This window comes from Streptomyces sp. NBC_00554 (genome assembly GCF_041431135.1).
Classification (GTDB): Bacteria; Actinomycetota; Actinomycetes; order Streptomycetales; family Streptomycetaceae; genus Streptomyces.
Genome location: NZ_CP107799.1, coordinates 8,259,953 through 8,315,898, shown reverse-complemented (window position 1 = coordinate 8,315,898; position 55,946 = coordinate 8,259,953). Strand labels below are relative to the sequence as shown.

55 protein-coding genes (2 of these 55 running past the window's edge) are annotated in these 55,946 nt (G+C 70.6%); 19 read left to right on the top strand and 36 right to left on the bottom strand.

Going from position 1 to position 55,946, the window contains the following annotated elements; genetic code table 11:
* The 3 genes in view from OG266_RS36695 to OG266_RS36685 are tightly spaced (at most 49 nt apart) and all read left to right on the top strand, a layout consistent with a single transcriptional unit that may run on beyond the window.
* Positions 1-187: the 3' end of a ferredoxin reductase family protein gene (locus OG266_RS36695; RefSeq protein ID WP_266470864.1), read on the top strand. It extends 1,151 nt beyond the left edge of the window; the window shows 187 of its 1,338 coding nt (coding positions 1,152-1,338); the start codon falls outside the window, past its left edge; it ends in the stop codon at positions 185-187.
* A 49-nt stretch (positions 188-236) separates the two neighbouring features.
* Complete coding sequence (locus tag OG266_RS36690; RefSeq protein WP_371551005.1) at positions 237-1,016, top strand: FMN-binding protein; 780 nt, start codon at positions 237-239, stop codon at positions 1,014-1,016.
* 43 nt (positions 1,017-1,059) lie between these two features.
* Complete coding sequence (locus OG266_RS36685) at positions 1,060-1,797, top strand: FAD:protein FMN transferase (RefSeq protein ID WP_371553086.1); 738 nt, start codon at positions 1,060-1,062, stop codon at positions 1,795-1,797.
* Between the two features lie 111 nt (positions 1,798-1,908).
* Here OG266_RS36685 and OG266_RS36680 read toward each other — a convergent pair whose 3' ends face one another.
* The 5 genes from OG266_RS36680 to argC form a co-directional block, all read right to left on the bottom strand.
* Positions 1,909-2,445 carry an arginine repressor gene (locus OG266_RS36680; protein ID WP_266467304.1) on the bottom strand — a complete coding sequence of 179 codons (537 nt, stop codon included), beginning with the start codon at positions 2,443-2,445 and terminating at the stop codon, positions 1,909-1,911.
* A 7-nt stretch (positions 2,446-2,452) separates the two neighbouring features.
* Positions 2,453-3,652, bottom strand: coding sequence for an acetylornithine transaminase (locus OG266_RS36675; protein ID WP_266467300.1), 1,200 nt, complete (start codon positions 3,650-3,652; stop codon positions 2,453-2,455).
* Positions 3,649-4,560 carry an acetylglutamate kinase gene (gene argB, locus OG266_RS36670; RefSeq protein WP_266467297.1) on the bottom strand — a complete coding sequence of 304 codons (912 nt, stop codon included), beginning with the start codon at positions 4,558-4,560 and terminating at the stop codon, positions 3,649-3,651. Before argB ends, OG266_RS36675 begins: the two co-directional genes overlap by 4 nt.
* Entirely contained in the window at positions 4,557-5,708 is a 1,152-nt protein-coding gene (gene argJ / locus OG266_RS36665) for a bifunctional glutamate N-acetyltransferase/amino-acid acetyltransferase ArgJ (RefSeq protein WP_371551002.1), read from the bottom strand. The genes argB and argJ overlap by 4 nt, the downstream gene beginning before the upstream one ends.
* An 88-nt stretch (positions 5,709-5,796) precedes the next feature.
* A complete protein-coding gene (argC, locus tag OG266_RS36660) occupies positions 5,797-6,825 on the bottom strand; it encodes an N-acetyl-gamma-glutamyl-phosphate reductase (RefSeq protein ID WP_371551000.1) in 1,029 nt (342 codons plus the stop codon).
* Between the two features lie 92 nt (positions 6,826-6,917).
* Here argC and OG266_RS36655 point away from each other — a divergent pair, with 92 nt between their 5' ends.
* The gene (locus tag OG266_RS36655; RefSeq protein WP_371550997.1) at positions 6,918-7,658 is read left to right on the top strand and encodes a VOC family protein; all 741 of its coding nucleotides are present in this window, start codon (positions 6,918-6,920) and stop codon (positions 7,656-7,658) included.
* 60 nt (positions 7,659-7,718) lie between these two features.
* Positions 7,719-8,357: a class I SAM-dependent methyltransferase gene (locus tag OG266_RS36650; RefSeq protein WP_371550995.1), complete on the top strand. Its 639-nt coding sequence runs from the start codon at positions 7,719-7,721 to the stop codon at positions 8,355-8,357.
* Positions 8,358-8,363: 6 nt separating this feature from the next.
* On the opposite strand, the gene OG266_RS36645 is transcribed toward OG266_RS36650, so the two are convergent.
* Positions 8,364-8,756 carry a DUF5997 family protein gene (locus OG266_RS36645; RefSeq protein WP_266467278.1) on the bottom strand — a complete coding sequence of 131 codons (393 nt, stop codon included), beginning with the start codon at positions 8,754-8,756 and terminating at the stop codon, positions 8,364-8,366.
* Positions 8,757-8,869: 113 nt separating this feature from the next.
* Between OG266_RS36645 and OG266_RS36640 the strand changes: the two genes are divergently transcribed.
* On the top strand, positions 8,870-9,652 hold the full coding sequence (locus tag OG266_RS36640; RefSeq protein ID WP_326724278.1) for a LysR substrate-binding domain-containing protein: 783 nt from the start codon (positions 8,870-8,872) through the stop codon (positions 9,650-9,652).
* 19 nt (positions 9,653-9,671) lie between these two features.
* Here OG266_RS36640 and OG266_RS36635 read toward each other — a convergent pair whose 3' ends face one another.
* A complete protein-coding gene (locus tag OG266_RS36635; RefSeq protein ID WP_371550992.1) occupies positions 9,672-12,146 on the bottom strand; it encodes an alpha-L-arabinofuranosidase C-terminal domain-containing protein in 2,475 nt (824 codons plus the stop codon).
* Positions 12,147-12,283: 137 nt separating this feature from the next.
* Between OG266_RS36635 and OG266_RS36630 the strand changes: the two genes are divergently transcribed.
* Positions 12,284-12,742 (top strand): DUF6314 family protein, encoded by a 459-nt coding sequence (locus tag OG266_RS36630; protein ID WP_371550991.1) that lies wholly within the window; start codon positions 12,284-12,286, stop codon positions 12,740-12,742.
* Here OG266_RS36630 and OG266_RS36625 read toward each other — a convergent pair.
* From OG266_RS36625 to OG266_RS36615, 3 genes are all read right to left on the bottom strand, one after another.
* Positions 12,718-13,311 (bottom strand): histidine phosphatase family protein, encoded by a 594-nt coding sequence (locus OG266_RS36625; protein WP_266467253.1) that lies wholly within the window; start codon positions 13,309-13,311, stop codon positions 12,718-12,720. The two genes, OG266_RS36630 and OG266_RS36625, sit on opposite strands and share 25 nt — an antisense overlap.
* A gap of 62 nt (positions 13,312-13,373) precedes the next feature.
* Complete coding sequence (locus OG266_RS36620) at positions 13,374-13,811, bottom strand: GNAT family N-acetyltransferase (RefSeq protein WP_371550988.1); 438 nt, start codon at positions 13,809-13,811, stop codon at positions 13,374-13,376.
* Positions 13,812-14,028: 217 nt separating this feature from the next.
* Positions 14,029-15,465, bottom strand: a complete 1,437-nt coding sequence (locus tag OG266_RS36615) for a PLP-dependent aminotransferase family protein (protein ID WP_371550986.1) — start codon at positions 15,463-15,465, stop codon at positions 14,029-14,031.
* Between OG266_RS36615 and OG266_RS36610 the strand changes: the two genes are divergently transcribed.
* Complete coding sequence (locus OG266_RS36610; RefSeq protein ID WP_371550984.1) at positions 15,464-16,432, top strand: DMT family transporter; 969 nt, start codon at positions 15,464-15,466, stop codon at positions 16,430-16,432. The genes OG266_RS36615 and OG266_RS36610 overlap by 2 nt on opposite strands.
* Positions 16,433-16,524: 92 nt before the next feature.
* Positions 16,525-16,719, top strand: coding sequence for a DUF1918 domain-containing protein (locus tag OG266_RS36605; RefSeq protein ID WP_266467240.1), 195 nt, complete (start codon positions 16,525-16,527; stop codon positions 16,717-16,719).
* A 1-nt stretch (position 16,720) separates the two neighbouring features.
* On the opposite strand, the gene OG266_RS36600 is transcribed toward OG266_RS36605, so the two are convergent.
* Both OG266_RS36600 and OG266_RS36595 read right to left on the bottom strand, forming a co-directional pair.
* Positions 16,721-17,299 (bottom strand): SMI1/KNR4 family protein, encoded by a 579-nt coding sequence (locus OG266_RS36600; protein ID WP_371550983.1) that lies wholly within the window; start codon positions 17,297-17,299, stop codon positions 16,721-16,723.
* A gap of 49 nt (positions 17,300-17,348) precedes the next feature.
* Positions 17,349-18,557: a glycoside hydrolase family 10 protein gene (locus OG266_RS36595; RefSeq protein WP_371550982.1), complete on the bottom strand. Its 1,209-nt coding sequence runs from the start codon at positions 18,555-18,557 to the stop codon at positions 17,349-17,351.
* Positions 18,558-18,725: 168 nt separating this feature from the next.
* On the opposite strand from OG266_RS36595, the gene OG266_RS36590 reads away from it, so the two are divergent.
* Together OG266_RS36590 and OG266_RS36585 are read left to right on the top strand one after the other, a co-directional pair.
* On the top strand, positions 18,726-19,586 hold the full coding sequence (locus OG266_RS36590) for a 3-hydroxybutyryl-CoA dehydrogenase (RefSeq protein ID WP_266467228.1): 861 nt from the start codon (positions 18,726-18,728) through the stop codon (positions 19,584-19,586).
* Between the two features lie 189 nt (positions 19,587-19,775).
* Entirely contained in the window at positions 19,776-20,033 is a 258-nt protein-coding gene (locus tag OG266_RS36585; protein WP_266467224.1) for a hypothetical protein, read from the top strand.
* Positions 20,034-20,060: 27 nt separating this feature from the next.
* Here OG266_RS36585 and OG266_RS36580 read toward each other — a convergent pair whose 3' ends face one another.
* The 10 genes from OG266_RS36580 to infC form a co-directional block, all read right to left on the bottom strand.
* A complete protein-coding gene (locus tag OG266_RS36580) occupies positions 20,061-20,606 on the bottom strand; it encodes an NUDIX hydrolase (protein WP_266467221.1) in 546 nt (181 codons plus the stop codon).
* A gap of 98 nt (positions 20,607-20,704) precedes the next feature.
* A complete protein-coding gene (locus OG266_RS36575; protein ID WP_266467219.1) occupies positions 20,705-22,045 on the bottom strand; it encodes a transcriptional regulator in 1,341 nt (446 codons plus the stop codon).
* A gap of 340 nt (positions 22,046-22,385) precedes the next feature.
* Positions 22,386-23,489, bottom strand: a complete 1,104-nt coding sequence (locus OG266_RS36570) for a PP2C family protein-serine/threonine phosphatase (RefSeq protein WP_371550979.1) — start codon at positions 23,487-23,489, stop codon at positions 22,386-22,388.
* Between the two features lie 365 nt (positions 23,490-23,854).
* Positions 23,855-26,368 carry a phenylalanine--tRNA ligase subunit beta gene (gene pheT / locus OG266_RS36565; protein ID WP_371550977.1) on the bottom strand — a complete coding sequence of 838 codons (2,514 nt, stop codon included), beginning with the start codon at positions 26,366-26,368 and terminating at the stop codon, positions 23,855-23,857.
* On the bottom strand, positions 26,368-27,492 hold the full coding sequence (gene pheS, locus OG266_RS36560; protein ID WP_326724266.1) for a phenylalanine--tRNA ligase subunit alpha: 1,125 nt from the start codon (positions 27,490-27,492) through the stop codon (positions 26,368-26,370). The genes pheT and pheS overlap by 1 nt, the downstream gene beginning before the upstream one ends.
* 146 nt (positions 27,493-27,638) lie before the next feature.
* Positions 27,639-28,862: an ATP-binding protein gene (locus tag OG266_RS36555; RefSeq protein ID WP_371550975.1), complete on the bottom strand. Its 1,224-nt coding sequence runs from the start codon at positions 28,860-28,862 to the stop codon at positions 27,639-27,641.
* Positions 28,863-28,912: 50 nt separating this feature from the next.
* Positions 28,913-29,770: an RNA methyltransferase gene (locus OG266_RS36550; protein ID WP_266467203.1), complete on the bottom strand. Its 858-nt coding sequence runs from the start codon at positions 29,768-29,770 to the stop codon at positions 28,913-28,915.
* A gap of 155 nt (positions 29,771-29,925) precedes the next feature.
* Positions 29,926-30,312, bottom strand: a complete 387-nt coding sequence (rplT, locus tag OG266_RS36545; RefSeq protein WP_266467200.1) for a 50S ribosomal protein L20 — start codon at positions 30,310-30,312, stop codon at positions 29,926-29,928.
* 110 nt (positions 30,313-30,422) lie between these two features.
* Entirely contained in the window at positions 30,423-30,617 is a 195-nt protein-coding gene (gene rpmI / locus OG266_RS36540) for a 50S ribosomal protein L35 (protein ID WP_019065473.1), read from the bottom strand.
* A gap of 151 nt (positions 30,618-30,768) precedes the next feature.
* A complete protein-coding gene (infC, locus tag OG266_RS36535; RefSeq protein WP_371553084.1) occupies positions 30,769-31,470 on the bottom strand; it encodes a translation initiation factor IF-3 in 702 nt (233 codons plus the stop codon).
* Between the two features lie 369 nt (positions 31,471-31,839).
* Between infC and OG266_RS36530 the strand changes: the two genes are divergently transcribed.
* On the top strand, positions 31,840-32,196 hold the full coding sequence (locus OG266_RS36530; RefSeq protein ID WP_266467197.1) for a DUF1844 domain-containing protein: 357 nt from the start codon (positions 31,840-31,842) through the stop codon (positions 32,194-32,196).
* Positions 32,197-32,202: 6 nt separating this feature from the next.
* Here OG266_RS36530 and OG266_RS36525 read toward each other — a convergent pair whose 3' ends face one another.
* Complete coding sequence (locus tag OG266_RS36525; RefSeq protein ID WP_329548690.1) at positions 32,203-32,934, bottom strand: SseB family protein; 732 nt, start codon at positions 32,932-32,934, stop codon at positions 32,203-32,205.
* Positions 32,935-33,083: 149 nt separating this feature from the next.
* Here OG266_RS36525 and OG266_RS36520 point away from each other — a divergent pair, with 149 nt between their 5' ends.
* Positions 33,084-34,070, top strand: a complete 987-nt coding sequence (locus tag OG266_RS36520; RefSeq protein ID WP_371550973.1) for a serine hydrolase — start codon at positions 33,084-33,086, stop codon at positions 34,068-34,070.
* 31 nt (positions 34,071-34,101) lie between these two features.
* Here OG266_RS36520 and mycP read toward each other — a convergent pair whose 3' ends face one another.
* Together mycP and OG266_RS36510 are read right to left on the bottom strand one after the other, a co-directional pair.
* A complete protein-coding gene (gene mycP, locus OG266_RS36515; RefSeq protein WP_371550972.1) occupies positions 34,102-35,295 on the bottom strand; it encodes a type VII secretion-associated serine protease mycosin in 1,194 nt (397 codons plus the stop codon).
* Complete coding sequence (locus OG266_RS36510; protein ID WP_371550970.1) at positions 35,292-36,227, bottom strand: hypothetical protein; 936 nt, start codon at positions 36,225-36,227, stop codon at positions 35,292-35,294. The genes mycP and OG266_RS36510 overlap by 4 nt, the downstream gene beginning before the upstream one ends.
* Before the next feature lie 1,419 nt (positions 36,228-37,646).
* Between OG266_RS36510 and OG266_RS36505 the strand changes: the two genes are divergently transcribed.
* On the top strand, positions 37,647-38,849 hold the full coding sequence (locus OG266_RS36505) for an amino acid deaminase/aldolase (protein ID WP_329548685.1): 1,203 nt from the start codon (positions 37,647-37,649) through the stop codon (positions 38,847-38,849).
* A gap of 12 nt (positions 38,850-38,861) precedes the next feature.
* Here OG266_RS36505 and OG266_RS36500 read toward each other — a convergent pair whose 3' ends face one another.
* From OG266_RS36500 to OG266_RS36485, 4 genes are read right to left on the bottom strand one after another with little or no spacing between them, the layout of a single operon-like run.
* Positions 38,862-39,770 carry a DUF2510 domain-containing protein gene (locus OG266_RS36500; protein WP_371550968.1) on the bottom strand — a complete coding sequence of 303 codons (909 nt, stop codon included), beginning with the start codon at positions 39,768-39,770 and terminating at the stop codon, positions 38,862-38,864.
* Positions 39,771-39,790: 20 nt separating this feature from the next.
* The gene (locus OG266_RS36495; protein WP_371550966.1) at positions 39,791-40,582 is read right to left on the bottom strand and encodes a 3-oxoacyl-ACP reductase; all 792 of its coding nucleotides are present in this window, start codon (positions 40,580-40,582) and stop codon (positions 39,791-39,793) included.
* Positions 40,579-41,958 carry an aldehyde dehydrogenase gene (locus tag OG266_RS36490; RefSeq protein WP_371550964.1) on the bottom strand — a complete coding sequence of 460 codons (1,380 nt, stop codon included), beginning with the start codon at positions 41,956-41,958 and terminating at the stop codon, positions 40,579-40,581. The genes OG266_RS36495 and OG266_RS36490 overlap by 4 nt, the downstream gene beginning before the upstream one ends.
* An 8-nt stretch (positions 41,959-41,966) precedes the next feature.
* Positions 41,967-43,331 carry a glutamine synthetase family protein gene (locus tag OG266_RS36485; RefSeq protein ID WP_371550962.1) on the bottom strand — a complete coding sequence of 455 codons (1,365 nt, stop codon included), beginning with the start codon at positions 43,329-43,331 and terminating at the stop codon, positions 41,967-41,969.
* 77 nt (positions 43,332-43,408) lie between these two features.
* Here OG266_RS36485 and OG266_RS36480 point away from each other — a divergent pair, with 77 nt between their 5' ends.
* Both OG266_RS36480 and OG266_RS36475 read left to right on the top strand, forming a co-directional pair.
* Positions 43,409-44,176 carry a FadR/GntR family transcriptional regulator gene (locus tag OG266_RS36480; protein WP_266467153.1) on the top strand — a complete coding sequence of 256 codons (768 nt, stop codon included), beginning with the start codon at positions 43,409-43,411 and terminating at the stop codon, positions 44,174-44,176.
* 49 nt (positions 44,177-44,225) lie between these two features.
* Complete coding sequence (locus tag OG266_RS36475) at positions 44,226-44,906, top strand: gamma-glutamyl-gamma-aminobutyrate hydrolase family protein (protein ID WP_371550960.1); 681 nt, start codon at positions 44,226-44,228, stop codon at positions 44,904-44,906.
* Here OG266_RS36475 and OG266_RS36470 read toward each other — a convergent pair.
* Positions 44,875-45,837, bottom strand: coding sequence for a phosphotransferase (locus OG266_RS36470; RefSeq protein ID WP_371550958.1), 963 nt, complete (start codon positions 45,835-45,837; stop codon positions 44,875-44,877). The genes OG266_RS36475 and OG266_RS36470 overlap by 32 nt on opposite strands.
* A 271-nt stretch (positions 45,838-46,108) precedes the next feature.
* Positions 46,109-47,026, bottom strand: a complete 918-nt coding sequence (locus tag OG266_RS36465; RefSeq protein WP_266467145.1) for a LysR family transcriptional regulator — start codon at positions 47,024-47,026, stop codon at positions 46,109-46,111.
* A 70-nt stretch (positions 47,027-47,096) separates the two neighbouring features.
* Between OG266_RS36465 and OG266_RS36460 the strand changes: the two genes are divergently transcribed.
* Positions 47,097-48,257 (top strand): TDT family transporter, encoded by a 1,161-nt coding sequence (locus OG266_RS36460; protein ID WP_371550956.1) that lies wholly within the window; start codon positions 47,097-47,099, stop codon positions 48,255-48,257.
* Here OG266_RS36460 and OG266_RS36455 read toward each other — a convergent pair.
* The 5 genes from OG266_RS36455 to OG266_RS36435 all read right to left on the bottom strand — a co-directional run bounded on the left by OG266_RS36455 (position 48,184) and on the right by OG266_RS36435 (position 54,436).
* Positions 48,184-48,921: a helical backbone metal receptor gene (locus OG266_RS36455; protein WP_371550954.1), complete on the bottom strand. Its 738-nt coding sequence runs from the start codon at positions 48,919-48,921 to the stop codon at positions 48,184-48,186. The genes OG266_RS36460 and OG266_RS36455 overlap by 74 nt on opposite strands.
* Positions 48,908-49,486 carry an XRE family transcriptional regulator gene (locus tag OG266_RS36450; protein ID WP_266467137.1) on the bottom strand — a complete coding sequence of 193 codons (579 nt, stop codon included), beginning with the start codon at positions 49,484-49,486 and terminating at the stop codon, positions 48,908-48,910. The genes OG266_RS36455 and OG266_RS36450 overlap by 14 nt, the downstream gene beginning before the upstream one ends.
* A 153-nt stretch (positions 49,487-49,639) precedes the next feature.
* On the bottom strand, positions 49,640-50,611 hold the full coding sequence (locus OG266_RS36445; protein WP_371550951.1) for a hypothetical protein: 972 nt from the start codon (positions 50,609-50,611) through the stop codon (positions 49,640-49,642).
* Positions 50,612-50,757: 146 nt separating this feature from the next.
* Positions 50,758-53,367, bottom strand: a complete 2,610-nt coding sequence (locus OG266_RS36440) for an ABC transporter permease/substrate binding protein (protein WP_371550949.1) — start codon at positions 53,365-53,367, stop codon at positions 50,758-50,760.
* Positions 53,360-54,436, bottom strand: a complete 1,077-nt coding sequence (locus OG266_RS36435; protein ID WP_266467127.1) for a glycine betaine/L-proline ABC transporter ATP-binding protein — start codon at positions 54,434-54,436, stop codon at positions 53,360-53,362. The genes OG266_RS36440 and OG266_RS36435 overlap by 8 nt, the downstream gene beginning before the upstream one ends.
* 200 nt (positions 54,437-54,636) lie before the next feature.
* Between OG266_RS36435 and OG266_RS36430 the strand changes: the two genes are divergently transcribed.
* Positions 54,637-55,566, top strand: a complete 930-nt coding sequence (locus OG266_RS36430) for a 5'-3' exonuclease (RefSeq protein ID WP_326726264.1) — start codon at positions 54,637-54,639, stop codon at positions 55,564-55,566.
* A gap of 63 nt (positions 55,567-55,629) precedes the next feature.
* On the top strand, positions 55,630-55,946 hold the 5' portion of the coding sequence (locus tag OG266_RS36425; RefSeq protein WP_371550947.1) for a siderophore-interacting protein. The gene runs 520 nt beyond the window's last position; 317 of the gene's 837 nt are visible here — the first part of the coding sequence; it begins with the start codon at positions 55,630-55,632; its stop codon lies beyond the right edge, outside the window.

The following is a 55,946-nucleotide window of genomic DNA, read 5'->3' as shown; positions in this document are numbered from 1 at the left end:
GGTGAACAGCCCCGACGGGGAACGCCCGGACATCTCGGCGGACAGCCTGCGCCGGAAGCTGCCGGACATCGAGAGCCATGACGTCTTCATGTGCGGGCCGCCCGGCTTCGCTCAGCAGGTGTACGAAGCACTGCGCGGCGCGGGAGTCCCCGCCCGCCGCATCCATCACGAGTCGTTCGAGATGTGAGCGACGGGAGTCAGGAGCGATGAAGAAGAGCCATCCCCTCAGGCGTGTCATGCTCGCAACCGCCGCCACCGTGTCCGGGATCGTCCTGCTGCTGTCTCTGAAGCCGGGGTCCGATCCGGCCTCCGCTTCGGCGCAGGGCGGAGCGGCCCAGCCGCCGGCGGCCGGGCAGGAGTCGCCGCAGGGCGGCGGCTCGGAGCAGGCGGCTTCCGGCGCCCGTACGGTCACCGGAAGCGTGGCCGACACCCAGTACGGGCCTGTCCAGGTCCGTCTCACCCTCAGCGGCGACAAGATCACCAAGGCCGAGGCGGTCCAGGCGCCCAGCGGCGGCCAGAGCACCACGGTCACCGAGAACGCCGTACCGAAACTCAACCAGGCGGCCGTCGCCGCGGGCACCGCCGACATCGACGCCGTGTCCGGAGCCACGTACACCAGCGCCGGCTACAAGAAGTCCCTCCAGTCCGCCCTCGACCAGGCCGCCGAGAGCGCCCCGGCCCCGGCGGAGTCGTCCGCGTCGCCGTCCCAGGCGCCCGCGTCACCCTCGGCCGCCGCCCCGGAGGGCCAGACCGTCGACGGGGACGTCGTCCAGACCCAGTACGGGCCCGTCCAGGTCCGCCTCACCCTGAACGGCACCACGATCTCCAAGGCCGAGGCCATCCAGGCACCCAGCGGGGGACAGAGCACGGAGGTGACCGGCAATGCCATACCGAAGCTCAACCAAGCGGCCGCAGCCACCCAAAGCGCCGACATCGACGCCGTCTCCGGAGCCACCTACACCAGCGCCGGCTACAAGAAGTCCCTCCAGTCCGCTCTGGACAAGGCCGGTGCCTGACCCTGCGGAGGCCCCTCCCGCGCTGCGCCACGTGGAGGAGGTCATGGGCACCGTCTTCTCGTTCGACGTGCGCGGCGGCGAACCGGCCGTCGTCCAGGCCGCCTTGGAGGAGGCGGTCGCCCAACTCCACCGGGTGAACGAGGTGTTCAGCACCTACCGCGAGGACAGCCAGATCTCGCGTCTCGCACGCGGCGAGCTGACGGTCGCCGAGTGCGATCCGGAGGTCGCCGAGGTGCTCGACCTGTGCGCCGAGGCGGAGCGGCTGAGCGAGGGGTGGTTCAGCACGACGTACGAAGGACGGCTGGACCCGACGGGTCTGGTGAAGGGCTGGTCGACCGAGCGCGTGGCCCGGCATCTCGCCGCGGCCGGGGCGAGCGGCGTCAGCGTGAACGGCGGCGGCGACGTCCAGTTGTGCGGCGTGCCGGGCCCGCAGCGGCCGTGGCGGGTCGGCGTGGCGGATCCGCTCCGCCCAGGTTCCCTCGCCGCCGTGGTCTCCGCGGCCGGCGCCGACGAACTCGCCGTCGCCACCTCCGGCACCGCCGAACGCGGCGCCCACATCGTCGACCCCCGCACCGGCAAGTCCGCGGTCACCGACCTCGTCGCCGTGACGGTGGTGGGCCCCCGCCTGACCTGGGCGGACGCCTGGGCGACAGCGGCCTTCGCGATGGGCTCCCGCCAGGCCCTGGACTGGCTGGAGTCCCTCCCCGACGTAGAGGCCCTGCTCATCACGGCGGGCGACGAGGTCAGGTGTACGGGGGGCCTAGCTCAACGGCTGGGGTAAGTGAAGCCCCTTCAGGGGCGCGAGGAACTGCGCGAGCAACCACAAGCAGCCCGCACCCGAAAACGCCAGAGGCGCACCCCGATCCGGGGCGCGCCTCCAACGTCGTACACGTCAGTGAGTGTTCTGAGCCAACCGCAACAAGTGATCCGCCAACGCCTGGCCCCCCGCAGGCTCCCGACTGATCAGCAGCAACGTGTCGTCCCCGGCGATCGTGCCAAGAATGTCCTGCAGCTCGGCCTGATCGATCGCCGAGGCAAGAAACTGCGCGGCCCCCGGAGGCGTACGCAGCACCACGAGGTTTGCCGAAGCCTCCGCGGAGATCAGCAGCTCCGCGGACAGCCGGCGCATCCGCTCCTCCTTCGCCGACTCCCCCAGCGGCGCACGAGGGGTACGGAATCCCCCCTCGCTGGGCACCGCATAGATCAGGTCGCCGTCGTTGTTGCGGATCTTGACCGCGTTCAGCTCGTCCAGGTCCCGGGAGAGTGTCGCCTGAGTGACGTTCAGCCCGTCGTCGGCGAGAAGCTTCGCCAACTGGCTCTGAGAGCGCACCGGTTGCCGGTTGAGGATGTCCACGATCCGGCGGTGGCGTGCGGTGCGGGTCTGCGGTACGGCAGGCCCTGCGTGCTCGTGGTCCTGCGCCTGACTCATCGTCGTCTCATTCCCCGGATCGTCCTTCCCCGTTGACCACGTCGAGGACACCAGGGAGAGCCTGGAGAAACGCGTCCACTTCGTCATCGCCGAGGTTCAGCGGCGGCATCAGCCGTACGACATCGGGGGCGGGCGCGTTGACCAGGAGACCGGCGTCCTGAGCCGCCTGCTGCACCTGCGGTGCGAGCGGCTCGGTGAGCACGATACCCAGGAGCAGGCCCGCTCCCCGGACATGGTCGATCAACGGATGTCCGAGTGACTCGATTCCGTCCCGCAGTTTCTCGCTCGTGCGCTTCACGTTCTCGAGGAGTCCCTCGGACGCGATCGTGTCGAGTACGGCGAGTCCGGCGGCGCAGACGACCGGGTTGCCGCCGAAGGTCGTGCCGTGGTGGCCCGGCTTCAGCAGCTCGGCGGCCCGGCCGAAGGCGACGGTCGCGCCGAGCGGCAGCCCGCCACCGAGACCCTTCGCGAGTGTGACGACGTCGGGCAGGACACCCTCGTGCGCCTGGTACGCGAACCAGGATCCGGTGCGGCCGATTCCGGTCTGCACCTCGTCCAGGACGAGGAGCGCGCCGGTCGCGGCGGTGATCGCGCGGGCGGCCTTCAGATAGCCGGGCGGGGGTACGACCACGCCGTTCTCGCCCTGAATCGGCTCGATGATCACCAGTGCGGTGTCCTCGGTGACCGCTTCGGCCAGCGCCTGCGCGTCGCCGTACGGGACATGCGTGACGTCACCGGGCAGCGGCAGGAAAGGCTCCCGCTTGCCGGGCTGGCCGGTGAGGGCGAGCGCGCCCATGGTCCGGCCGTGGAAGGCACCCTGGGTGGCCACCATGTGCTTGCGGCCGGTCAGCCGCCCGATCTTGAAGGCGCCCTCGTTGGCCTCGGCACCCGAGTTGCAGAAGTACACCCGGCCGTCCCGCCCGAAGAGCTGGAGCAGCCGTTCGGCGAGCGCGACGGGCGGCTCGGCGACGAAGAGGTTCGAGACATGGCCGAGCGAGCCGATCTGCTTGCTGACCGCCTCGACGATCGCCGGGTGGGCGTGTCCGAGCGCGTTGACCGCGATGCCGCCGACGAAGTCGAGGTACTCCTTGCCGTCGGCGTCCCAGAGCCTGGTGCCCGCACCGCGGACGAGGGGCAGGCGCGGAGTGCCGTAGTTGTCCATGAGTGAGCCCTGCCAGCGCTGGGTGAGCTCTTCGTTGGCGGTCATGCGGCGTCCCCCTCTTCCTCCTGATCGGGCACGACCATCGTGCCGATCCCCTCGTCGGTGAAGATCTCCAGCAGGATCGAGTGCTGGACCCGGCCGTCGATGACCCGGGCGGTGGTGACGCCGTTGCGTACGGCGTGCAGACAGCCCTCCATCTTCGGCACCATGCCGCTGGCCAGTTCGGGCAGCAGCTTCTCCAGTTGGGAGGCGGTGAGGCGGCTGATCACCTCGTCGCTGTTGGGCCAGTCCTCGTAGAGACCCTCGACGTCGGTGAGGACCATCAGGGTTTCGGCACCCAGCGCCGCAGCGAGTGCCGCAGCCGCCGTATCAGCATTGACGTTGTAGACATGTCCGTCGTCCTGGGAGCGGGCGATCGAGGAGACGACCGGGATACGGCCGTCGGAGAGCAGCGCCTCGATGGCACCCGTGTCGATTGCGGTGATCTCGCCGACCCGCCCGATGTCGATCAACTCGCCGTCGATCTCGGGCTGGTGCTTGGTGGCGGTGATGGTGTGCGCGTCCTCGCCGGTCATTCCGACAGCGAGCGGCCCGTGCTGGTTGAGCAGCCCGACCAGTTCACGCTGCACCTGTCCGGCAAGGACCATGCGTACGACGTCCATGGCCTCCTCGGTGGTGACCCGCAGGCCCGCCTTGAACTCGCTGACGATGCCGTGCCGGTCGAGGGCGGCGCTGATCTGCGGGCCGCCGCCGTGCACGACGACGGGCTTGAGGCCTGCGTGGTGCAGGAAGACGATGTCCTGCGCGAAGGCGGACTTCAGCTCCTCGTCGATCATGGCGTTGCCGCCGAACTTGACGACGACGGTCTTGCCTTGGTGCCGGGTCAGCCAGGGCAGCGCCTCGATGAGGATCTGCGCCTTGGGCAGCGCGGTGTGCTTACGAGTAGTGCTCATGAGGAGTACGCGCTGTTCTCGTGGACGTAGTCCGCGGTGAGGTCGTTGGTCCAGATCGTGGCGGTCTCACTGCCTGCGGCGAGGTCGGCGACGATGTGGACCTCGCGGTAGCGCATGTCGACGAGCTCACGGTCCTCGCCGACGCCGCCGTTCTTGCAGACCCAGACGCCGTTGATGGCGACGTTCAACTGGTCCGGCTCGAAGGCGGCTTGGGTGGTGCCGATGGCGGAGAGCACCCGGCCCCAGTTGGGGTCCTCGCCGTGGATCGCGCACTTGAGGAGGTTGTTGCGGGCGATGGAGCGGCCCACCTCGACGGCGTCGTCCTCGCTCGCGGCGTTCACGACCTCGACCTTGATGTCCTTGCTGGCACCCTCGGCGTCCCGGATGAGCTGCTGCCCGAGGTCGTCGCAGACCTTCCGTACGGCCTCCGCGAACTCCTGCTGGTCCGGGGTGACTTCGGACGCACCGGAGGCGAGCAGCAGCACGGTGTCGTTGGTCGACATGCAGCCGTCGGAGTCGACGCGGTCGAAGGTGACCTTCGTGGCCGCCCGCAGCGCCTTGTCCAGTACGTCGCTCTCGACGTCGGCGTCCGTCGTCAGGACCACGAGCATGGTGGCGAGGCCGGGGGCGAGCATGCCGGCGCCCTTCGCCATGCCGCCGACTGTCCAGCCGTCGCCGGTGACCACGGAGGTCTTGTGGACGCTGTCGGTGGTCTTGATGGCGATGGCGGCCTTCTCACCGCCGTGCTCGCTCAGGGACGCGGCCGCCGTCTCAACTCCCGTGAGCAGCTTGTCCATCGGGAGCAGGATGCCGATGAGGCCGGTCGAGGCGACGGCGACCTCGGCCGCGTTGAGCCCGAGGGTGTCGGCCACCTTCTCGGCGGTCGCGTGCGTGTCCTGGAAGCCCTTCGGCCCCGTACAGGCGTTGGCACCACCGGAGTTGAGGACCACGGCGGTCACCCGGCCGCCCTTGAGGACCTGCTCGGACCACAGCACCGGCGCGGCCTTCACGCGGTTGGAGGTGAAGACGCCCGCGGCGGCCGGACGGGGCCCCTTGTTGACCACGAGGGCCAGGTCGGGGTTGCCGTTCTCCTTGATCCCGGCTGCGATGCCCGCAGCCTGGAATCCCTTTGCTGCCGTGACACTCACTGCATCTCCTTGTTCGCTTCTCCGCCCGTGCAGCGCAGAGGTGCGGCTTTCATCGTTGTCTGCGGCCCGGTGGCTGCACGTGCGTCGCTCACGGTGCGACTCCGATCGTGGAAAGACCCATGTCCTCGGGAAGCCCGAGGGCGATGTTCATGCTCTGGACGGCACCGCCCGCGGTGCCCTTGGTCAGGTTGTCGATGGCGCTGATCGCGATGATGCGGTGCGCGGCGGCGTCGAAGGCGACCTGCACCTGAACGGCGTTGGAACCGTAGACAGACGCCGTCGCGGGCCACTGCCCCTCCGGGAGCAGGTGTACGAACGGCTCGTCCGCGTACGCCTTCTCGTATACGGCCCGTACGGACTCGGCGGTGACGCCGGGCTTCGCCTTGGCGCTGCAGGTGGCAAGGATGCCGCGGGGCATCGGCGCGAGGGTCGGCGTGAAGGAGACGGTGACGGACTCGCCCGCGGCGGCGCCGAGGTTCTGGATGATCTCGGGGGTGTGCCTGTGACCGCCGCCGACGCCGTACGGGGACATGGAGCCCATGACCTCGCTGCCGAGGAGGTGCGCCTTGGGCGCCTTGCCGGCACCCGAGGTCCCGGAGGCGGCGACGATCACGGCCTCGTTCTCGGCGAGGCCCGCCGCGTACGCCGGGAAGAGCGCCAGCGAGGTGGCCGTGGGGTAGCAACCGGGTACCGCGATGCGCTTGGACCCCTCCAGCGCGGCGCGGGCACCCGGCAGTTCGGGGAGGCCGTACGGCCAGGTCCCGGCGTGCTCGGAGCCGTAGAACTTCTCCCAGTCGGCCGGGTCCTTCAGCCGGAAGTCGGCGCCCATGTCGACGACCAGGACATCCGGGCCCAGCTGCTCGGCGACGGCGGCGGACTGCCCGTGGGGCAGCGCGAGGAACACGACGTCGTGGCCGGCGAGGACCTCGGGGGTGGTCTCCTCAAGGACGCGGCCGGCGAGCGGCAGCAGATGCGGCTGGAGCGCGCCCAGGCGCTGGCCGGCGTTGGAGTTGCCGGTCAGAGCGCCGATCTCGATCTCGGGGTGCACCAGGAGCAGCCGCAGCAGTTCCCCGCCCGCGTACCCACTCGCTCCTGCCACTGCCGCACGTACCGCCATGGAACCCTCCTCTTGGATGGCATGACTATACGTTTCGCCGCACGTTTATGCAATCCAGTTGCCTGCCTGGCCGGGTGCATAGGATCGCCGACATGACACTGCGACCTGCCCTGGTGAACATAAAGGCTCTTGACGACTCGGCGGTCGGGCGGTTCTGGGCGGAGGCGCTCGGCTGGGGTGTCACCAGCGGGGGATCCGGCGCGACCGCCGCTCAGCCCGTCGGCTTCGACTGGCAGGACCCGGCCGGCGTATGCATCGATGTCATTGCCGTCCCGGAACCCAAGACGGCAACGAAGAACCGTGTGCACCTCGATCTCGCCACCACCTCCGCGGCCCATCAGGCGGAGCTGGTCGCGCGCCTCCGGTCACTCGGTGCGATGCCCGCCGACGTGGGCCAGGGCGATGTGCCGTGGACGGTCCTCGCCGACCCGGAGGGCAACGAGTTCTGCGTCCTTGAGCCTCGGGAGGTCTACCGGGACACCGGGCCGATCGCCGCGGTGGTGGTCGACTGCGTGGATCCGCGGGTCATGGCCCGGTTCTGGGGCGAGGCGATCGGCTGGACCCTGCACGAGGTGACCGACGATCATGCATCGTTTCGCTCCGCCGAGGGTGTCGGGCCGTATCTCGAGTTCCTCCGCAAGCTCGATGTGAAGACCGTGCCGGACCGCGTTCATCTCGACCTGGTGCCGGACCCCGGTGACGACAAGGCGGCGGAGGTGGCCCGGCTGCGGGCCCTCGGCGCCACCGACCTCGACGTCGGCCAGGGCGATGTCCCGTGGACGTGCCTGGCCGACCCGGAGGGCCACGAGTTCTGCGTCCTTGCCCGGTCCTGACGTGAACTCACAGCGCGGGTTTCCGGACAGACCGGCGGTACCGCAACTACCGTCGGGCTCATGACAACTTCTGACGATGCCCTTCTGGCGGAGCAGATTGCCTACTACCGGGCCCGCGCCTTCGAGTACGACCGGATCTACGCCGAGCGGGCGGACCTGCGGGAACTGGTGGCCGCGCTCGACGGCCTCCCCGTCGCCGGTGACGTGCTGGAGCTGGCCTGCGGTACGGGTCAGTGGACCGGGTCGCTGGCCTCGCGGGCTCGCTCGGTGACCGCTGTCGACTCGGCGCCGGAGGTGCTGGGCATCGCGCGTGAGCGTGCCGGGTCCCTCAAGGTGGCGTTCGTGCAGGCCGACGTGTTCGCGTGGCGGCCGGAGCGCCGCTACGACACCGTGTTCTTCGCCTTCTGGCTCAGCCATGTCCCGGCGTCCCGCTTCGGGGACTTCTGGGCGACCGTCGCCGCTGCGCTGGCCCCGGACGGCAGAGCCGTCTTCATCGACGAGGGCCTGGCCGGGGCAGCCCTCGAGGACGTCTCCTCGGAGGTCCGCAGCCTCGACGACGGCAGCGAGTACCGGATCGTGAAGATCTACCACGAGCCCGCGGCGCTCTCCGCAGAGCTCACCGCGCTGGGCTGGTCGGCCGACGTCAGGCCGCTGGGGGACTTCATCGTCGGTGTGGCCGAGCCCCCGACTCCGCTCTGAGGGAGATCAGGAGCGCTGGGCGGCCTCGTCGGCCTTCTTCTCCTTGATGCGAGCCGCTTCCTTGCGGACCTCGGCCTGGGTGGCGCGCTCCCGCAGCAGCCACTCGGGACCCTCCGCCTTCAGCGCCTCGATCTGCTCCGTGGTGAGGGCCTCGGTGACTCCGCCCCGCGCGAGCCCTGCGATGGAGACGCCCAGCTTGGCGGCGACCACCGGCCGGGGGTGCGGACCGCTGCTCCGCAGCTCCAGCAGCCACTGGGGCGGTTCGGCCTGCAGCGCGGCCAGCTCGGCACGCGAAACAACGCCCTCCTGGAACTCGGCGGGCGTGGCTTCGAGGTACACACCCAGCTTCTTCGCCGCTGTCGCGGGCTTCATGGTCTGGGTGTTCTGCTGCGACGTCATGGTGTCAAGGGTAACGAGCGTATGGGCCGGCGCCGACCAGCACTGCCCGTGCACCCCCTGTGACCACCGGCTCCGCGTGCGCCGCGCGCCTGCACGGCCGGTAGCCTGGCCGGGTGACTGGCTCCGAGGCATCCCCGTCGTTCAAGCTCGCGTACGTTCCGGGGGTGACGCCCGCGAAGTGGGTGCGGATCTGGAACGAGCGACTGCCCGACGTCCCGCTGACCCTCGTCGCGGTGTCCGTCGCGGAGGCCTTCGACGTGCTGCGGGGCGGCGGCGCCGACGCCGGTTTCGTGCGCCTGCCTGTCGACCGTACGGACCTCAGCGCGATCCCCCTCTACACCGAGACGACCGTGGTCGTGGTCCCCAAGGACCATGTCGTGGCGGCGGTCGACCAGGTGTCCACGGACGATCTCGCCGACGACATCGTGCTGCACCCCCTCGACGACACCCTCGGCTGGGAGCGCCTGCCGGGACAGCCCGCGATCGAGCGCCCCGCCACCACGGAGGACGCCGTCGACCTGGTGGCGGCCGGCATCGGTGTCCTCGTCGTCCCCCAGTCGCTGGCCCGCCTGCACCACCGCAAGGACCTCACCTACCGCCCGGTCACGGACGCCCCGGAGTCGCGCGTCGCGCTGTCGTGGCCGGAGGAGAAGACCACCGACCTGGTGGAGGACTTCATCGGGATCGTCCGCGGGCGAACCGTCAACAGCACCCGGGGACGCGCCCCCGCACCGGCCCCGGCCGAGCCGAAGGCCAAGGCCAAGCGCCCCGAGACGGGCGGCGGCGCCCGACGCAAGCCTGCGGCCGGCAAGTCGACGGGCCGGAACCCCCGGAGCGGCGGCTCCGGGGGCGCCAAGGGAACCAAACGCGGCAAACCCCGCCGCGGCCGTTCCTAGCCCGCTCGTTCCTTACCGGTCACCCCTTCCTGATCCTCAGGAACGTCACGGAGTTCGCCGGGAAGGTGTACGTGAACCTGTCGGCGACCCCTTCGAAGGTCGACTTCACCGGGGCGACCGCCGTGCTCGTCTCGGTGTTCACCGCGTCGGGTGCGGCCTGGAGCGTGGTCACGGCGGCCTTGCGGCCCACCTTCGCCCCGCCCAGGTCGATCGCTGTACGGGCGTCCGCCGCCTGGGCGTTGACGACCTTGACGATCAGGTCGCCGGTCTTCGCGTCCCGGGTGACGACCTGGCGGAACGGCTCGGCGGGCTTGTCGTCGGTGAAGCTCCCCCACTCCTGGCCGTCCAGCAGAAGCGTCACCTGACGGCCTCTCACCTTGATGTCGATGTCGTAGGCGCGGCCCGTCTCGATGGACCCCGCCTTGGAGATGAGCGTCGACTTGCCGCCGTCCACGGCCTGTTCGACCGCCGAGGTGGTGTTGTTCCAGCCGCCGAGGTTCCACCAGTAGTAGTTCCCGGTGTCCTTGACGCCGAAGGCGACGAGGAAGCCCTCCTTGCCGGACTTCTTGGTGGCCTTCACGTGCAGGTCGTAGTCGTGCCAGGCCGGGTCGCCCGCCTGGACCATGGTGTTGGTCGCGGCCTCGTCGCTCTGCACGTACTGACCGTCCTGGACGCTCCAGCTCCCGGTGCCGGTGTGGGTCCACTGGGACGCGTCACCGCTGAAGTCGTCGGCGAGCAGCGCGGTCCCGTCCGCGCCGGTCACCTTCACATCGTCGTACGCCGCCGTGGTCGCCCACGTCGACAGGCCGACGGCACCGGAGATCGGGCCGCTCACCGAGGGTGTTCCGGTGGCTGTCGAGGGCACCACCCGGTCGCCGACGTTGCTCATGAAGAGCTTCTGCACCTCGTAGTCGGCCGATCCCCATGAGGCGTGGTTGTTGAACCAGATGAGGTCCGGACGCCACTGGACATAGTCCTCGTTGGCGAGCAGCGGGGCGTACGAGGCGAGTTTCACGACGTCCGCGTTGCGTTCGAGGCCGGTCATGAACGCGGCTTCGGAGAGGGCGTTCTTGAAGGTGTTGCCGAGCGAGGCGTACTCGCCGAGGAAGACCTTGGGGCCGTTCCTGTCGTAGGAGTCGTAGCGGTCGTTGTTCTGCAGGAACCACTGCGGACTGTTGTAGTAGTGCTCGTCGACCATGTCGACGTTCGCGTCCCGGTTGAGCTGCCAGGCGGTGTCGAAGGTCGAACCGGAGTCGTCCGGGCCGGAGTTGGAGATGACGGTGACGTCCGGGTACTCGGCCTCGATGGCGGTGCGGAACTCCGTGAAGCGGGCGAAGAACTCGTTCGGCAGGTTCTCCTCGTTGCCGACCTCGAGGTGGGTGAGGTGGAAGGGCTTCGGGTGGCCCATCGCCGCCCGCTTCCTGCCCCATTCGCTCGTCACGGGCCCGTTCGCGAACTCGATCAGATCGAGGGTGTCCTGGATGTGCCGCTCGAGCAGGGCGTCGTCGTCGGTGGCCCTGTTCTGGCCGCAACCGGTGACGAGGGCGGGCACGACGGGCAGCGGCATCGCGCCGATGTCCTCGGAGAACTGGAAGTACTCGTAGTAGCCCAGTCCGTAACTCTGGTTGTATCCCCAGAAGTTGGAGTTCGTCGCGCGCTGCTCGACGGGGCCGATGGTGTCCTTCCACTGGTACGAGCGTTTGCGTTCGTAGCCCGACGCCTCGTCATATCCCGCCATGCTCCCGGTGTTGACCAGGCAGCCGCCCGGAAAGCGCACGAAGCCCGGGTGGAGCGCGGCGATCTTCTGGGCGAGGTCCTCGCGCAGACCGTGCCTCTTGTAGGTGTCCCGGGGCAGCAGCGAGATCATGTCGAGCGCGACCGGGCCCTCGGCCGCGACGGTGAGGCGGCCTGTGGTGCTGCTGCGGGTCGCGGTGAACTTCGCCCGGTACTTGGCCCAGCCGCCGCGCGCGGTGACCCGGCGGGCCTCGGCGAGCGTGCCGTCGGCGTCATGCAGCGTCACGGTCAGGGGCGCCGCCGCATCCGCGCGGGCCCAGAGCGAGAAGTCGTATGCCTTGCCGCTCTCGACCGAAATCCCGGTGTTGTAACCGGAGTTGGTGACGGACGAGCCGCCGTCGAGGGCGAGATAGGTGCGGTTGCGGGCGTTGAGGCGCCCGTCGTCGCTCAGGGCCTGCGCGGTGCCCGAGGTGCCCCAGGACGTGAGTGGCGTGTAGGAGCGGTTGTCGGCGGTGCTGTACTCGAACGAGCGGTTCTGCACGAGCTCCGCGTACAGGCCGCCGTCCGCGGCACGGTTGATGTCCTCGAAGAAGACGCCGTACATGGTGTCGTCGATCTTGGCGCCCTTGGCGGCCGGATCCACGGTGATCGCGTAGTCGGTGACGTCCTCGGCGTTCGCGGGCGCCGGGACGACGGCGGAGGCCACCAGGAGGGCGGTGGCCGTGAGTCCGAGTCTCCAGCGGGTGCGGGTGCGTGACATGGATACTCCGCGGCTCTGTAGTCTTGAATTGTTCGAAATGCCGGACACTGATCAGCACTTCGAACGGCAAGATAGGGAGGGGGTCAGAGCGCGTCAATGGGTTGCGCAGCATCGGATGTGACGGAGAGCGGGACGGGATGGGCGAGTTCTGGCCAGTGGCCGACGTGCTGGCGTACCTGGCCGGGAGCTGGCGGGTGGAGCGCTCGGTGCGGGATCTGGCGAGCGGTGCGGAGGGGCACTTCGCGGGGACGACGGTTTTCGGACCGCTGGAGAACCCGGCGGACACGGGTCTCCTGCACCACGAATCCGGGACCTTCGTATGGCAGGGCACGCCCAGGCCGGCGGAGCGGACGCTGCGCTTCCTGCCGGGAGACCGCGCGGGCACCGCGGCCGTACGGTTCTCCGACGGCCGCCCCTTCCACGACCTGGACCTGACCTCCGGGTACTGCCTCGCCGACCACCCCTGCTCGGCGGACCTCTACCGGGGCGAGTTCACCGTTCTCGACGAGCACCACTGGCGGTCCGTGTGGCGCGTGGCGGGCCCCGCGAAGGATCTCGCCCTCACCACGGACTACGCACGCGAGGGCTGGGAGTAGGCCCCCTCGAAGCGCAGGTTCCAGCGCCCCGCACGGCCCGTCACGGTGATCGTCGACAACGGGCGGACGTCCACGTTCCAGTACGTCGAGGGCGGCGCCTTCAGGGTGTAGACCAGGGCGGCCCGGACCACGGACGGTTCGGCCACCGCGACGATACGGCCGCCGTCGTCGGCGGGCCGGGTGTCGAGCCAGTTCCCGACGCGGGCGATGAAGGTCATCAGCGATTCGCCGTCGTGGGGCGTGGAGCGCGGGTCGGCAAGCCAGCTGTCGACGGCCTCGGGCTCTCGGGCCATCGCCTCGCCGAGCGTGAGACCGCGCCAGCGGCCCATGTCGCAGTCGCGCAGCGCGAGCTGGACGAGCGGCGCGTATCCGAGGGCGTCCCCGGTGGCCCGGCTGCGCGGCGTCGGTGAGCAGTAGCGCAGCTCGGCCGCCGCCAGCGGCACCAGCTCCGGGGCTGCGCGCTGCACTTCCTCCCAGCCGGCCTGGTCCAGCGGCCGGTCGTCCTCGAAGCGTTCGGCGAGCAGCGAGGAGCTGCGCGCGGCGGCGACGAACGTGACCCGAAGATGCATGCGGTGATCGTGGAACGCGGAACTCCGCAGGTCAAGAGGGGTTACGGAGGGTACACGCGGGCTCACTGCAGCATGAGCGCCATCCACTGGTCCGGCCTCTGAAGGACCTTGAATCCGAGCTTCTCGTAGACACCGTGCGCGTCCGCCGTGGCGAGCAGGATCCGGCGCAGACCGAGTGGTTCGAGGTGGTCGCGTACGGCGGCGACCAGGGCGGTGCCCATTCCCTTGCCGCGGACCGATGGGGCCACGTAGACGTCGCAGAGCCAAACGAAGGTCGCCTCGTCGGTGACCACGCGTGCGTATGCGACCTGCTCCCCCGAAGTTCCGTCGTACACGCCGAAGTTGAGCGATCCGGCGATCGCACGCTCCTGCTTCTCTCGCGAGCGTCCGGTGGCCCAGTACGCGTCGGTGGAGAGCCAGCGGTGGACGCTGTCCACGTCGATGCGGGCGGTGTCGGCGGAGATCTCGTAGCCCTCGGGGAGGCTTTGCGTATCGGTCATGCGGGGAGAGTTGCAGGTCAGGGTGCCGGGGGTCGAGCGGTTTTTCGCCCCCTCCGCCCCTTCCCGTCCCGTACCTGGGGGCTCCGCCCCCAGACCCCCGTGTCGCCCGAAGGGCTCGTCCTCAAACGCCGGACGGGCTGAAATACCCCCCCCGTGGGTGGGTGGGGGATCGGGATGGCCGGGTCTCGTCCTCGAACGCCGGACGGGCTGAAAGATCTCAGCCCAGCACCTCGTCGCAAGCCGCCCGCAGTCTCCGTACCCCCTCCGTGATCTCCTCCGTGCCCGCCACCGCCGCGAAGCTCAACCGCAGGTGGGCGGCGGGGGGTTCGGCGCTGAAGTAGGGGCGGCCCGGGGTGACGGCCACGCCCGCGCGGAGGGCGCCGGCGACGAGGGCGGAATCGTCCGTGCCGTCCGGTAGGCGCAGCCACAGGTGGTAGCCGCCGGACGGGATGTGGGGCAGGGAGAGTTCGGGGAGGTTCAGCCGCAGTGCGGTGGTCATCGTGTCCCGGCGGGTCTTCAACTCGGCGGCGACGGCACGCAGATGGCGGGGCCATGCGGGCGAGCCCACGAGTTCGAGCGCGGCTTCCTGGAGCGGGCGCGGCACGAAGAAGGTGTCGACGACCTGGATGGCGCGCAGCCGGTCCAGGACAGGGCCCCGCGCGGCCAGCGCACCCACCCGGAAGCTCGGCGAGGTCGCCTTGGTCAGCGAGCCGACGTGCACGACGACCCCGTCCGGGTCCTCGGCGGCCAGCGGACGCGGCAGCGGGCCCGCGTCCTCGTGCACGAGGCGTCGTACGAAGTCGTCCTCCACGACGAACGCACCCGCCTCCCTCGCGATCCGCAGCACCTCACCGCGCCGCTCGGGCGCGAGCACGGCGCCGGTCGGGTTCTGGAACAGCGGCTGGCAGACGAAGACACGGGCACCGGTGGCCTTGAAGGCGTCCGCGAGCAGGGCGGGTTTCACCCCGTCGGCGTCCACCGGCACCGGCACGGGCCGCAGTCCGGCCGCGCGGGCGATCGCCAACATGCCCGGGTACGTGGGCGATTCGACGAGTACCGGTGCTCCCGGCGGCGCGAGCGCGCGCAGGGCGGTGGTGAGCGCGGACTGACCGCCCGCCGTGACGAGCACCTCGGCGGCGGTGACCGCACCGCCGATCCCCCGCGCGAACCACTCCCGCAGCTCCGCGAGTCCCTCCACGGGCGGCCGGCCCCAGACGCCGGGACGGCGGCCCGCCCTGGACAGGGCCGCGCCCATCGCCCGCTCGGGCTGCAGCGACGGGTGCAGATAGCCGCCGTTGAACTCGATGACACCGGGCGGCGGAGCGGCGAGCGAGACCAGGACTCCGGAGGCGTCCACCGTGCGCGGCACGAGTTCGGTTGCGGCGTCCGCGCTGAGCGCGACCTCCTGCCAGGAGGTGTCCCCGGCGGGCTCCGCAGCGGCACGCGGCTGCGCCCGGAACGCGCCGGCCCCGGGCCGGGTGACGACCAGCCCCTCGGCCGAGAGCTGCGCCAGCGCCCGCGACACTGTCACCGGGCTCACCCGAAACCGTTCGACGAGTGCCCGACTCGACGGCAGCTTTCCACCCGGAGAGTATCGGTCCAGCTCCCGCCGCAGCTGATTCGCCAGCCCGCCCACACTGCTACTCTCATTCATGAGAGTTAAGGATAACGCTACCGCCAATACCCGGATAGCAGTTCGCACGTCTGCCCGGACCACCGCAGGCGCGCTCCCCGCCACTTCGGAAGCGGTCGCCTCCGCGCCCTCCCACCGCTCCGGCACCCTCCAGGCCGCCCTCGGCGTCACCGCCTTCTCGCTCACGTTCCCCGCCACCGCCTGGGGCTTGGAGGGCTTCGGCCCCTGGTCCCTGGTAGCCGTGCGCAGCGTCCTGGCCGCGGTCATCGCGGGCGGCTGCCTGCTGGCGCTGCGCGTGCCCCCGCCGGTCAGGCGCCACTGGACGGGGCTCGCCGTCGTCGCCGCGGGCGTCGTGCTCGGCTTCCCACTGCTGACGACGCTCGCCCTGCAGACCTCCACCACCGCCCACGCGGCCGTGGTCGTCGGTCTGCTGCCGCTCACCACCGCGCTGTTCTCGGCGCTGCGCACGGGGGCACGGCCCTCGCGGACGTTCTGGGTGGCGGCGGTCGCGGGCGCGGCCGCGGTGATCGCGTTCACCGTGCAGCAGAGCGGTGGCGCTCTGACCAGCGCGGACGCCTACCTCTTCGGCGCGCTGCTGATCTGCGCGGCCGGCTACACCGAGGGCGGACGACTCTCCAGGGTCATGCCCGGCTGGCAGGTCGTCGGCTGGGCACTGGTCCTGTGTCTGCCCCTCACGGTGCCGGGTGCACTGGTCGCGCTGTCGTACGAGCCGGTGCACCTGAGCGCGCACAGCGTGACAGGGCTGCTGTGGGTGGCGGCCGGATCGCAGTTCCTGGGTCTGGTCGTCTGGTACCGCGGCATGGCGGCGATCGGGATCCCGAAGGCCAGCCAGTTGCAGCTGGCGCAGCCGCTGCTCACACTGGTGTGGTCGGTACTGCTCCTGGGTGAGCACCTCACACCGGCCGCGCCCCTGACGGCCGCCGCCGTACTGGTCTGCATCGCGGTCACCCAGCGAGCCAGGGACTGACGGACGGGCAAGGGCCGGGCCAACCGGCGCCACCAGTCGTAGACTTGCGACCACGGACCGCTACTCCCGCAGATGACGAGGAGGCCGTTCAGATGCATGCAGTCGAGGGCGACCAGCTGGTGCAGCACGGCAGGGTCGTCGGGCAGCAGGACAAGATCTCAGAGATCGTCGAAGTACTGGGTACGGAGGGCACTCCCCCGTACCGCGTCCGCTTCCAGGACGGGCACGAGGCAGTGTGCTCACCGGGCCCGGACTCCGAAATCCGCCACAAGGACGCAGCTCACTGACTCAGCGCGAGGGTTCCGCCGGCCGTCTTGTGCGGGTTCCCCAGACGAGGCGGCCGTCCTGGGCCGTCGCGCGCTGTCGCATGTCGTCGGCGAGGGAGTGAAAGTACTCCGCCAGTGAAGCGTGCGTCTCGAATCGGGTCAGGTCCCCGTCGCTCCACTTCCCCAGCATGCCTGTGCTGGTGTCGATGAACCGGCCGTAGAGCCAGTCCGTCTCCACCGCGAAGGGGACCCAGTCGTGGCGCCATGCCAGGGTTTCGCGATCCGGATGTTGTGACGGCTCCATTGCCGCTATTCCCGTACGCCATTCATGGACGTTCACGATCTGCTCCACGGACAGCAAGTGCCACCCAGAGGGCAGGAAGCTGCTGCCAGGGGCGGCGAATCTACTGTCTTCCCCGTCGGCCATACGCACGCCGTTGTTCGTCAGCAGCCACGTCCACATTTCCTGCGGGAAGCTCACGCCGAGACGTGCTTCGGCATCGACGATCGTCTTCGGTGTCGCGGGTCCGCACAGAGCCGCCGCGTTCTTCGGAGCGTTCCGCTCAAGCCATCGCGTGACACGGCCCCATGCCTGCCGCACGTTCTCCGCCTCGCGCGACCGTATTCCACCCATGGGTGATCCCCCCGCTTCAGTAGTGATCAGCAACCACCCGGGCCATCGCACCGATCCGGTCCGCCCCGACCTCCTTGGCGGCGAAGAAGACGTGCCCCTTCACCTCCGGATACCGCGCGGCCAGCGTGAGATGCCGGGACAGCTCCGCCGGATCCTGCCAGGCTGCGGGCTGCGCCGAATCACCGGCCTTGTACAGCGCCTCCCCCACGTACAGCCCCACGCCAGTGCCCTCGGCCGTCTTCGCCCACCAGGGCACCAGCTTCGCGTAGTCGGCGGCGGCGAGGCCGATGTTCCAGTACAACTGCGGGCAGATGTAGTCGATCCAGTGCTCCCGGACCCACTTCCTGGTGTCCGCGTGCAGATCGTCGTACGTCTCCACGCCCGCCTGAGTCGGCGAACCGAGCGGATCGGTCGCGGCGTTGCGCCACACCCCGAAGGGGCTGATCCCGAAGCGCGCCGCCGGCCGGATCTGCTTGATGCGGGCAGCCGTCTCAAGGACCAGCCGGTCGATGTTGTCGCGCCGCCAGGCCGCCCGGTCGGGGAAGCCCGCGCCGTACGCCGCGTACGCCGCGTCGTCGTCGAAGACCTGCCCGGCGACCGGATACGGGTAGAAGTAGTCGTCCCAGTGCACGGCATCGATCGCGTACTTGCGCAGCGCGTCGAGCATCGCGTCCTGGACGAAGGCGCGGACCTGCGGCAGTCCGGGGTTGTAGTAGAGCTTCCCGCCGTACGGGACGACCCAGCCGGGATGCTCGCGGGCCGGGTGGTTCGCCACGAGCCTCGTCGGGTCGGTGTGGTTGGCGATCCGGTACGGGTTGAACCAGGCGTGCAGTTCCAGGCCGCGCGCGTGCGCCTCCGTGACCGCCGTGCCCAGCGGATCCCAGCCGGGGTTCCTGCCCTGGACTCCGGTGAGGTACTGGGACCACGGCTCGTACGACGACGGCCACAGCGCGTCGGCCGTGGGGCGCACCTGCAACATCACGGCGTTGAAACGGCGGCGTACGGCCGTGTCGAGATGGGCGAGGAGTTCAGTGCGCTGCTGTGCCGCGGTCAGCCCGGTGCGCGAGGGCCAGTCGCGGTTGGAGACCGTCGCCAGCCACATCCCGCGCATCTCCCCCGCCGCACGAGGCCTGTTCGTGTCGGCCGCGGCGTCTCCCGCGGTCGCGAATCCCGACAGCGTCGCCGCCGCGGCCAATGCGAACGCGCGACGTGACAGTCGCCCCATCTCCACACCCCCTACACAACGGATCCGTCCGGTCACGGATCGTCTCCTCGCACAGCATGCCCGACCCGCACGATCGATCATCGATACTTGGGAGTAACGTGCACGATCGGAGCAGGCACCGCACAACGGGGAACCTGCCAAGGCCGATGATCAGCGGAAAGGGACGATGTGACCGACATCGAACGCGTCGGAGTGGTGGGCTGCGGACAGATGGGAGCGGGCATTGCCGAGGTGTGCGCCCGCGCCGGTCTCGACGTCAAGGTGGCCGAGACCACCGGCGAAGCCCTGGAGTTCGGCCGTACCCGGCTCTTCAACTCCCTCTCCAAGGCGGCCGAGCGCGGGAAGATCTCCGAGGAGGAGCGGGACGCGACGCTGGCGCGGCTCAGCTTCACCACGGACCTCGGTGAGTTCGCGGACCGCGACCTGGTGATCGAGGCCGTCGTCGAGAACGAGCAGGTGAAGACGGAGATCTTCCAGGTCCTCGACCAGGTGGTGACCCGGCAGGACGCGATCCTCGCCTCCAACACCTCCTCGATCCCGCTGGTCAGGCTGGCCGTCGCCACCTCCCGTCCCGACCAGGTCATCGGCATCCACTTCTTCAACCCGGCCCCGGTGCAGAAGCTCGTCGAGCTGATCCCGGCGCTCACCACGTCCGAGGGCACCCTCAGCCGGGCGCAGGCGCTCGTCGAGAAGATCCTCGGCAAGCACGCGATCCGCGCCCAGGACCGCTCGGGCTTCGTGGTCAACGCGCTGCTGATCCCCTATCTCCTGTCCGCGATCCGGATGTTCGAGTCGGGCATCGCGAGCCGCGAGGACATCGACAACGGCATGGAGCTGGGCTGCGCCCACCCGATGGGCCCGCTCAAGCTGTCCGACCTGATCGGCCTCGACACGGTGGCCTCGGTCGCGTATTCGATGTACGAGGAGTACAAGGAGCCGCTGTACGCCGCTCCCCCGCTGCTCCAGCGCATGGTGGACGCGGGCCGCCTCGGCCGGAAGTCGGGCTCGGGCTTCTACACCTACGCCTGATTACGCACGGTAAAACGCAGGCTCACGCGGGCCCGGCACCCATGGGGGTGCCGGGCCCGCGCCATTCACACACCGTGTGCGCGCCGGGCCCGCATATGCCCCTCGCACACGCTCCCCTTGCGCCCACCAGGCGAGTTGACTTTCCGTGCGCATGTAAAAGACGAGACGACTACGGAAAGGAGCGGACTCGTGACCGCCGACCCCGAGCATCCCGTGGCACCAAGGGAACTCGCAGAGTTACGCCGGTCCATCGAAGTGGGCCTCACCCGCATCGAGGGCGGACTGGCACTGCTCACTCAGCGCGACGACCAGACCGCCAAGGATCTCGACGACCTGAGCGCACGGGTCGTCGCCCTCGAACACACCCGCTGGCCCCTGCCCACCCTCGCCGCTGTCGCGGCCGTGGGCGCGGTGGCCGTGGCGGTCTGGCAGGCTCTGGGCCACTAGGTCCCTGGACGCCGCGTGGGGGGTGGATCAGGGCAACGCGTCCTGCCCGAGCCTGAGATGGTGCAGAAGGAGCAGTGCGGCAGCCATGTTGGCGGCCGGGACCTCGCCGCGGGCGACCATGTCGGGGACGAGCTTGAGGGGAACCCATTCCCGACGGTCGGACTCGAAGTCGTCCACGGGGTGTCCGATGTACGCGCCTTCATCGGCCCAGAAGATGTGGTGCCGGGCGTCGGTGAGCCCGTTGGAGGGCTCGACGCTCATCAGATGGCGCAGGGGTCCTGGTCGCCAGCCGGTCTCCTCCTCCAGTTCGCGGGCCGCCGCGACGGCGATGTCCTCGCCGTCCTCGACGACGCCCGCCGCGAGCTCCCATCCCCAGCTGTCGGTGATGAAGCGGTGCCGCCACAGGAGCAGCACCTCGTTGGCCGCGTTCACCACGGTGGCCACGGCCACGGGCCGCAGCCGTATCAGGAAGTGATCCAGGTGCCGGCCGTCCGGCAGCTCCACATCTGCGAGATTGACGGTGAACCAGCGATTTGCGTACACAGTTTGTTCGTTCTGTTTCGTCCACTGCACGGTTCTGCCACCTTCCGCCGAGTAGATGGCAATATGGCAGTAGGAGCCTCCTGACAGCAGGCGCACAGCGGCGCACAGTGCTGGACGGGTTCGGTGTTCTACAGCGGTACGCGCAGTGCGCCGTCGATGAGTTCGGCAGCCTCGGAGGTGCCCGCGCACCCGCTGGCCACCAGGTGTTCGCGTACCGCGCGAAGTCTGTCACGCAGCCGCTGGGACTCCATCCCCCGTGCCTGTTCGGCCATTTGAAGTGCGGTGGCGACCGCCTTGTCGGCGTTGCCCTGGCGCAGTTCGATCTGGCTGAGCACGGCGAGCCGGTGCACCCGTCCTCGGTCGTGGGCCGGATTGTCGACGGCGGCCACGGCGTGCTCGTCCGCCGCCATCAGGTCGCCGAGGCTGAGCAGTGCCTCCGCCACCTGCACGTTGACCAGGCCCGGTTGGACATAGCCGGTCTCGTCGGGCTCGTAACCGCGCCGGATGCGGTCGGCGGCCTGCTCGGCACGCCGGATGCACGACAGTGCGCTGCTGCCGTCGCCGAGGTGCGCGTACGCCTTGGCCTGCATCGCGTAGAGGTCGGAGGCGAGCGCCGGAGTGATCTGCCGCCCGGCGGCGCGCAGCGCGGCCTCGGCGAAGGCGACGGCCTGCCGGTGCTCACGCATGAACAGCGACTGGTTGACCAGGAGGGCTATGACGTACGCGCCAAGTCCCCTGTCCCCGCTGGCCTTTGCCAGGCGCAGTGCCTGGTGGAAGTAGCGCTGGGCGAGTCCGTGCGCGTCGGAGTCGTAGGCGCAGATACCCGCGATGGCCACCAATCCGCCGGTCGCGCGGTGGAGTTGGCGTCCGGTGGCGTCGGTGTAGCTGCCGCGCAGCAGCGGCGCCGTCTCGGAGTTGAGGAAGCCGACGATTCGGGTGCGGGTCGCGATGCCGCCCGCCTTGCGGTACATCTGCTCGTAGTGGGCGCGGGCCGCGCGGAGCATCTCGATGTCGGCCATGCTCACCTGGTGGCGTCCGCCGCGTGAGACGTCCACGTCCTCGGGCGGGTTCTCCCACTCCCACACGGGCATCACGGCGGGTGTGCCGGTGACGGCCGGCGCGCCGAGGATGTGCGGGCGCTGCTGTTCGTCGGAGCGCCACAGCGCGGTGGCCCGCTCGACGAAACCGGAGAGCGTGGTGCCGTGCGGGGTCGACGGTTCACCGGGTACGCCGAGACCGATGTCGTCGAGCGTGACGGGCCGGTGGAGTCTCCCGGCGAGCACTTCACAGATCAGGTCGGGCACCTGGCCGCGCGGGCGCTGCCCCTTCAACCACCGCGCCACGGCGGTGTGTTCGTACCTGAGCGCAAGACCGCGCGCTCGCCCCGCCTGATTGACGTGAGCGGCGAGCCCCGCATGGGAGATGCCGGCCTCGTCGAGAATCGCGTCGAGCAGAGTGTTGGGCTGCATGGGAGGCCCCCCGGGTGACTCGGTGCCGTCAGAGTAGTGCGTCCTGTTTCACACGGGGTGTGAACGGAGTGCTCGTATCCGGGCAGTACGCGCGCTGTCGCAGAGCGTTTCCGGCCGGTTGACTGAAATGCCTCGCAAGAGGCCGGCCGGGCCGCCGGCTCCCCCTCGTACAGTGCGGCGGCCCGCACCCGCGCCGTCCGCCCAGCTGCCTGCCCGACACTCCGTGGCGGGGCGGACGGCGACACTCCGTTGGTTTCGCCGGGTCACTGCGGGTGCTTCGTCGGCTGCGGGCGCGTGGGGGCTTGTCGCGCAGTTCCCCGCGCCCCTAAAAACCCTGCGCTCACGTCACTTGATGGGCCACCGGGTGGGACAGCTGCGCGGGTAACCGTTTGCGGTCGTTGCGTAGTACCAGCAGCGCTATGTCGTCCGTCGGCATCCCGCCCGTGTGGCTCAGGACCTGGGAGAACACCGAGTTCAGGACCGACTGGGGCGAGACCGGCTGGGCTTGGACGGCGTCGGTGAGCGCGGCCGGCAACGGGAAGAAGCGGCCCTGTGCGTCGCGCGCGTCCTCGACTCCGTCGGTGTGCAGGAAGAGCCCCTCGCCCGGCAGCAGTTGACCGCAGCGCACGACGGGAAGTTCGGCCGGGAGCGGGAACGGCCCGAGCGGGGGCAGGGGTTCACCGAACGCCAGCCGCACCACATGACCGCGCACACCGGCCGGCTCGACATGGCTGCGCAGCAGATACGGCCACGGATGACCGCAGTTCAGGGCATACACCTCGCCGTCGCGGCGGATCTCCAGGAGCAGCAGGGTGACGAACTCCTCGGCGACCGGGCTGTCGGGGTCGAGGCCGGACGAGGGGTGCTCGGCACGGGCCCGCTCACGCAGATGCCGGGCCAGCGCCCGCTCAAGTCTCCTCAGGACACAGCCGAGTTCGGGCTCGTCGTGCACGGCCTCACGAAAGCTGCCGAGGACGGCGGCGACGGTTCCGATGGCGCCGATACCGTGCCCACGGACGTCGCCCATGACGACCCGTACACCGTGCTCGGTGGCGATCACCTCGTACAGATCACCGCCGACGCTCGCGCCGCGGTCCGCGGAGAGCTGTGCCGCGGCGACGTTCAGCCCGTCGATCCGCGGGGGCAACGGCCGCAGCAGCACGCTCTGGGCGGCGCCCGCGACCTCCCGGATCTGCCGGAGCTCCCGCAGCAGCGCCTTCCTGACGTGGAGTATCAGCCCCGTACCGACCGCGAAGAAGACGGCACAGGTGGCCATCCGGGCACCGAACCCGTTCTGCTGCGCGAGCGGACAGGCCAGCTTGTACGTGATCGCCATCGCGCCCCAGACGGTGGGCAGCCCCAGGCTCAGCGCCCGCCGCAGCGGCTTCCGGTCGGCCCGCCGGACCGCCCGGCCCAGACCGATCCGGAGGCCACGCCTCCGCACCGGCCGCCGTCTTGCTCCGCGCACCGCCCGGGCCAACACCCGCGCATGCGTACGGGGCGTTGCCCTGCAGGGTGCCCCACCAGCCTTGATACGGATCATGCCGATTGGCCCCCCAATAGGCCCTGACAGCGCAGACGGCCTCCGCGAGGCCGGTCCGATTCTGTCGACCGCATGCCCCGATCGGGCCAGATCGCCCGGACTTGTCACCCGAATGAGTGAGGAGTCTTCGGACACATGCATTTATGCAGGTGAGCGCAGGGGGAAAGCGCCCCTGAAAGGGGCGCGGGGAACTGCGCGATCAGCCACGTACGTGCCGCGGCCGACAGATGACGCGCAGTTCCCCGGTACTGGTGGGCCCGGCGGAGCTAGCTCCGCAACACCGCCCCGGTCCGCTCGCCCGCGAGGGCCACCGCCGCGTCGCGAGCCTCGGAGGCCTCGTCGACGGTCAGGGTGCGGTCGGCGGCACGGAACCGCAACGCGTACGCCAGGGACTTCTTGCCCTCGCCGAGCTGCTCGCTGTTCTCGTAGACGTCGAACAGCCGGATGGACTCGAGGAGTTGGCCCGCGCCCTCGCGCAGCGCCGCCTCGACGTCCGCGTGGTGGACCGACTCGTCGACGACCAGGGCGACGTCCTGCGTGGCGACCGGGAATCCGGAGATCCGCGGGGCCTGCAGGGCACCGGTGCCGGCCTGCTCCAGGCGGTCGAGGTTGAGCTCCATCGCGCTGGTGCGTGCGGGCAGGTTCAGCGCCTTCAGCACACGCGGGTGCAGCTCGCCCGCGTGCCCGACGATCTGCTCCTCCCCGTCGATCAGCACGGCGAGCTCGGCGCAGCGGCCCGGGTGCCAGGGTCCGTACTGGCCCTGGCGGACGATCAGTTCGACGCCCGCCTCACCGGCGACGGTCCGCGCGGCCTGGACCGCGTCGGCCCAGTCGGCCGGGCGGCCCTTGCCCCACCAGCCCGCCTGCTCACGGGCACCGGCGAGCACCACACCCACGTGCCGGGGCTGGACGGGAAGGACGGCGGTCAGCGCCGCGATCTCCTCGTCGGTGGGACGGCGGTCGACGGGCAGCCGCACGGCGACACGCTGTTCCTCACGCGGGTGGAAGACCAGGCCGGTCTCGAACAGCGCGAGGTCGTGCGAGCCCCGGCCGTCGTTGCGGCGCAGCGCAGCGAGCAGCCCCGGCAGCAGCGACGTACGAAGGGCGGGCTCCTCGTCGGAGAGCGGGTTGACCAGCTTGACCACCCGGCGGTTCGGGTCGTCCGCCGCCAGGCCGAGCTGGTCGAAGACGCCCTCGCTGACGAACGGGTAGCTCAGCGCCTCGACATAACCGGCCCCGGCCAGGGCGCGGCCGACACGGCGGTGCAGCCGCTGGCGCTCGGTCAGGCCGCGGCCCGCGGGGGGCCTGGGCAGCGTGGAGGGCAGGTTCTCGTAGCCCTCGAGACGGATGACCTCCTCCGCGAGGTCGTTCGGCGCCGCGAGGTCCGGCCGCCAGGACGGCACGGTGACGATCAGCTCGTCCTGCCCGTAGACGTCGCAGCCGACCTGCTGGAGACGGCGTACGACGGTCTCGCGCCCGTAGTCGACACCGGCCACCTTGTCCGGGTGGTTCGCCGGAGTGGTGATGGTGTGCGGCGCGGACGGGGCGATGACCTCGGTGACTCCCGCGTCGGCGGTGCCGCCCGCGAGGAGGACCAGGAGGTCGACAGTGCGCTGGGCGGCGGCGGACGCGGCCTCGGGGTCGACGCCGCGCTCGAAGCGCTTGGACGCCTCGGAACCCAGCTTGTGACGGCGGGCGGTGCGGGCGATGGAGACCGGGTCGAAGTGCGCGGCCTCGATCACGACATCGTTGGTGGCACGCTCGGCGTCGTCATGGTCGGCGATCTCCGTGTTGGCGCCTCCCATCACGCCCGCGAGACCGATGGGACCGCGGTCGTCGGTGATCACCAGGTCCTCGGCGTCGAGGACACGCTTCGCGCCGTCGAGCGTGGTGAGCTTCTCGCCCTGCTCCGCCCGGCGCACGCCGATCGTGCCCTGGATGAGGGAGCGGTCGTACGCGTGCAGGGGCTGGCCGACCTCCAGCATCACGTAGTTCGTGACGTCGACGGCGAGCGAGATGGGGCGCATCCCGGCCTTCTGCAGCCTGCGCTGCAGCCAGATCGGGGAGCGCGCCTCGTTGGAGAGGCCCGTGACGGTGCGCGCCGTGAAGCGGTCGCAGCCGGTCGGCTCGGAGACCTGCACGGGGTAGCCGAACGCGTTCGGGGCGGGGACGTCCAGGAGCGCCGGGTCGCGCAGCGGCAGCCCGTACGCGATGGCCATCTCGCGGGCGATGCCGCGCATCGACAGGCAGTCGCCGCGGTTGGCGGTGACGGCGATGTCGAGGACCTCGTCCACGAGCTCAAGGAGCTCGATGGCGTCGGTTCCGACCTCGTGCTCGGGCGGCAGCACGATGATGCCGTGCGAACCGTCGTCGCCCATGCCCAGCTCCTCGCCGGAGCAGATCATGCCGTGCGAGGTCTTGCCGTACGTCTTGCGCGCGGCGATCGCGAAGTCGCCGGGCAGCACGGCGCCCGGGAGGACCACGACGACCTTGTCGCCGACGGCGAAGTTGCGGGCGCCACAGACGATCTCCTGCGGCTCACCCGTGCCATTGGCCTGGCCGACGTCGACGGTGCAGAAGCGGATGGGCTTCTTGAAGCCCTCCAGCTCCTCGATGGTCAGTACCTGGCCGACGACGAGGGGGCCCTTGAGACCCGCGCCGAGCTGCTCGACGGTCTCGACCTCGAGGCCTGCCGAAATGAGCTTGGCCTGGACGTCGCGCCCGGTCTCCGTCGCCGGCAGGTCGACGTACTCCCGCAGCCAAGAAAGCGGGACCCGCATCAGATCTCCATCCCGAACGGCCGGGTGAACCGGACGTCACCCTCGACCATGTCTCGCATGTCATCGACGTTGTGGCGGAACATCAGCATCCGCTCGATGCCGAACCCGAAGGCGAATCCGCTGTACTTCTCGGGGTCGACGCCCGCGGCGACCAGCACGCGGGGGTTGACCATCCCGCAGCCGCCGAGCTCGATCCAGCCCTCGGAGGAGCAGGTGCGGCAGGGCCGGTCGGGGTTGCCGACGGACTCGCCGCGGCAGACGTAGCACACCATGTCCATCTCGGCGGACGGCTCGGTGAACGGGAAGAAGTTCGGGCGCAGCCGGGTCTTCATGTCCGGGCCGAAGAGCGCCTGGACCATGTGGTCGAGGGTGCCCTTGAGGTCGGCCATGGTCAGGCCCTCGTCGATGGCGAGCAGCTCGACCTGCATGAAGACGGGGGTGTGCGTGGCGTCCAGCTCGTCGGAGCGGTAGACGCGGCCCGGGCAGATCACGTAGACGGGCGGCTCGCGGTCGAGCATCGAGCGGATCTGCACCGGCGAGGTGTGGGTCCGCAGGACGATGTTCGACTCCTCTTCGTGGCCCTTGGGGCCCTGCACGAAGAAGGTGTCCTGCATACCGCGCGCCGGGTGGTCCGGGCCGATGTTCAGGGCGTCGAAGTTGAACCACTCGGCCTCGACCTCGGGGCCCTCGGCGACCTCGTAGCCCATGGCCACGAAGACGTCCTCGATGCGCTCCGAAAGCGTGGTCAGCGGGTGCCGGGCGCCGGCCGGTACGCGGTCGTACGGCAGTGTGACGTCCACCGCCTCCTCGACCAGCACACGGGCGTCGCGATCGGCCTCCAGCTCGGCCTGGCGGGTGGCGAGGGCCTTGTTCACCGCGCCGCGGGCCTGGCCGACGAGCTTGCCGGCGGCGGCCTTGGCGTGCGGGGGCAGGGCGCCGATCTCGCGGTTGGCGAGGGCCAGCGGGGAGGTGCCGCCGGTGTGGGCGACCTTGGCCTCCTGGAGCGCGTCGAGGTCACCGGCGGCCGCGAAGGCGGCGAGCGCCTCGTCCCGCATGCGCTCGATCTCTTCCGGTTTCAAGGCCTCGACCTCTACTGGGTCGTACGACTTATTCGGTGCCGACATCTCTTCCCGTGCTTCCGGTTGGCTGGCGGATGGTCCCCGTCCCGACTCGGGGGACGCCTTGTCCCTGAAACGGGGACGCAAAGGTGCCAAAGGCCGAGTCTAACGGGGGTGAGGTGGGTGAATGCGCCCGTGGGGCCTCTTCGGCGTCAGAGCAGATACGCCGGGGTGCCCACGGGCAACGTAAATCGGAACTCGGCGCCGCCGCCGGGGGCGCGGCCGACCGTGATGGTGCCGCCGTGGGCCTCGACGATGCCCTTGACGATGTAGAGCCCGAGGCCCGTCCCGCCGCGCTTGCTGCCCCGCCAGAAGCGGGTGAAGACGCGGTTCATGGACTCCTCCGGGATGCCGGTGCCCTCGTCGCTCACGGTGACCGACGTCGCGGCGTTCGCCGCGTCTTCCCGGTCCTCCCGCTCTCGCGGGGACGCCGAGGGCGTGACCTCGATGGTGACGGTTCCCTCGCCGTGGCGCACCGCATTTTCGATCAGGTTGCTGAGCACCTGGTCGACCTTGTCGGGGTCGGCCCACAGGGCGGGCAGCGGATGCTCGATGCGCACCAGGAAGCGGTCGGCCGACTGGCCGGAGGCGACGTAGGCCTGGATGTGGCGGCCGACGGCGGCGCCCATGTCGACGGGCTGGCGGCGCACTTCGAGCCGGCCGGAGTCGATCCGTGAGATGTCGAGGAGCTCGGCGATGAGCCGGGTGACCCGGTCGGCGTCGGCGTCGACGGTCTCCAGCATGAGTTTCTTCTGGTCGTCGGTGAAGCGTTCCCACTTGGCCAGCAGGGTGGCCGTGAAGCCCTTGACGGAGGTGAGCGGCGAGCGCAGTTCATGGGCGACGGTGGCGATCAGCTCGGCGTGGCTGCGCTCGGTGCGGCGACGGGCCTCGGTGTCCCGCAGGGAGACGACGACACGGCGGATGGGCCCGGTGGGGTGCGTGCGCACGTACCTCGCGGAGACGAGCACCTCGCGCCCGCCGGGAAGCAGCAGATTCCGCTCGGGCTGTCCGACACGGATGGCGAGACCGCCGTACGGGTCGGTCAGCTGCCACCACCTGCGGCCCTCCAGGTCCTCCAACGGGAGGGCCCATTCGAGCGGGCGTCCGAGGGCGTCGGCGGCGGACACGGCCGCGATGCGGGCGGCGGCGGCGTTGAAGCAGATCACGCGGCCGCGCTCGTCGGCCACGACCAGTCCGTCGGGGAGGTCGTCGGGGTCGATGCCGAGACCGGATCCGGGGCCTGCTGCCAGTTCGGCTCCCGGTTCGGCTTCCCGGTCGGCTCCGAGTTCGGCGGCGTCACCGCGCCGGGACGCGGGCGTACCGCGCACGTCCCGTGCTCGCGGCGCTTTCTGCGCACCGCTCGTGCCGACACTCATCCCCGTACCCCACCTCTCGTCCGGCAGTGGGCCCCGAGCAGGTCACCCTACTAGCTCTGGGTGACGGAACGGCACCCTCCGGAGGCGCGCTGTGCACGCGCGGACGCGTAGAGACATACGGCTGCGGCGGTGGCGAGGTTCAGGCTTTCGGCCTTTCCGTGGATAGGAACGCGCACAACGGCATCCGCCAGCGCGCGCGTCTCCTCCGGAAGCCCCCATGCCTCGTTCCCGAACACCCAGGCGGTCGGCCCGCCCATCGTCCCCTTGTCCAGCTCGTCGTCGAGGTCGTCCTCCCCGGCGCCGTCCGCGGCCAGGATCCGCACACCGGCGTCCTTGAGCCCCTGCACGGCCCGCTCGACGGGCACACCGACGGCGACGGGCAGATGGAACAAGGAGCCCACCGAGGCCCGTACGGCCTTGGGGTTGTAGAGATCCACGGACGCGTCGGTGAGTACGACGGCCTCGGCACCCGCGGCATCGGCGCACCGCAGCACGGTGCCGGCGTTCCCGGGGTCGCGTACGTGCGCGAGTACGGCGACGAGCTTGGGCCGCGCCCCGAGGATCTCCTCGAAGGGCGTGTCCAGGAAGCGGCAGATGCCGACAAGGCCCTGCGGTGTGACGGTCGTCGAGATGTCGGCGATCACGTCCTCGGCGGCGAAGTGCACCCGTGCGCCGGCGTCCAGGGCGTCCCCGACGATGTCGGCGTACCGCTCCCCTGCCTCGACCGTCGCGAACAGCTCGACGAGGGTGGCGGTCCCGCCGGGGCGGTGCGCCGCCGCCTCCCGCACGGCCTGCGGCCCCTCCGCGAGGAACAGCTGCTCCTTGCCGCGGAAGTTCCGCCTGCCGAGCCGCCGGGCGGCGGAGACGCGGGGCGACTTGGGGGAGATCAGTTCAGGGGCGGCAACCATGCGACTCACCTTTGGGGAGGGGGACCTCAGGGGCGCGGGGAACTGCGCGAGCAACCCACCACCACCGGCAGACGGAGGACAACGTACGGCGACAGACGCAACCGGACCCGTAGGCCGGGGGCCTACGGGTCCGGTTGACCGGCTTGACGCACGGCTCAGGCGGCAGCCTTGGGCGCGTTGACGTCCGACGGCAGCGCCTTCTGGGCGACCTCGACGAGCGCGGCGAACGCGTTGGCGTCGTTGACGGCCAGCTCCGCGAGGATCTTACGGTCGACCTCGATGTTGGCCGCGTTCAGACCCTGGATGAAGCGGTTGTAGGTGATGCCGTTGGCGCGGGCAGCGGCGTTGATGCGCTGGATCCACAGCCGACGGAAGTCGCCCTTGCGCTTCTTGCGGTCGTTGTAGTTGTAGACCAGGGAGTGGGTGACCTGCTCCTTGGCCTTGCGGTACAGGCGCGAACGCTGACCGCGGTAGCCCTTGGCGGCCTCGAGGATCGCCCGGCGCTTCTTGTGGGCGTTGACTGCCCGCTTGACGCGTGCCACTTGTTAACTCCTTGTAGCGGGGCCGTGGTTGGACTCACACGGCCCGAAATCGATGGGGTCCCGGTCCTGGCGTACGGCGCGCGACGATCGAATGATCAGGCGCCGGTACGTCACTTGCCGAGAAGCTTCTTGATCTTCTTGGCGTCGCCCGGGGCCATCTCGGCGTTGCCGGTGAGGCGACGCGTCACTCGGGACGACTTGTGCTCGAGCAGGTGGCGCTTGCCGGCGCGCTCACGGAGCACCTTGCCGGAGCCGGTGATCTTGAAGCGCTTGCTGGCACCGCTGTGCGACTTGTTCTTCGGCATAGCGCCGTTCTCTCCTCGTCAGTGGCGTTCCGGTGCCCGGTCGTGAAACCGGGCACGGTGGAACGTCATATGTATCGGTTGACATCCCTGGACTGGTGTCCCTGGACTCCCCAGACTCTCGTCCTGGGCTCCCGGGGCCTTCACCCTGGGATCAGGCCTCGGCGGATGCCTCGGCCGGAGCCTCGACGGTCTCGGCGTCGACGTCGTCCACCTCGGGAAGGTCGTCGCCCGTGTGATTCTGCGACTTGCCCGGGTTGGCCTTCGCTTCCGCCTTGCGAGCCGCCTGGGCCTCACGGGCCTCGGCCATCGCCTCGGTCTTCTTCTTGTGCGGACCGAGAACCATGATCATGTTTCGGCCGTCCTGCTTCGGGTTCGACTCGATGAACCCGAGGTCCTCGACGTCCGTTGCCAGACGCTGCAGCAGTCGGTAGCCGAGCTCCGGCCTGGACTGCTCGCGACCACGGAACATGATCGTGATCTTGACCTTGTCGCCCTGCTTGAGGAACCGGACGACGTGACCCTTTTTGGTGTCGTAGTCGTGCGGGTCGATCTTCGGCCGGAGCTTCATTTCCTTGATGACCGTGTGCGCCTGGTTCTTGCGCGCCTCACGGGCCTTCATGGCCGACTCGTACTTGAACTTCCCGTAGTCCATGAGCTTGCAGACGGGCGGACGAGCGCTCGCCGCCACCTCGACCAGGTCGAGGTCGTACTCCTGCGCAAGCTCCAGGGCCTTGGCAAGCGGAACAATCCCGACCTGCTCGCCGCTGGGACCGACAAGTCGCACCTCGGGAACGCGAATCCGGTCGTTGATGCGGGGCTCGGTGCTGATGGATCCTCCTCGGTAGCACCACACGGCGGTCTGGCGGACAGCCGTGTATGTCTCTGATGACATTTGGACCAACCGACGCGGGGCATGAAAAATGCCCCGGACGGGACACAGGCGGGGCTCCATGGATTACCGGAGCACCGCCGCGGTGATCCGCGGGGCGCACTTCGGGCGACTCCATCGTCCGTACGGAACGATGGTGACCGCCTGACCGGGTGACCCGCCGTCCCGGAGGACAGTCAGGTGGGAGATCGGAGCCTCCACTTGTGGGCCGGGCACGCTACATGTTTCTTGGCGCGTCCGACCGGTCGTTACACAAGGTTAGCAGCTTGGACCGGGAAGGGCTAACCGAGGCCCATTGGGGACGGTATCCGCCAGGCACCTATCGTGTGGGGCATGAGTGACACCCCTCCCCAGACGCCCGACTACGACGCCATGACCCGCGACATCGCCGAGGTCCCCGCGGTCGAGGTGATCGTAACCGTCGCCGTCAACCTGATGAGCGCCGCCGCAGTGAAGCTCGGTCTGACCGAGGAGGGAGACAAGCACAAGGACCTCGACGAGGCCCGCAAGCTGGTGCACGCGCTGGCCGGGCTGCTCGACGCGAGCACGACCGAGATCAGCTCCTTCCACGCGGCCCCGCTGCGCGACGGCCTCAAGTCGCTCCAGCTGGCGTTCCGCGAGGCGTCGATCGTCCCCGACGAGCCGGGCCAGGGCCCCGGCGAGAAGTACACGGGCCCGGTCTACGGCTGACCCCTCTTACCGTCGTACGTACAAGGGCTCGCCCGGCGGCGTCGCCCCGGCCGGCAGGATTGCCAGGTCGAGGCCGCGCACCAGGCGGGCCCTGAGTGTCTCGTCGGCCGCCAGCCGTTCGGCGATCGCGCGGGCGGCCTCGGCCGGGACCGCGGACGGGTCCAGTACGAGGGCCAGCGTGCCGTCCGCCTGCCCCGGGCCGAGATGTGCGCTGAGCACGGCGGACTCGGCGGCGACGGCCGCGCGTACGGCTCCGGTCACGGCCGGGTCGGCGAGGGGATCCGTGTTCGTACGCCCTTCGGCGAGCGCGAGCAGCGCGGGTCCTGTCAGTTCGTACGGCACCGGACCCGCCAGGTCGAGGACGACGGTGTCGGCCTTCTCGTGCGCGGCGGCCTGCAGGGCCTGGTGCAGGGGTACGGCGACGGGGCGGGCCTCGGGATCCCAGCGGGCCAGTGACTCGGTGGACGTGAAGGCGGGCAGTGCGGTGCGGTTGCCGGCCTTCAGGGTCGGCACGGCCATGTCGCTGGTCTTCTCGTGGCGCAGTCCGTTCGCGTCCTCCTCCACCTCACCGAGTACGGCGACGACGGGTACGAGCAGCCGGGCGCCCTTGAGCGCCTCCAGGACCGGCCCGACCGCGGTGCGGTCCTCGGCCCAGGCGGTGAGCGCCGCGCTCAGCCGGGGATCGGCGGAGCCGTCGTCGTCGGAGAAGCCGGAGTCGGGAATGTTCTTGTTCGCCACGGTCCCCGACCCTATCGGGGGGATGCTGCTGGGCTTGTGCGGCCCCGGAAACCTTGACTTGACGGGACTCATGGGATTCTCATCCATCCATGACGCACATTTCACAAGCGTCTAACCACGGACACAGGCCAGGCGCCCAGCATCGCGGGATGGACCGTCACAGAGCAAGCCGACGCCGTGCCCGCCCGTCCGGGCGCAGGCCCCTCGTGTACGTCGCGGTGGCCTCCGTCGTCCTCGTGTGCGGTACGGCGGCCGGGGCCGTATATGTGAAGGCCCAGGCGGACGACGGCCCGGACCTCGTAGCGTCGTCCTCTGCGCCCTCGGCGTCGCCGAGCGTCAGCGAGGAGGCAACGGTGGAACCCGTCACAGCGCCCGCGATCGACCGCGACGCGCTGCTCGCCGAGGCGATGAAGTCCGTCACGGTCCAGGACGGCGCCAAGGTGTCGGTGGCGGTCCTCGACGTCGACTCCGACGAGAGCGCCTCGTACGGCGAGGGGGCCTTCGACACGGCGAGCATCGTCAAGGTCGACATCCTGGCCACGCTGCTGCTCCAGGCGCAGGACGGGGACCGGGAGTTGACGGCGACGCAGAAGGCGAACGCCACCCTGATGATCGAGAACAGCGACAACACGGCCGCGACCGCCCTGTGGAACGCGATCGGGCAGTCGGACGGCCTCGACACCGCGAACAAGAGCTTCGGGCTGACGGAGACGGCGGGCGGCGACGGCGAGCTGTGGGGGCTGACGCAGACCACGGCGGCCGATCAACTGACCCTGTTGCAGCAGGTGTTCGGGGACGACTCGAAGCTCAGCGAGACCTCACGGACGTACCTTCAGGGGCTCATGAGTGAGATAGCCGTCGATCAGCAATGGGGTGTGTCGGCCGCGGCGGGCGGTTCCGAGTGGGCCCTGAAGAACGGGTGGCTGCCGCGCAGCACGACCGGGCTGTGGGACATCAACAGCATCGGGCGGGTCACCGTCGACGGCCACGACTACCTGATCGCCGTGCTGTCGAAGGGCACCACGACCAAGACGACGGGGATCACGCTGGTCGAGGGGGCGGCGAAGGCGGCGGTTTCGGCCTTCCAGGACACGACCACCGACAAGGTCACAGCCGCGGCCACGGCCACCGACTAGTTCGTACGGCGGTAGTTCGTACGGCGGCTTGTCAGAAGCCGTCGTGTTCGTGCTCGCGTGGGCCCCTGCGGCCCCGCCACAGGACGACCGCCGCGGCCAGCAGGACCACGCCGAGGCCGCCGGCGAGCGGCCCCGCCCAGCCGACGGTGTCCGTGTCGTCCTCGGGGGTGTCCGGGCCCGATCCGAAGTACTCCTGGCCGTACGCCGCCTGCAGCCCCTCGGGCTCGATCTTGCCGCCCTCCTTGATGGCCGCCGCGGGGTCGACGAAGCCGTAGCCGCGGGAGTCGTCGCGACCGCCGGTGGGGGAGTTGCGGGCCGTGTCCTCCAGGAGCTGCTTGATCTGGGCCGGGGACAGGCCCGGGTGGGCCGCCTTGATGAGGGCGACCGCGCCGGAGACGAACGCGGAGGCGGCGCTCGTGCCCCAGCCTTCGTAGTACTGCTCGTCCGGGTCCGCGATGACGACGTCGACGCCGGGGGCGCTGACGGTGGCGTACCAGCGGCGGGTGGAGAACGAGGCGCGGGTGCCGTTGTCGTCGACGGCGGTCGCGGCGATCACGCCCGGGTAGGCCGCCGGGTAGGAGATGTGGTCGCCCTTCTCGCCGCCGTTGCCGGCCGAGGCGACGACTACGGCGCCCTTCTTCAGGGCGTACTGGACGGCTTCGTCCTCGGCGGGTTCGGGGTGGGCGGACGCCGAGTCGTCGCCCAGGGAGAGGTTGATGACGTCGGCGCCGTGGTCGGCGGCCCAGCGGATGCCCTCGGCGAGGGCGTTGCCGCGGGTGTTGCGGGCCTTCGTACGGGAGGAGTCGCCGTCTTCGAGGATGACCCGGACGGGGAGGATCTTGGCCTCGGGGGCTATGCCCATGACGCCGTCGGCATCGTCGTAGCCGTGTCCGTGGCCGGCGATGATCCCCGCCATGGCGGTCCCGTGCCGGGCCCACGCCCGGTCGCCGCGGGTCGCTCCGAAGCCGACCATGTCCTTGCCGGTGAGGACGTTGCCCTCCAGGTCCGGGTGCTGGTCGTCGACGCCGGTGTCGAGGACGGCGACCGTGATCCCCGCACCCTTGGTGGTCCGCCAGGCCTCCTGGGTGTGCATGGCGTCGAGGGCCCACTGCTGGGCGCGTATGCCGTCGGCGTGCGCGGCGGTGGAGGGGATCAGGGCGAGGGAGGCTGCCAGCAGGACGCTCAGGACGCCGGCCCTGCGGGTCATGACGGTCCTGCGGGTCATGACGGCTTCTCCGTGGCCGAGGTGACGGTCTTGCGGAAGCCGCGCTCGACGCGGTCGGCGAGGCCCTGGGCGTCGTGGCCGAGGCCGGCCTGCGCCGGGGCCGTGGTCGCGCCGGACTTCATGGCGTCCTGGGCGGGCTGCGGGTCGGTGACGGCACGGCCGTCGGCGAAGCCGGAGACGGCGTAGACGACGACGGGGGCGTCGGTGAGGACCGACACCGTCCAGGAGGCGCGCTGCTCGTCGCCGAAGCCGGCCGCGACGGTGCCCTCGGCGGCGTACGGGCGGGGCATCAGGTCGGTGCGGCGGTCCAGGCCCTCTTTCTGGAAGCGGGCCTTGAGGGAGGTCATCGCCGTGGCGTCCGCCTTGGTGAACAGCAGGCCGACGGTGGTGACAAGGCTCCGGGTCGCGTCCGTGTACGTGGCGCGCAGCAGCCGCAGGCAGCCCACCGGTGCGAGGGCCTTGCGCAGGAGGGGGTCGAAGGCGTTCGCGCAGCCGGTGTCCGGGGCGACGGCCACCCGCGTCCAGGTGCGGTCGGCGCCGCCGGGTCCCGCGCCCTCGCCCTGCACGGTGGGCGGGAAGAGCTGGTCCACGGGCACGCTGTGCCAGAGCTCCCCGGCCGCCGCGAACTCGCTCCGCGCGTCGGTGCCGGCCGAGCTGTCCCCGGTCAGCCAACTCCCGGTCACCGCGCCGCCGATGAGGCCGAGCCCCAGCACGACGCAGGCCGCGGCTGCCAGGGTCCTGGGCCGGGTGCGTCCGCCGCGGGGGCGTACGCGCACGGAGTCGTCGTACGTCTCCGGCCGGCCGAAGGACACGAACGGGCGCTCCACGGCCGGGGTTTCGGACGGGGGTGCGGGGGCCGGGGGTGGTGCGGGTGCCTCGGCCGGGATGGGCCGCAGCCGCCTGGTCGTCTCCGCGGCGCTCTCCGCGGGCACGGTGGTACGCCGGTCACCGGGCGCCGGGGGCGCGTCGGGGAACCGTGCGGAGGCCGCCGGCGGGGGCGGGGGCACCGGGCCGGGGAAGCGCGGGGTCTCCTCCTCGCGGCGCGGGGCCGCACCGGGCGACTGTGCCGGGGCACGCGTCGCGTCCGGAGTCGGCGCCTCCGCATCGTTGGAGAAATCGAAGAAGTCGAACGAGCGGGGCGGCGACGGTACGCGGGGAGCGCGCCCGGCACCCGACGACCGGGGGCCGTGGTCGCCCTCTCGGGGCTGCGATCCGCGCTGGGGCGGGGCCGACCCGACGCCGTTCCCCGCCGGGGGCGGGCCCATCGGTCGGGGCGGCCGAGCCGACGAGACGCCGCCCGCCGGAGGCACCTGCGGGCTGGCCGGCCGCGACGGGGCTTCGCCCGGCCGCGGGGGCACGGGACGGCGCCCGGGCATCGGGGGCCGTCCCGATACCGGGCTCTGAGTACGGGACGGCGGCAGGGCCTCGCCGGTCGCGGCGGTCCCGCCTGACGGAGGAACCGCGCCCGGCGCAGGGCCCCGTTCCGCCATGGAGGGGCGGCCCGACGAGGGCTGGGCGGACGAGGGCCTGCTCGGCGACGAGGGCTGGGGCGACGACGGCCGTCCCGGCGTCGAAAACTGATCCGGCGTCGAATGCCGTCCCTGGGACGAGGGCTGGGCCGGAGGACGCAGCCGGTCCGAAGGGGATGCCTGGTCGGGCGTCGGCAGCTGTCCGGCCGCCGGCGCCTGAGCCGGGGGCGGCACATGGCCCGGCCCCGAAGACTGGGCCGGGGTCCGCGGCCAGTCCGAAGACGACGGCTGATCCGGCGACGGCAGCTGTCCGGACGTCGGAGGCTGGGGCGGGGGCGGCACATGGCCCGACTTCGAAGACTGGGCCGGAGTTCGCAGCCAGTCCGAAGACGACGGCTGATCCGGCGTCGACAGCTGTCCGGACGTCGGAGGCTGGGCCGGGGGCGGCACATGGCCCGGCCCCGGTGGCTGGGGCGGGGTTTGCGAGGCGTCCGGGGACGGCGGTTGGTTCGGGTGGGGCGGGGTTGCCGGGCGGGGTGGGGCCGGTGGGCGTGGGGGAATTGAGGCGCGGCGCGCTTCCGTGCTCATGCACCCCCCCGTTTCCTCGTACCCGGGCCGTCGGCTCGCCTCGGAGCTCTTCCGGGACCTTGCAGCTGTCGCGGGCGGGGAGGGCGTCCGTTCGGGTCGCCCGCCACGGGCACGCATACCCGCGCCGGGGGGCCGTCACCCCGGGCGCACCCCGCCCGGGCAAGGTCGTTCCTCCCTGCGTGCGCGTCACTCTACGGGTTGACGCAGGCTTGGCGGGAACCAGTCCGCAGGCCCGGGGCATCTGCCCGGATCGTCCCCCTACCCTGCGGTAATCCTGTCTGGCAGGCTTCGGTCATGACTGCCCGCGCCGCAGACCGGGCCCGCTACGACCGGGCCACCACTCACCTCGACGCCCCTGTCGCGATCGTGGATCTGGAGGCCTTCGACGCGAACGCGGACGATCTCGTCCGCAGGGCCGGCGGCAAGCCGGTCCGTGTCGCCAGCAAATCCGTCCGCTGCCGCGCCCTGCTCGAACGCGTCCTGGCCCGGGACGGCTTCGCGGGGATCATGTCCTTCACCCTCGCCGAGTCGATCTGGCTGGCCCGCTCCGGCTTCGACGACATCCTGCTCGCCTACCCGTCCGCCGACACCAAGGGCTTCGCCGAGCTGGCCTCCGACCCCAAGCTCGCCGCCGCCGTGACCGTGATGGTCGACGACCCCGCCCAGCTCCACTTCATCGACGAGGCACGCCAGGGCGGCACCGAAGTCGTGCGCGTCTGCCTGGAGTTGGACACCTCCCTCCAGCTGCTCGGCGGACGGGTCCGGGTCGGCGCCCTGCGCTCACCGCTCCGCTCCCCCGCCCAGCTCGCCGAGATGGCCCGCGCGGTGACCCGGCGGCCCGGGTTCAAGCTCGTGGGGATCATGGCGTACGAGGGTCACATCGCCGGTGTCGGAGACGCGGTCGACGGGCGCCCCTTCCGTTCGCGTGCCGTCCGCCTGATGCAGGCCACCGCCCGCAAGGAGCTCGTCCAGCGGCGCGCCGAAGTCGTCCGGGCCGTACGGGCAGTGGAGCCGGACCTCGAGTTCGTCAACGGCGGCGGAACGGGCAGCGTGCAGCACACGGCGGCCGAGGACGCGGTGACGGAGATCGCGGCGGGGTCGGGACTGTACGTGCCGCGGCTCTTCGACAACTACACCTCGTTCAGCGGGCGTCCGGCCGCGCTGTTCGCCCAGCCCGTCGTCCGCCGGCCGGGCGTCGGGATCGTGACGGTGCTGGGCGGCGGCTATCCGGCGTCGGGCGCCCCGGGTCCCGACCGGCTGCCCGTGCCCTACCTCCCGGAGGGGCTGAAGTACGACCCCCAGGAGGGTCCGGGCGAGGTGCAGACCCCGCTGATCGGCGCCCCCGCGGACGATCTGCTCATCGGCGACAAGGTGTGGTTCCGGCACGCCAAGGCCGGGGAGCTGTGCGAGCGGTTCGACACGCTCCATCTGGTGGCCGGCGACTCGGTGACGGCGTCCGTCCCGACGTACCGCGGGGAGGGGCACACCTTCCTCTGACGCCCGCGGCGCCTACCGGGATGTGCCGATGCTGCTGCCCACACCCCCACCGGTGTCCGCGTCGCCCACCGGCCGGATCCCCCTGGTGATCCTGTCCATGTCGGACAGCGGCGGCCCGTCCTCGCCCGCGTCGAAGGCGAACCGGACGATGACCAGCGCCTGGGAACCCGTGCTGGACGGAAACGCCAGCGACTGGACGTAACCCCCGGGCCCCGCCTCGGTCTTGACCCGCCAGCGCACGAGGTACCCGGCGCGCCCGGCGACGGCGACCGGGCCCGCTTTCACCTGCTGATGCGAGTCGATGCCGTTGTAGGGGCGCCGGTTGACGAGGTCACGGTCGTACGCGCTGTCCGCCGCGTCCTCGATGTCCTGCTTGGCGAGGACCTCCGGGGACTTCTCGTCGTTCCCGGTGACCGTGCGCGAGACGACCCGGCCGCGGCGGCACAGACCGGGGTCGCCGGGGCAGTCGTACGTGCCCGGAGTCGTCATCACGACATCGTCCTCGACGACGTTCTCCGGTCTCGCCCAGCCGTCGGGCAACGGGAGCGTGATGCCGTTGAGTTCGTCGACGACGACCGCCGGATCGTCGGCATCCGGTTCGTCGGACGGTGGCTCGGAGGTGGTCACCGAGGGTTCCGGGGTGGTCGGCGTGGTGTTCACCGCGGCGTCGACCGTGTCGTCGTTCCGGGCGAGGATCACGGCGCCGGTGACGATCGAGGTGACCAGGACGGCTCCGGCGACGACGAGGGCGACGGCCTTGGCGCGGCCGGAGTTCGCTTGTGGGAACTCCGGCCGCGCCGAGGGCTCTTGCGGTATCTCGGGCTCGCGCCGGTGGTCGGTCCACGCGGTCCCGTCCCACCAGCGCTCGACGTGCGGGTACGACGGGTCGCGGTACCAGCCGGGCGGAGGCGTGCTGCTCATCCCGGCACTCTAGAACCCCGCTACAGCGGCGTGACGTACGCGCCCGAGATTCCGCCGTCCACCAGGAAGTCGCTGGCGTTGACGAACGAGGAGTCGTCGCTGGCGAGGAAGGCGACCGCCGCGGCGATCTCGTCCGCCTCCGCGAACCGGCCGACGGGGATGTGCACGAGGCGGCGTGCGGCCCGCTCGGGGTCCTTGGCGAACAGCTCGCGCAGCAGCGGGGTGTTGACCGGTCCGGGGCAGAGGGCGTTGACCCGGATGCCCTCCCTCGCGAACTGCACGCCCAGTTCACGGGACATGGCCAGCACACCGCCCTTGGAGGCCGTGTACGAGATCTGCGAGGTCGCCGCGCCCATCCGGGCCACGAAGGACGCCGTGTTGATGATGGAGCCCTTGCCCTGGCGCCGCATGTAGGGGATCGCGGCCTTGCAGCACAGGTAGACGGAGGTGAGGTTGACGTCCTGGACGCGCTTCCAGGCCTCCAGGCCGGTTTCCAGGATGGAGTCGTCGTCGGGCGGCGAGATACCCGCGTTGTTGAAGGCGATGTCGACGGAGCCATAGGTGTCGTACGCCGTTTTGAAGAGCGCCTCGACCTGCTCGGGGTCGGTGACGTCGACCTTGACGAAGATCCCGCCGACCTCCTCGGCGGCCGCCTTGCCGCCCGTCTCGTCGATGTCGCCGCAGACGACATGGGCACCCTCGGAGGCGAGCCGGCGCGCGGTGGCGAGGCCGATGCCGCTGCCGGCGCCGGTGATGACGGCGGCACGGCCGACGAGGCGGCGGCAGATGATGTCCGGGGTCGATGCGGTCACTGTGCGGGGCCCTCCGTACTGATGAAGACGTTCTTGGTTTCGGTGAAGGCGGTGAGGGCGTCCGGGCCGAGCTCGCGGCCGATGCCCGACTGCTTGAAGCCGCCGAAGGGGGTCCAGTAGCGGACGCTGGAGTGGGAGTTGACGGACAGGTTCCCGGCGCGGACAGCCCCCGAGACGCGCAGGGCGCGGCCCACGTCACGGGTCCAGATGGAGCCGGAGAGGCCGTACTCGGTGGCGTTGGCGAGCCGGATGGCGTCCGCCTCGTCCTCGAAGGGGAGGACGACGGCGACCGGGCCGAAGACCTCCTCGACGGCCACGCGCGCGTGGGGCTCGACGTCGGTGAGGACGGTGGGCGGGAACCAGAAGCCCGGACCCTCGGGGGCCTTGCCGTGGATACCTGGCGCGTCGGCGGCGACGTACGAACGCACGCGTTCCAGCTGGACCCTGGAGATCAGCGGGCCCATCTGGGTCCGCTCGTCGGAGGGATCGCCGACGACGACGGACTCGACGGCGGGGGCGAGGAGTTCGAGGAAGCGGTCGTACGCGGAGCGCTGGACGAGGATGCGGGTGCGGGCGCAGCAGTCCTGGCCGGAGTTGTCGAGGAAGGCCATGGGAGCCGCAGCGGCGGCGGCCTCGATGTCGGCGTCGGCGAAGACGATGTTCGGGCTCTTGCCGCCGAGTTCGAGGGTGACGCGCTTGAGGTGGGCCGAGCCCTTCGCCAACACCTGTTTGCCGACCGCCGTTGAGCCGGTGAAGACGATCTTCGCGACGCCGGGGTGCTCGACGAGCGCGTTGCCCGCGACGGGACCCGCGCCCGGGAGCACCTGGAAGAGGTCCTCGGGAAGACCGGCCTCCAGGGCGAGTTCGGCCAGGCGCAGGGCGGTGAGTGGTGTCGTCTCGGCCGGCTTGAGGATGACCGCGTTGCCGGCTGCGAGCGCCGGAGCGGTGCCCCACGCGGCGATCGGCAGGGGGAAGTTCCAGGGGGCGATGATCCCGACGACGCCGAGCGGTTCGAGGATCGTGATGTCCAGGCCGCCGGCGACCGGGATCTGGCGGCCGGTGAGGCGTTCCACTCCCCCGGCCGCGTAGTCGAGCAGATCACGGACGTTGCTCACTTCCCAGCGGGCGTTGCCGATCACGTGTCCGGCCTCGCGGACCTCCAACAGGGCGAGTTCTTCCAGGTGTTCGTCGACAACGACGGCGAAGCGCCGCAGCAGCCGGGCGCGCTCCCCGGGTGCGAGGGCGGCCCACCTGGCCTGTGCCTTTCCCGCCCGTACGACGGCGGCGTCGACGTCCTGCGGGGTGGCGCCCGGGACGGTGGCGATGACCTCCTCGGTCGCCGGGTTGAGGACGTCCAGTTCGTACAGGTGCGACAACTTCGGCCTCACAGACGTTCGAAGGAGCGGCGCAGCTCCCAGTCGGTCACCGCGGCGTCGAAGGCGTTCAGTTCGACGCGCGCCATGTTGCGGTAGTGCGCGACCACCTCGTCGCCGAAGGCGGCCCGGGCGACGGGGCTGTTCTCCCAGAGCTCGGCGGCCTCGCGCAGGGTGGTCGGGACGTGCTCGTACCCGGCGGTGTACGCGTTGCCCGCGCACGCCTCAGGCAGCTCCAGCTTCTGCTCGATGCCGTGCAGACCGGCCGCGACGAGTCCGGCGACGGCCAGGTGCGGGTTGACGTCACCGCCGGGGAGCCGGTTCTCGAAGCGCATCGAGCGGCCGTGGCCGACGACGCGGAGGGCGCAGGTGCGGTTGTCGTAACCCCAGGCGACGGCGGTCGGAGCGAAGGAGCCCGGCTGGAACCGCTTGTAGGAGTTGATGTTCGGGGCGTAGAGGAGCGAGAAGTCGCGGAGCGCGGCGAGCTGCCCGGCGAGGAAGTGCCGCATGATCTCCGACATGCCCCCGGGGCCGTCCCCGGCCATGACGTTGCTGCCGTCCTTGTCGGCGAGCGAGAGGTGGATGTGGCAGGAGTTGCCCTCGCGCTCGTTGTACTTCGCCATGAAGGTGAGCGAGACGCCCTCCTGGGAGGCGATCTCCTTGGCGCCGGTCTTGTAGATGGCGTGCTGGTCGCAGGTGACGAGGGCCTCGTCGTACTTGAAGGCGATCTCGTGCTGGCCGGGGTTGCACTCGCCCTTGGCGGACTCGACGACGAGGCCCGCGGCCTGCATGTCGTTGCGGATGCGGCGCAGCAGGGGCTCGATGCGGCCGGTGCCGAGGACCGAGTAGTCGATGTTGTACTGGTTGGCCGGGGTCAGGCCCTTGTAGTGGGCGTCCCAGGCCTGCTCGTAGGTGTCCTTGAAGACGATGAACTCGAGTTCCGTGCCGACCTGCGCGGTGAGGCCGAGCTCGGCGAGGCGGTCGAGCTGGCGGCGCAGGATCTGGCGGGGCGCGGCCACCACCGGGGAGCCGTCGTTCCAGGCGAGGTCGGCGATGAGCAGGGCCGTACCCTCGTTCCAGGGCACCCGGCGCAGCGTGCTCAGGTCGGGGTGCATGGCGAAGTCGCCGTATCCCCGCTCCCAGGAGGACATCTCGTACCCGTCGACCGTGTTCATCTCGGTGTCGACGGCGAGGAGGTAGTTGCAGCCCTCCGTACCGTGTTCGAGGACCTCGTCGAGGAAGAAGCGCGCGGCGAACCGCTTGCCCTGGAGCCGGCCCTGCATGTCGGGGAAGGCCAGGACGACGGTGTCGATCTCGCCGCCCGCGACGAGGGCGTGCAACTCCTCGACGGTCAGCGGGGGTGTGCGGTCTGCCACCGGAAAAGCCTCCTTGGGTCAGCCGAGAGTCATAAGGTATTGCTGAGAACCATTGCTTGGGAAGGGGGCACGACCAGATGACGCAGGCGGGTCCTGAGGGCGCTCCGGGCGGCGTGGGCGGCGGTCCGGCGGGCCTGGACGACCGGCTCACGCCGGTGCTGCGGCCGGTGCGGGCGGGCAACGGTTTCGAGGAGGCGCTGGAGCAGATCCTCCAGGTGGTCCGGCTCGGCCTGGTGCCGGGCGGCGAACGGCTGCCCGCCGAGCGGGAGTTGGCGGAACGGCTCGGGATCAGCCGGGTGACGCTGCGCGAGGTGCTGAAGGTGCTGCAGGACCAGGGTCTGGTGGAGTCGCGGCGCGGCCGGTACGGCGGCACGTTCGTGCTGCCGAGGGCCGACGCGCCCGGCGAGCACGAGCTGCGGCGCCGGTTCGCCGAGGTCGACATCGAGGACGTACTGCGCTTCCGTGAGGTCCTCGAGGTGGGCGCGGCGGGCCTGTGCGCGGCCCACGGCCTCGACGACGAGCAGGCCGACCGGCTGCGCGAGGCGCTCGCCCGCACGCACGACGCTCCGCTGGCCGACTACCGCCGCCTGGACACCATGCTCCACCTCACCCTCGCCGAACTGTGCGGCTCCCCCTCGCTCACCGCCCAGTACGCGGCCGTACGCGCCTCCGTGAACGACCTCCTCGACTGCATCCCGCTCCTCGTACGCAACCTGGAGCACTCCCAGCGGCAGCACATCGCGCTGGTCGAGGCGGTGCTCGACGGGGACGCGGACGGGGCGCGGGAGATGATGCGGGAGCACTGCGCGGGGACGGCGGCGCTGCTGCGGGGGTTCCTGACGTGAGGCCGCGGGAAAGGTATCGGGACGTTCCATTGAGCTCGAAGGAGGCGGCGTGGACAGGCCGTTGATCGGTGTGAGTACCTATCTGGAGTCCAAGGCGCGCTGGGGCGTCTGGGAGCTGGAGGCGGCGTTGCTGCCGGTGGGCTATCCGCGGCTGGCGCAGCGGGCCGGCGGGCTCGCCGTGATGCTGCCGCCGGACGATCCGGCGTACGCGGCGGAGGCCGTCGCCCGTCTCGACGCGGTGGTCGTCGCGGGCGGGCCGGACGTCGATCCCGCGCGCTACGCCGCCGAGCGCTCCCCACGCACCGGGCCGCCCGCGCCGGAGCGCGACGCCTGGGAACTCGCCCTGATCGAAGCCGCGTTGGCCTCCGGCACCCCGCTCCTCGGCATCTGCCGGGGCATGCAGCTGCTGAACGTCGCCCTCGGCGGCACGCTCGTCCAGCACCTCGACGGGCATGTGAAGGACATCGGGGTGTTCGGGCGCCATGACGTGACCCCGGTGCCCGGGAGTCTGTACGCCGGTGTCGCGCCGGAACCGACCGCCGTACCGACCTATCACCACCAGGCGGTGGACCGTCTCGGCGCCGGCCTGCTGCCCTCGGCACACGCCCTGGACGGCACGGTGGAGGCCATCGAACTTCTCGGGCCCGCCTGGGTGTTGGGCGTGCAGTGGCACCCGGAGATGGGTGAGGACCTGCGGGTCATGCGGGCGTTGGTCCAAGCCGCCTCCTGAGCCATTCCAGGGCCGCGTCGCCCTGGGCGCGCTGGAAGGGGCGCAGGGTCGGCAGGCCCGGGGGCGGCGGCTGCCGGGAGTGCTGGACGAAGAAGCCGGCGAGGCCCGCAAGGGTGGCCGTGACGCCGGCCGGGTCGGCGTCCCTGCCCAGCGGGTGGGCGGTGAACAACTCCTCCGGGTCCGGGCCGCCCTGGGCACGGACGCACGGCAGCATCACCAGCAGGTCGAACCAGGGCGCGGCCCTCATGGCGTGCGGCCAGTCGACGAAGACCACGCGCCGGTCCTCCGTGAGGAGCAGGTTGTCCGCACGGAGATCGCTGTGCGCGAGGGTGTCGCCCGCGGCGAAGTCACCCCAGGGGGCGGAGAGTTCGGCCAGCTCGCGCAGATGACCCGCGGTCCACGGGTCGAGGCCTTCACCGGTGTCGCCCTCGTCGGTCATGTGCTGCCAGCCGCGGAAGGAGTCCGCCATCGCTTCCGTCACCGGTGGTGCGTCCACCGGTGACGGGGTGAGGCTGCGGCTCAGCTCGCCCACTGCGTCGAGGACCAGCCTTAACTCGGGCTCACGCCAAGGGACGTGTGGCTGGCGTCCCTCCACGTCCTCGAAGACCAGGGCTACCCAGGTGCCGTCGTCGTAGCTCCCGAGGAGGCGGGGGGCGGGGGTGCCGGGTGGCAGCGCGGCGGCGTTTCTCGCCTCCCTGCGGTGGAGTGCGGGGCTGTGGGGGTTCGTGTCGGCGCTGACCGCCTTCACGAACGCGCGGTGGCCGTTCGCCGTGGTGACTCGGGCGGCTACGCCGGGTGAGAAGCCGCCGTACTGGGTGACGGCCTCGGTCACCTTGGCGCCGAGCACCTGCGCGACTGCCTCGCGGACGGGGTGGGGGAGGTCTCCCCACGGGGTGCGGACGCCTGCGGCGGGCGGGGCGGTCGGGGTCATGTCCCGCATGGTGCGGGGGGCGAATCGGGTTGCGCCAGCGGTTTTTCGCCCCCTCCGCCCCTACCCATTCCCGTCCCTTGGGGGCTCCGCCCCCAAACCCCCGCTCCTCAAACGCCGGAGGGGCTGAAGATTTCCCCGGCCGGCGCTAGAAGTCTTATAGCCCGTCCGGCGTTTGAGGACGAGGCCGTCCAGGCCGAAGCGGGGGTCTGGGGGCGGCAGCCCCCAGAAGCAAGGGACGGGCAGGGGCGGAGGGGGCGAAAAACCACCCCCCTCACACCCCCCGCGTCAGCGACAACAAATCCCGCGCAGGCCCCGTAGGCCGATGCCCCGTCGGCCACACCGCCCGCAGGGACCGCCGCAGTTGGACGTCGGACAGCGGAATGCTCACCAGCCGGTGAGCGGAGAGCTCCTCGCCGAGGGCCAGTTCGCTGAGGACCGCAGGCCCCGCACCGCTGACGACCGAGGCCTTGACCGCCGTCGTGGAGGACAGCTCGATGAGAGGCCGGGCAAGGCCGCCGAGGGCCGTGTCGAGGACCTGCCGGGTGCCCGACCCCTCCTCACGGAGGATGAGCGGCGTGGACGCCAACTCCGCTGCGGACAGAGGCGACCGACGACGCGCCCACGGATGACTCGGCGCCGTCACCACGATCAGCCGGTCATGGGCGATGACCGCGGAGTCGAGGCCGGCAGGCACGGACAGACCCTCGACGAAGCCGACATCGGCCTCGCCCGCGAGAAGGCGTTCGGCGACGGCCGCCGAGTTCCCGGCGAGGAGGGACACCGCAGTGTCCGGCCGCTGCGCGCGGAGCGCGATAAGCCACCCCGGCAGGAGGTACTCGGCGATCGTCATGCTCGCCGCGACCCGCAGCCGCGAGTCACGACGGTCCCGCAGCGCCTGCGCCCCCGCATCGAACGCCTCGGCCGCCTCCACCACCCGCCGCGCCCAGTCCGTGACGAGCGCCCCCGCGTCCGTGAGGCGAGACCCGCGCGGTGAGCGGTCGACGAGGGCCACGCCGAGTTGGCGTTCCATCGAGCGGATCCGGCCGCTGGCCGCGGGCTGTGTGATTCCCAGTTCGCGCGCGGCCCGCCCGAGACTCCCCAGCCGGGCCACCCCGAGCAACAACTCCATCGCCCCCAGGTCCGGCACCCGGTGCGCGATTCCCGTCCGCTCCTCAGCACTGCCACTCATAAACCCAGCTTATGCCCTCATAGAACGGTGCTCCCTGGTGGGGATCGCGCGGCGGCGGGACGGTGGAGACATGGTCACCGCAGTCCAGCACGTCACGCCGTTCCCCAAGGCCGGAACCCCACGCGCCACCACCCTCCGGCACCTCGGCCCGAACTGGTACGCCTCGGTGATGGGCACCGCGATCGTGGCCACGGCGGGCGCCGGACTCCCCGGTGCCGTGCCGGGCCTGCGGACCCTGTGCGCCACCGTCTGGGCGCTGTCGCTCGCGATGCTCGTGGCCCTGCTCGCCGCCCGGACCCTGCACTGGACGCACCACAGCGACCAGGCCCGCGCCGGCCTCCTCGACCCGGCGACGGCCCCGTTCTACGGCTGCCTGTCGATGGCCCTCCTTGCCGTGGGCGGCGGCGCCCTGGTCGTGGGCCAGGACTGGATCGGCACGGAGGCGGCGGTCGCGCTGGACGCCGTCCTGTTCAGCGCCGGTACGGTCGTCGGTCTCACCTGCGCGGTGGCCGTCCCGTACCTCATGGTGGTCCGGCACCGTATCGAGCCCGGTCAGGCGAGCCCCGTATGGCTGCTTCCCGTCGTGGCACCGATGGTGTCCGCGGCCCTCGGCCCCCTGCTCGTCCCCCATCTCCCGGCAGGGCAGGCGCAGGAGACGCTGCTCCTCGGCTGCTTCGCGCTGTTCGGGCTGAGCCTGCTGGCCACCTCGCTGATGCTGCCGATGATCTTCGCCAGGCTCGTCACCGGCGGCCCGCTCCCGCTCGCCCTCACTCCGGCCCTGTTCCTCGTGCTGGGCCCGCTGGGGCAGTCCACGACCGCGGTCGGCAAGTTCGCGGACTTCGCGCCCGGCGTGGTGCCCGCACCGTACGACCAGGGTTTCGGCACTCTCGCCGTCCTCTACGGCGTCCCCGTGATGGGCTTCGCGCTGCTCTGGCTCGCCCTCGCCACCGCGATGGTGCTGCGCGCCCGCCGCCGGGGCATGGGCTTCTCGATGACGTGGTGGGCGTTCACCTTCCCGGTGGGGACCTGTGTCACCGGCGCGGAGGGGCTGGCCCGGCACACCGGTCTCGTCGCCTTCGACGGGCTCGCCATCGCGCTGTACGTCCTGCTCGTGGTCGCCTGGTCGGTGGCCGCCGTCCGCACCGCCCGCGGCCTGGTCAGCGGCGAGCTGCTCGCAGCGCCTCGGCCAGCAGCCGCGGCGCCTGCGCCAACGAGGGCCCGTACCAGGTGAGCAGACGTCCGTCGACGAGCGCGCAGGGCACTCCCTCGAACGCCTCGGGTCCGTCCTCGGCGGTGAAGCGGTACGGCTCGTCGGGCAGGACCACGAGGTCGGGGCCCGCCGCCCTGAGCTCGGGCAGCGGGATGCGCGGATAGCGGTCCTCGTGGTGCGCGTACAGGTTGTCCACGCCCAGCCGGGCCAGTACGTCCCCGGCGAAGGTGTCCCGGCCGAGCACCATCCAGGGCCGCCGCCAGATGGGCACGACGGCGGTCGTACGACGGTCTGGAACCACTGGCTCCGCCCACGCCTCCTCCGCCTCGTCCAGCCAGCGCGGCCGGTCCGAAGCCCCGCAGGCCCGCAGCACCCGCTCCAGTTCACGGAAGGCCCCCGGCACGTCCCGTACCTCGGTGACCAGGACCTCGATGCCCGCCGCGCGCAGGGCGGTCAGGTCGGGGGCGCGGTTCTCCTCCTCGTTGGCGACGACCAGGTCGGGGGCGAGCCGCACGATGCCCTCGACGTCGGGGTTCTTGGTGCCGCCGATCCGGACGACGTCGAGGTCCGCCGGATGGCTGCACCAGTCCGTGGCGCCGACCAGGGCTCCGGGCAGGGAGAGGGCCACGGCCTCGGTGAGCGAGGGCACCAGCGACACCACGCGAGGGGCGTCAGCGCCTGCCAACGTTGTGGCGGTCCTCCACCGCGTCGATGTGGTCGGCGACCTCGACCACGATCACCCGGGTGTCCGGCACGGTCGCCCGCCACCGGTGCCGCACGCCGCCCGTCAGATACATCGTGTCGCCGCGCCCGAGGCGATGGGCGCGGCCCTCCGCCTCGACCTCGACGGCGCCGTCGACGACGTACATCAACTTGTCGTTGCGGAGCTGGAGTTCGCGCCCCTCGTCGTGGTCGCCGGTGAACTCGGTGGCGTGCAGCTGGTGGTGACCGCGCACCAGGGGGCGCACTCGCGCCTCGGGGGCGTACTCGGCGCTGTCGGCGCGCACGACGTCGACGCTGCACGCCGGGTCGGCCGCGGCGAGCAGCTCGACGGCGGTGGTGCCGAGCGCGTCGGCGACTCTCTCCAGGGAGCTCTTGCTGGGCCGGGCCCGCTCGTTCTCGACCTGGCTGAGAAAGGGGACCGACAGGCCGCTGCGCTCGGCCACGACGGCGAGGGTGAGATCCAGTGCACGGCGGCGCCGCCGTACTGCCGCGCCCACCCGAAGGGGCTGTTCTTTGTGGTCGCCCATCGCTCCGGCTCCCTCCCTTGAATCGTCGGTCCGCCGCTACTACGGCTACTGCTTCGGGCCACTGCTTCTGATGAGTTGTTTGCACCCTACGCATGTTCGGCAAACCGTTTCACGCACCCGTCACATCGCCGACACATGGAAGGAGGGTCAGGGTTACAGTTCGCGCCAATAGAGGAGCTGGCCCGCTTCCCCGGGCGCCGCGCCCTCGCTCGGGACGAAAACGCTGACCAGCAGGGCCGGATGCCCGTCCGGGTCGGTGAGCAGGGTCGCGGAAGGATTGGCGAAGGCCTGGCTTGCGCCGTGGGTGCGCAGGGTCAGCCGGTCGGCCCGTCCGGTCGCCGGATCGTAGGCGTACGTCCGCCAGCTCCCGAAGTCCTCACGGCGCCGCTGCCCCTCTATCAAGACCAGCTCACTGCCCCCGAGTTCGAGGGACGAGCGGTCGCCTATGTTGCCGCCGGTCCCCCAGGCCTCCAGCGCCCGGTCGAGGCGCTGGTCGGGCTCGGCGTGCCAGGTCGTGAAGTCCCTGAGTGTGGCCCGGAGTTGACGGTCGGTGTCGCACCGCGCCCGGTAGTGCCCGGTGAGTTCGACCGTGCCGTCGTGCACGGAGGTGATGTCCGGCGTGCCCTCGGCGCAGCGCGAGAGAGTGCGCGGCGCGTCGTAGGCGCGGGCGGCCTTCCCGGCCAGCAGGGCTTCGAGATCGACGTAACCGCGTACCGCTATGTGGTTGTCCGGATCCTTCTCGTACGCCAGTACGTAGCCACCGGCGCCGTCGGCGGCGAGTGTGGGCTGGCTGGTGCCCGCGCCGAGGTCGTGGCGGCGGGTCCAGGTGCGCAGGTCCGTGGAGGTGGCGACGGCCGAGTGGAAGCGGCCGTCGGCGAGGGTCGAGTGGTAGACGGCGAGATATGTGCCGTCCGGCGTCCGGATGATCTGCGCGGTGTCCATGGTGCGGCCGGTGTCGTCCCGCAGGTCGTACGCGTAGCCGTCGGCGTCCCGTACGTCCCCGACGAGCGAGGCGAGCCTCGCCGTGGCGGCGGACGCGGGCTCCGCGCTCGCGCCCGGCGGCACGGCCGTCACCAGCACCACGAGGAGGGCGACGAGGTGGCCGGAGCGGAGGAGAGATCGCACGGGGGTCTCACAGAAACGCGGGGAAGGGGAGAGCCGAGCGTACGGAGGAGTCGCGGGCCCGGGGAACTCCGCGAGGGGTGGCCTTCGCCACACGGGACACGCGACCCGTGCGACGAAGGGCCACCCCTCGCCGAACCACCTGCGAACTACTGCGGAGTCATCCGCTCCACCATGTCCGGGTGCTCCTTCAGCCACGCGGCCACGGCGTCCTCCTCATGCCCCTGGCCCTGGTCCTTGATCTCGGCCTCCAGGCTGCCGAGCTCGGCCTCGCTCATCTTGAAATTCTTGATCCACTCGGTGAGCTGCGGGTACTGCTCCGGGAAGTCCTTGCTGGAGATGGTCCGGATCGTGTTGCCCTCGCCGAACAGCTTCTTGTCGTCCGCGAGCTTGGTGAGCTCGTACTCGCTGTAGGCCCAGTGCGGGGACCACAGGACGACGGCGACGGGCTCCTTCTTGGCGTACGCGCGCTTCAGCTCGGCCAGCATCGCGGGCGTGGAGCCGTCGACGACCTTGTACTCCTTGTCCAGGCCGTAGCCGGGCAGCACCTTCGTCTTGAGCAGGTTCATCTCGCCGGTGCCCGGTTCGATGCCGATGATCTTCCCGCCGAAGGTGTCGCCCTTGCCCTTGAGGTCCGCGAGGGACTTGACGTCCTTCACGTACGACGGGACTGCGATCTCCAGGGAGGTCGGTTCGTACCAGGTGCCGAGGTCTCTCAGGTCGTTCTTGTGCTGATCCCAGTAGTTGGACTGGGCGTACGGCAGCCAGGCGTCGAAGTTGAGGTCGAGGTCACCGGAGGCAAGGCCCGTGTAGACGGGGCCGACGTCCATCTGCTTCATGTTCATCGTGTAGCCGCGCCGGGCCAGGACGTTCTTCCACAGATAGGTGACGGCGACGTCCTCGTCCCAGGGGAACCAGGCGACGTCCAGCGCGCGCTTGGTCTCTGCACTGGCCGTGGTGGTCTTGACCGGGGCCAGCTTGTCGACGACGCCGGGGTTCTTCTTCAGCCAGGCGCGCACGGCGTCCTGCTGCTTGCCCTGGCCGGCCTTGTTGATCTCCGACTCGAGGCTGGTGAGCTGCTGCTCGGTCATCTTGAAGTTCTTGAGCCACTCGCCGACGACCGGGTTCTCCTTGGCGAAGCCCTTCCGGGAGAGCGTGTGCACGCCGTCACCGGAGCCCCAGGCGGCCTTCGGGTCCTTCAGCTTCTTCAGGTCGTAGTCGCTGTACGCCCAGTGCGGCGACCACAGCGTGACGACGACGGGCTCCTTCTTGGCGTACGCGCGCTTCAGCTCGGCCAGCATCGCGGGCGTGGAGCTGTCGACGACCTTGTACTCCTTGTCGAGCCCGTACTCCTTGAGCACCTTGGTCTTGAGCAGGCTCATCATTCCGGCGCTGGACTCGATGCCGGTGATCTTGCCGCCGAACTCGTCGGCCTTGCCCTTGAGGTCCGCCAGGGAGTTGATGTCCTTCATGTACGAGGGCACGCTCAGCTCGAGCGAGGTGGGGCCGTACCAGGAGCCCAGGTCGTCGAGGTCCTTGCCGTACTTCTTCCAGTACTCCGCGTGCGTGGTCGGCAGCCAGGAGTCCGTCTCGAAGTCGATGTCGCCCTGGGCGAGCGAGGTGTAGAGGGGGCCCGCGTCGAGCTGCTTCGTCTCGACCTCGTAGCCGCGCTGCTCCAGGATCTCCTGCCACAGGAAGGTGGAGGCGACGCCCTCGTCCCACGGGATGTAGCCGATGCTGATCTTCTTGCCCTGGCCGACGTTCTTGCCGTCGGCGGCGGTGGACGTCGAGTCCGTGCCGCCGAAGATGCCCATGCCGCCCGCGACGAGCGCGAGCACGACGACGCCGACCACGGCCACGGCCGGGCGGGGGCGGTAGGTCCAGATCTTCAGGCCCTGCGCGGCGCGCAGCCTGGCGGCGGCGCGGCGGCCCAGCGGCGAAACCTGAGTGCCCAGGGCGCTGGTCATCCGGTCCAGGTAGATCGCCAGGATGACGATGGCGACGCCCGCCTCGGAGCCGAGGCCGACGTTCAGCTGGCCGATGGCCTGGTTCACGTCGCCGCCGAGGCCGCCGGTGCCGACCATGCCGGCGATGGCGGCCATGGACAGGCCCAGCATGATGACCTGGTTGACGCCCGCCATAACGCTGGGCAGGGCCAGCGGCAGCTGGATGCGCAGCAGTGTGTTGCGGGGGGTGGTGCCGAACGCGTCGGCGGCCTCGACGAGGTCCTTGTCGACCTGGCGGATGCCCAGCTCGGTCATACGGACGCCGGGGGCCAGCGCGAAGATCAGGGTGGCGACCATGCCCGCGGGGGCGCCGGTGCCGAAGAACAGGATGGCCGGGATGAGATAGATCATCGCGGGCAGTGTCTGCATGAAGTCGAGCACGGGGCGCACGACGCTGCTGACCCTGTCGGAGCGTGCCGCCCAGATGCCCACGGGCACCGAGATGACGAGCGCGATGAGCGTCGCCACGAGGACGAGCGAGAGGGTCACCATCGCGTCCTCCCACAGTTCGAGGGAGTCGATGAAGGCGAATCCCACGAAGGTGAGGACACCGGCGGACGTACCGCGCAGCCAGAACGCGATCACGGCGAAGATGCCCGCGAGGAGGAGCGGCTGCGGGGCCTGGAGGACGGCGTTGACGCCGTCGTAGGCACCGTCGAACACGGTCTTGAGGAAGTCGAAGAACCACGCCATGTGGTTGAGGAGCCAGTCGACGGTGTCGTTGACCCAGTCACCGAACGGAATCCTAGGCATGGACGGCCACCTTCCCGTCCGGGTTGTCGCAGGGCGCGGGGTCGGCTGCCTCGTCGCCGAGGAAGCCGAGCAGTCGCTGGCGCTGCACGACACCGATGACTCGGTTGGCCTCGTCCACGACCGAGACGCGGTGCGACAGACGGGCGCTGATCGCGCACAGTTCCGCGAACGGTGTCTCGGCGGTCGCGGTCTCGCAGGCGCAGAGGGGGGCCTCGCGCGTGACCGAGGTGTCCATGAGCGCGCCCGCGGTCAGGACACGGGAACGGTCGACGTCCTGGGTGAAGGAGGCGACGTAGTCGTCCGCGGGGCGCACCAGGATGTCCTCGGCGGTGCCGATCTGGACGATGCGGCCGTCGCGCATGACGGCTATCCGGTCGCCCAGGCGCATGGCCTCGTTGAGGTCGTGCGTGATGAAGACGATGGTCTTCTTGAGCTTCTTCTGGAGTTCGATCAGCTGGTCCTGCATGTCGCGGCGGATCAGCGGGTCGAGGGCGCTGAAGGACTCGTCCATCAGCAGCAGATCGGCGTCGGTGGCGAGCGCGCGGGCCAGGCCAACGCGCTGCTGCATACCGCCGGACAGCTCGTCGGGCCAGGACTTCTCCCAGCCCGCGAGGCCCGCCAGTTCAAGTGCCTTGGCGGCGCGCTCGTTGCGCTCGGCGCGCGGCACGCCCTGCACCTCAAGGCCGTACGCCGCGTTCTCGCGGACGCTGCGGTGCGGGAAGAGCGCGAAGTGCTGGAAGACCATGCTGATCTTCCTTGCCCGGACCTCGCGCAGTTCGCGGGCGCTGAGCTGCGTCAGGTCCTGACCGTCGAAGCGCACATGGCCCCCGGTCGGCTCCAGCAGTCCGTTGAGCATGCGCAGCAACGTCGACTTACCGGAACCGGACAGGCCCATGACGACGAAGATCTGGCCCGGCTCCACCGTGAAGGAGGCGTCGATCACCGCGGCGGTGATGCCGTCGGCGCGCAGTTCCTCACGGTCGACTCCTTGCTGGAGTCGCTCCATCGCCTCTTCGGGTCGTCTGCCGAACACCTTGTACAGGTGCTCGGCTTCTAGCCTGGATGCCACGTGTGCCTTTCGGTCGGACGGTTTGAGCGCTGCGACGGTGGAGCGCTTGAACGGCTGGTCCGTCGAACGTCGTTTGCACGACGGTTGAAGACGCAACCGGCTCTGCTCAGAAGCGGCGCCTGCCCCCGCTTATGCGCAGCAAACACAAGAGTGGTTCAGGTCACGTTGTGGGGCGGTCGCTGTCAGTGCCGTACGGCATGATGCGAAGGGTGACCAGACGCCTGATGCTGCTCGACACCGCCTCCCTGTACTTCCGGGCCTATTTCGGGGTTCCCGACTCCGTGAAGGCCCCGGACGGCACGCCTGTGAACGCCGTGCGCGGGCTGCTGGAATTCATCGACCGCCTGGTCAAGGACCACCACCCGGACGACCTGGTGGCCTGCATGGACGCGGACTGGCGCCCGCAGTGGCGGGTCGATCTGATCCCGTCCTACAAGGCGCACCGCGTGGCCGTGGAGACCGAGACAGGGCCGGACGAGGAAGAGGTGCCGGACACACTGTCCCCCCAGGTGCCCGTCATCGAGGACGTCCTGGACGCGCTCGGCATCGCGCGCGTGGGCGTCCAGGGGTACGAGGCGGACGACGTGATCGGCACCTTCGCCGGACGCGCCACCGGCCCGGTCGACATCGTCACCGGCGACCGCGACCTGTACCAACTGGTCGACGACAAGCGGGGAGTCCGCGTCCTCTATCCCCTCAAGGGCGTCGGCATGCTCCAAGTCACCGACGAGGCATGGCTGCGCGAGAAGTACGGCGTCGACGGCCCGGGTTACGCGGATCTGGCGCTGCTGCGCGGCGACCCCAGCGACGGACTGCCCGGCGTCCCCGGTATCGGGGAGAAGACGGCGGCCAAGCTGCTCGCCGAATTCGGTGACCTGGCCGGGATCATGGCCGCCGTCGACGACCCGAAGGCCAAACTGACGCCCTCGCAGCGCAAGCGCCTCGACGAGTCACGGCCCTACGTCGCCGTGGCACCCACCGTCGTCAAGGTCGCCGGTGACGTCCCCCTGCCGGACGTCGACACCGCGCTGCCGCACACGCCGCGCGATCCGGCAGCCCTGGACGAACTGGCCGTACGCTGGGGTTTGGGCGGTTCGTTGCACAGGTTGCTCTCGACTCTTCAGGTTTGAGGTGTTAACTAGAGAGAGGTGCTAACTTAGGCAAGCCTAAGCACAGTGAATTGGGAGGCCTTCATGGCAGAGCGTCCGGAGCGCAGGACCCCGAAGCCCCACTCCGCGCTGGTGGTGCGGACCGAGCGGCTGACCCCGCACATGCAGCGGGTCGTCCTCGGCGGCGAGGGCCTCGCCGAATTCACCGTCGGCACCAGTACCGACCATTATGTGAAGCTGCTGTTCGGCGCCGAGGGCGTCACCTACCCCGAGCCGTTCGACATGAAGGTCATCCGCGAGGAGTTCCCGCGCGACCAGTGGCCCGTGACGCGCACATACACGGTGCGCCACTGGGACGCCGAACACCGCGAGCTGACCCTCGACTTCGTGGTGCACGGCGA

Excerpts from the sequence above, each read along its gene's own strand:
- OG266_RS36690 (WP_371551005.1), top strand. The coding sequence starts at position 237 with ATGCTCGCAACCGCCGCCACCGTGTCCGGGATCGTCCTGCTGCTGTCT.
- OG266_RS36685 (WP_371553086.1), top strand. The coding sequence starts at position 1,060 with ATGGGCACCGTCTTCTCGTTCGACGTGCGCGGCGGCGAACCGGCCGTC.
- OG266_RS36680 (WP_266467304.1), bottom strand. The coding sequence starts at position 2,445 with ATGAGTCAGGCGCAGGACCACGAGCACGCAGGGCCTGCCGTACCGCAG.
- OG266_RS36675 (WP_266467300.1), bottom strand. The coding sequence starts at position 3,652 with ATGACCGCCAACGAAGAGCTCACCCAGCGCTGGCAGGGCTCACTCATG.
- argB (WP_266467297.1), bottom strand. The coding sequence starts at position 4,560 with ATGAGCACTACTCGTAAGCACACCGCGCTGCCCAAGGCGCAGATCCTC.
- argC (WP_371551000.1), bottom strand. The coding sequence starts at position 6,825 with ATGGCGGTACGTGCGGCAGTGGCAGGAGCGAGTGGGTACGCGGGCGGG.
- OG266_RS36655 (WP_371550997.1), top strand. The coding sequence starts at position 6,918 with ATGACACTGCGACCTGCCCTGGTGAACATAAAGGCTCTTGACGACTCG.
- OG266_RS36650 (WP_371550995.1), top strand. The coding sequence starts at position 7,719 with ATGACAACTTCTGACGATGCCCTTCTGGCGGAGCAGATTGCCTACTAC.
- OG266_RS36645 (WP_266467278.1), bottom strand. The coding sequence starts at position 8,756 with ATGACGTCGCAGCAGAACACCCAGACCATGAAGCCCGCGACAGCGGCG.
- OG266_RS36635 (WP_371550992.1), bottom strand. The coding sequence starts at position 12,146 with ATGTCACGCACCCGCACCCGCTGGAGACTCGGACTCACGGCCACCGCC.
- OG266_RS36630 (WP_371550991.1), top strand. The coding sequence starts at position 12,284 with ATGGGCGAGTTCTGGCCAGTGGCCGACGTGCTGGCGTACCTGGCCGGG.
- OG266_RS36625 (WP_266467253.1), bottom strand. The coding sequence starts at position 13,311 with ATGCATCTTCGGGTCACGTTCGTCGCCGCCGCGCGCAGCTCCTCGCTG.
- OG266_RS36620 (WP_371550988.1), bottom strand. The coding sequence starts at position 13,811 with ATGACCGATACGCAAAGCCTCCCCGAGGGCTACGAGATCTCCGCCGAC.
- OG266_RS36610 (WP_371550984.1), top strand. The coding sequence starts at position 15,464 with ATGAGAGTTAAGGATAACGCTACCGCCAATACCCGGATAGCAGTTCGC.
- OG266_RS36615 (WP_371550986.1), bottom strand. The coding sequence starts at position 15,465 with ATGAATGAGAGTAGCAGTGTGGGCGGGCTGGCGAATCAGCTGCGGCGG.
- OG266_RS36605 (WP_266467240.1), top strand. The coding sequence starts at position 16,525 with ATGCATGCAGTCGAGGGCGACCAGCTGGTGCAGCACGGCAGGGTCGTC.
- OG266_RS36595 (WP_371550982.1), bottom strand. The coding sequence starts at position 18,557 with ATGGGGCGACTGTCACGTCGCGCGTTCGCATTGGCCGCGGCGGCGACG.
- OG266_RS36575 (WP_266467219.1), bottom strand. The coding sequence starts at position 22,045 with ATGCAGCCCAACACTCTGCTCGACGCGATTCTCGACGAGGCCGGCATC.
- pheT (WP_371550977.1), bottom strand. The coding sequence starts at position 26,368 with ATGCGGGTCCCGCTTTCTTGGCTGCGGGAGTACGTCGACCTGCCGGCG.
- pheS (WP_326724266.1), bottom strand. The coding sequence starts at position 27,492 with ATGTCGGCACCGAATAAGTCGTACGACCCAGTAGAGGTCGAGGCCTTG.
- OG266_RS36555 (WP_371550975.1), bottom strand. The coding sequence starts at position 28,862 with ATGAGTGTCGGCACGAGCGGTGCGCAGAAAGCGCCGCGAGCACGGGAC.
- OG266_RS36550 (WP_266467203.1), bottom strand. The coding sequence starts at position 29,770 with ATGGTTGCCGCCCCTGAACTGATCTCCCCCAAGTCGCCCCGCGTCTCC.
- rpmI (WP_019065473.1), bottom strand. The coding sequence starts at position 30,617 with ATGCCGAAGAACAAGTCGCACAGCGGTGCCAGCAAGCGCTTCAAGATC.
- OG266_RS36530 (WP_266467197.1), top strand. The coding sequence starts at position 31,840 with ATGAGTGACACCCCTCCCCAGACGCCCGACTACGACGCCATGACCCGC.
- OG266_RS36520 (WP_371550973.1), top strand. The coding sequence starts at position 33,084 with ATGGACCGTCACAGAGCAAGCCGACGCCGTGCCCGCCCGTCCGGGCGC.
- mycP (WP_371550972.1), bottom strand. The coding sequence starts at position 35,295 with ATGACCCGCAGGACCGTCATGACCCGCAGGGCCGGCGTCCTGAGCGTC.
- OG266_RS36505 (WP_329548685.1), top strand. The coding sequence starts at position 37,647 with ATGACTGCCCGCGCCGCAGACCGGGCCCGCTACGACCGGGCCACCACT.
- OG266_RS36500 (WP_371550968.1), bottom strand. The coding sequence starts at position 39,770 with ATGAGCAGCACGCCTCCGCCCGGCTGGTACCGCGACCCGTCGTACCCG.
- OG266_RS36480 (WP_266467153.1), top strand. The coding sequence starts at position 43,409 with ATGACGCAGGCGGGTCCTGAGGGCGCTCCGGGCGGCGTGGGCGGCGGT.
- OG266_RS36470 (WP_371550958.1), bottom strand. The coding sequence starts at position 45,837 with ATGACCCCGACCGCCCCGCCCGCCGCAGGCGTCCGCACCCCGTGGGGA.
- OG266_RS36465 (WP_266467145.1), bottom strand. The coding sequence starts at position 47,026 with ATGAGTGGCAGTGCTGAGGAGCGGACGGGAATCGCGCACCGGGTGCCG.
- OG266_RS36460 (WP_371550956.1), top strand. The coding sequence starts at position 47,097 with ATGGTCACCGCAGTCCAGCACGTCACGCCGTTCCCCAAGGCCGGAACC.
- OG266_RS36450 (WP_266467137.1), bottom strand. The coding sequence starts at position 49,486 with ATGGGCGACCACAAAGAACAGCCCCTTCGGGTGGGCGCGGCAGTACGG.
- OG266_RS36440 (WP_371550949.1), bottom strand. The coding sequence starts at position 53,367 with ATGCCTAGGATTCCGTTCGGTGACTGGGTCAACGACACCGTCGACTGG.
- OG266_RS36430 (WP_326726264.1), top strand. The coding sequence starts at position 54,637 with ATGCGAAGGGTGACCAGACGCCTGATGCTGCTCGACACCGCCTCCCTG.